This window comes from Enterobacter cloacae complex sp. I2, assembly GCF_014896205.1.
Taxonomy (GTDB): Bacteria; Pseudomonadota; Gammaproteobacteria; order Enterobacterales; family Enterobacteriaceae; genus Enterobacter; species Enterobacter quasihormaechei.
The window spans coordinates 115,344-173,014 of the sequence record NZ_JADBRA010000009.1 but is presented as its reverse complement, the minus strand read 5'-3'; the positions used below and the strand labels follow the sequence as shown (position 1 = coordinate 173,014).

Here is a 57,671-nt window from a genome sequence, read left to right as displayed (position 1 = left end):
TCGGGCACAATCTTCAGGCCCGCAACGGCACGCTGCATCGCCAGCATGGTGGCATGCAGAATGTTCAGATCGTCGATCTCTTCCGGCTCTGCGCGCCCGAGACTCCAGGCCAGCGCCTTCTCTTTAATTTCATCGAACAGCGCCAAGCGACGCTTTTCGCTCAGTTTTTTCGAGTCGTTCAGGCCCACGATCGGGCGGGCGGGATCGAGGATCACCGCCGCGGTCACGACCGCACCCACCAGCGGGCCACGACCAACTTCATCCACACCGGCAACGAGGTGGGTATGGGGATAGATAAATTCCATCATTGTGCTAACTCCAGCACCGCATCGGCTGCCTGCTCATCAGCATTACAGCGGATCAGTTGATGCAGCTCACGGAACGTATCGTGCATCTGGTGGCTGGTTTTACCGTTGGCCAGCAGCGGCAGTAATGCATCTGCCAGCGCCTGCGGCTGGCATTCATCCTGCAACAGCTCTTTCACCAGCTCGCGACCCGCAAGCAGGTTTGGCAGAGATACGTAATCTGTTTTCACCAGACGTTTTGCCAGCCAGAAGGTAAACGGCTTCATGCGATAACCGACCACCATTGGGCATTTTGCCAGCATACACTCCAGCGCAGCCGTGCCGGAAGCCAGCAGCGCGGCATCGCTTGCAAACATGGCCTCACGCCCTTTCCCGTCCAGCAGGCGGACGTGAAGATCCGGAGCAACGTCGGCTTTGATACGCTCAAACTGCTCGCGGCGTTTGGCATTCACCAGCGGCACCACCACTTCAAGATCGGGGTAAGTCTTGCGAAGAATTTGCGCCGTTTTCAGGAAATCAGCGCTGAGCATTTCCACTTCTGCGCCCCGGCTTCCCGGCAGCAGCGCCAGACAGTGAACATCGTGCGGGATGCCCAGCTCGTCACGCGCGGCGTTTTTATCCGGATCCAGCGGCATGGCATCCGCCATGGTATGGCCGATAAAACGGCACGGGACGTTAAATCTGTCGTAAAACGCTTTTTCGAAAGGCAGAAAAGCCAACACCAGATTGGTGGACCGTCCGATTTTGAAAACGCGTTTCTGTCGCCACGCCCAGACGGACGGACTGACATAATGGATAGTTTTGATACCCTGCTTTTTCAGGTTCCCTTCAAGGGTAATATTGAAATCAGGCGCATCAATACCGACAAACACATCGGGTTTGAGGTCGGTAAAACGGCGGGTAAGATCGGCGCGGATATGCAGCAGACGACGCAGGCGCCCCAGCACCTCGACGATGCCCATCACGGCCAGCTCTTCCATTTCGTACCAGGCTTCACAGCCCTCGGCCTGCATCAGCGGGCCAGCCACGCCAACAAAGCGGGCGTTGGGTACGCGGGCTTTCAGCGCGCGGATAAGACCTGCACCAAGAATATCGCCGGAGGTTTCTCCGGCGACCAGGGCGATGGTAAGCGGACGACTGTCGACCATTAACGAATCAGACCACGCGTGGAACGTTCAAAGAATTCCATGAACGCCTTCACTTCATCGTGCTTATTCGCCAGTTCGGCAATTTCCGGCTTCGCCTCTTCCAGCGTTTTACCGCTACGGTACAGCAATTTGTACGCGTTGCGGATCGCTGTAATCGCTTCGCGGCTGAAGCCACGACGCTTGAGGCCTTCGATGTTCACGCCAAACGGCGTGGCATGGTTGCCCTGCGCAATCACAAACGGTGGGACGTCCTGCGCCACACCGGAGCATCCGCCAACCATCACGTGTGCACCAATGATGCAGAACTGATGGACTGCGGTCATGCCACCGATAATTGCGAAGTCATCAACCGATACGTGTCCCGCCAGCGTTGCGTTGTTGGCGAGAATACAGCGGTCACCCACGGTACAGTCATGTGCAATATGCGCATTAACCATAAACAGGTTGTCGCTGCCCACCTTCGTCAATCCACCGCCTTGCGTTGTACCACGATGAATGGTGACGCTTTCGCGAATGCGGTTACGATCGCCGATTTCCACACGGGTCGGTTCGCCAGCATACTTAAGATCCTGGTTAACTTCGCCGATGGAGGCGAACTGATAGATCTCATTATTGCAGCCAATGGTCGTATGACCATTCACCACAACGTGAGATTTCAGTACTGTACCCTCACCAATTTCGACTTGGGGTCCAACGATACAAAACGGGCCAATATGGACGTTTGCGCCAATAATGGCACCCGTTTCCACAATGGCGGTAGGATGAATAAAGGCGGATTTATCAATCACGTATCAGGCCTCCCGGCTACGCGCACACATCATTGTCGCTTCGCAAACAACTTTGCCGTCAACCATAGCTACGCCTTTAAAGCGAGTCAGGCCGCGACGCGTTTTTTCAAAAGTGACTTCCATGATCATTTGATCACCAGGCACGACCGGACGCTTAAAGCGCGCTTCATCGATACCCGCGAAGTAATAGAGTTCACCCGGCTCCAGTTTACCTACGCTTTTAAACGCCAGAATACCAGTAGCCTGTGCCATCGCTTCCAGGATCAACACACCCGGGAAGATAGGCTTACCAGGGAAGTGCCCCTGGAAGAACGGCTCGTTAACGGAGACATTTTTCACTGCGCGCAGAAAACGACCTTCTTCAAAATCCAGCACACGGTCTACCAGCAAAAACGGGTAGCGGTGCGGCAGAAGTTCTAAAATCTCTTCAATATGCAGAGTATGAGTGTCAGTAGTCAAAATACTCTTCCTGTCAAATGTACTAAGTAGCAATAATAACACGGCCTGCCGGTTTATAAACAAAGCCGACAGGCCGGGAAATTTAGCGTTAAACGGATGAACGCTTAGTCTTGTTGATCGATTTTGCGCTCAATCGCTTTGAGTCGCTTGCTCATATCATCAATATTCATCACCAGAGCAGCTGTTTTACGCCAGACCTTGTTCGGTTGCAGCGGAATACCCGAGGAGTAAACGCCGGGCTCAGTGATGGGACGCATCACCATGCCCATCCCCGTCACCGTGACTTTGTCGCATATTTCCATATGGCCATTGATCACGCTGGCACCGCCAATCATGCAGTAGCGGCCAATTTTCAGGCTGCCTGCCATGATAACACCACCCGCAACTGCGGTATTGTCGCCAATCACAACGTTATGTGCAATCTGGCACTGGTTATCAATGATAACACCGTTACCAATAATGGTGTCGTCAAGCGCACCACGGTCAATGGTTGTGCACGCGCCGATCTCAACGCGATCGCCAATAATCACGCGACCCAGCTGAGGGATCTTAACCCAGTTACCCCGATCGTTGGCGTAACCAAATCCATCAGAACCAATCACCGTGCTGGACTGAACGAGACAATGCTCGCCAATCTCAACCTCATGGTAGACAGAAACATTGGCCCACAGACGAGTCCCTGCGCCAATTTTCGTATTTTTTCCAACAAAGCAGCCGGGGCCAATCACCACGTTATCGCCCAGCACAACGCCGGACTCGATAACGGCGTTTGCGCCGACTGCTACGTTGTTACCCAACTGCGCCGTCGGATCAATCGCAGCACTGGCTGCAATGTTCTGTGCCGGCTGCGGCGTGGTATCAAGAATTTGGGCCATACGTGCATACGTCAGGTAGGGATTTTTCACTACCAGCGCAGCGCAAGCGGCAAACGGAAGATCGTCCTGCGTCAGAACAACGGCAGACGCCTGGCACTGGGCCAGGTGTTCACGGTACTTAGGGCTTACCATGAAGGTAATAGTGCCTGCTTTAGCTGATTGCATGGACGCAACAGCGGTGATGACGATATCGCCATCACCGTGTAATTCTGCATCCAACTGCTGAGCTAAATCAGCCAGTCGAATTGAAGGCATTACTTATTTAACCTGTTTCAGAACATCAGCGGTGATGTCTTTAACATCGCTGCTGTTGAATGCAACGGCGTTCGCATCAACAACCAGATCGATGCTCTGATCGGCTGCTACTGCTTTAACCGCAGACTGAATGCGAGTCACCAGCTTGCCACGCTCTTCGTTAGAACGACGCTGACGATCCTGCTCGAAAGCCTGCGCTTTCTGAGAGAAGGTCTGGCGCTGAGACATGACGTCTTTTTCCAGTTTGCTGCGCTCGCTCGCTTTCATGGTAGAACCATCACGCTGTAAACGCTGCATCTTGGACTGAAGATCACCTTCCATACGTTGCAGTTCGCTCGCACGGCCTTTGAATTCGTTTTCCAGCGTTGCAGAAACACCGGTTTTCTGCGCGACCTGCTGGAACAAATTACCCATGTTGACGATTGCAATTTTGTCCGCTGCCTGAGCAGAAGTTGCCATCGCTAAACCGAGACCTGCAGCTAATAACCACTTTTTCACAATTAACTCCTTACCATCCCATTGGCACCCGTGGGGTGCCGTTCTTTGCGTGGCAAGGCGACCGTTTTACCGATCGCCGGTTGTCAGCGCTACACTGCCAACGCATTCCATTGCAGCGGATTATTACCAGGTTTTACCAATGTTAAACTGGAACTGCTCCGCTTTGTCTCCATCGTATTTCTTAAACGGCTGGGCGTAAGAGAAGACCAACGGCCCCAGCGGTGACATCCATTGTAATGCGATACCTGCGGACATGCGAATGTTGCCCGGATCGCTATAGTCCGGAACGCCCGCTGCACGCATCTGGGCGGTGTTCTCCCAGTTGGTATCCCACACCGTACCTGCATCCATAAAGAAGGAGGTACGGACAGAGTTCGCGTACTTATCGCTGATAAACGGCGTCGGCGTGATGAACTCGAGGCTCGCCACGGCCATAGCGTTACCGCCTACCGCATCGTCTGAGCTACAGACCTGTTTTGGATCGCGGCTTGCGCAGTTATCTTCGTCATTACCGCCGTAGTAAACCGCTTTCGGACCAATGTTATTGGACTGGAAGCCACGAACGGTGCTTGAACCACCGGCGTAGAAGTTCTCATAGAACGGCAGCTCTTTGCTTCCGATACCGTCACCATAGCCCCAGCGGGTACGACCCAGCACGACCCACTTGTGGTCGTCATCAATTGGGAAGTAGGACGCCGTATCCAGCGTGACCTTATAGAACTCGTTATCGGAGCCCGGGATCGTCACTTTACCGTTCAGGTTGACGCGTGAACCTTCCGTTGGGAAGAAGCCACGGTCAAGACGGTTGTAGGTCCAACCGTAGTTGAAGGTGAAGTCATCCGCGGCGAAACCGTTGTCATCGCTGGACGTACTCGCCGACTGGCCGATGGAATCCAGATAACGCCACATCGCCACCTGCGGTTGCATATTGGACAGGTCGTTATGCACGTACCCTAAACCTGCACGCAGGGTGTTGTATTCGTTAACCGGGAAGCCGAGCGTACCATCCAGACCGTAACTCTTATTGGTATACGAGGAGAGGTCCGCATCGTCCGCTTTAAAGTCGTTATAGAAGATACGACCGCCCAGGCTTACACCGTCAACGGTGAAGTATGGGTTAGTCACCGAGAACTCAGAATAGGTCTGGTAGTCGTTTTTCGTCCCGTTGATCCCGACAGAGTAGCCTGTACCCAGCCAGTTATCCTGCTGAACGCCAACCTGGAAGCTCACGCCACTTTCAGTACCGTAACCAATACCAAAGTTGAAGCTACCGGTATTACGTTCTTTAACTTTATAAACAACATCAACCTGATCCGGACGGCCCGGTACACGCTGCGTATCGGTATCAACCGTTTCGAAGTAGCCCAGACGGTTCAGACGCTCTTTACCCTGGTCTACCAGATCGCTTCCCAGCCATGCCCCTTCCATCTGGCGCATTTCACGGCGCAGAACGGAATCTTTAGAGGTGTCGTTACCTTCGAAGCGGATCTTACGCACGTAGAAACGGTTGCCCGCATCAACGTTAACGTGAAGCTTAACGGTTTTATCCGTGTCGTTAATTTCCGGCTGCGTTTGCACGCGCGGATACGCATAACCATAACGGCCGAGCAGCTTCTTAATGCTGTCTTCCATTTTGGTCACTTTAGAACCGCTGTACAGATCGCCCGGCTGAATTTTGGTCAGAGATTCAATTTCAGCTGAATGCCCTGCCAGGTTGCCGCTGACTTCTACACCCGAAAGCGTGTACTTATCGCCTTCTGTGATGTTAACGGTAATGTAGATACCTTTCTTGTCCGGAGTCAGACTCACCTGAGTTGAATCGATGTTGAAACGGGCGTAACCGCGATCCAGGTAGTAGCTACGCAGGGTTTCAAGGTCACCCGCCAGCTTCTGTTTCTGGTATTTACGATCGCCCACCACGTTCCACCACGGCACTTCGTCACGCAGCTGGAAGTTGGAGATCAGTTCGTCGGTGCTGAAGGCGTGGTTACCCACGATGTTGATCTGCTGGATCTTCGCAGAAACACCTTCCTGGAAGACCAGCTTCAGGTCAACACGGTTACGCGGCAGCGGAGTGACAACCGCTTTCACGCTCGCGCTGTACTTACCGACGCTGTAGTAGAAGTCTTCCAGACCTTTTTCAATGTCTGCAAGCGTTGTGCGGTCCAGAGATTCCCCCACACGAACACCCGATGCCTCAAGGTTCTGCTTGAGCATGTCATCTTTCACCGACTTGTTACCGGAGAAAGTGATGCTGGCAATCGTTGGACGTTCTTTTACCTGAACCACCAGCGTATCACCATCGCGCAGGACGCGGACGTCCTCAAAGTTGCCGGTGGCAAACAGAGCACGGATGGTGTTACTGATATCTTCATCATTAACCGTATCGCCGGGGCGCACAGGCATACTGAGGAGGGCCGCACCAACGGCGACACGCTGAAGGCCTTCGAAATGAATATCTTTCACTACGAACCCGTCAGCACCGTATACGGTCGCGCTGCTAAACAGCAGCGACGCTATGAGCAACTTTTTCATCGCCATCGTTATTATGCGTTCTTCCTAACTAACTCTCTTACAACCGAGAGAAATCATTGAAAAGTGCAAGCCCCATTAACAGCACCAGCAAAATCGAGCCAATGCGATAACTAAAGTCTTGAACTCGCTCGGATACCGGTCCGCCTTTTAGCTTTTCAATCGCTAAAAACAGCAGATGGCCCCCATCTAATACGGGAAGCGGGAACAGGTTGATTATCCCCAGGTTCACGCTAATCAGCGCAAGGAACATGAGATAGTAAATCACCCCGAACTCCGCTGACATCCCAGCCCCCTGAGCAATCGAAATTGGCCCACTGAGGTTGTTCAGTTTGACATCACCGGTTATCAATTTCCCCAACATGTTGACCGTTAGCTTCATCAGCTGCCATGTTTTATCCGTGGCCTCAACGATGGCGCTAAACGGCCCATACTGGCGTATTGTCTTGTACTCATCTGGCAGTGGGATCACTTTCGGCACAACGCCGGCAAACCCTTCCGCCTTACCGCCGCCCGATTTGGTATCCGGGGTGAGGGTCAGCGAGAGCGAACTCCCCTGCCTTTCCACTTCCAGCGCGAGCGGCGTGCCTGGATTATCGCGCACCAGAGTAACAAAGGTCATCCATTGTGTTAATGGTTGACCATCGACTTTAACGATCCTGTCACCCGCTTGTAAACCTGCTTTACTTGCCGCCGAATGAGACTGTACTTCGGCTAACACCGGCTCGATCTGCGCGCCGCGCGGGCGAATCCCCAGTGCGGCGACGGGATCTTCTTTATCAGGCTCGAAGCGCCAGTGGCGTAAATCCAGCACTTTTTCCTGCCGCTGGTCGGAACCAAAAGGCGATACGCTGACGGTTGTCTGCTCATCACCGATTTTGGCGACCAGTTGTAACCTCACGGCATCCCAATCAGGGGTTTCGATACCATCAATCGCTTTAAGTTCCATTCCCGGTGCAATTTGCGCCGTTGCCGCAATGGAACCCGTGGTGATTTCGCCCACAACCGGGCGCACGCCAGGCACGCCGATGATAAACACCAGCCAGTAGGCGAAGATAGCAAAGATGAAATTGGCTACCGGGCCGGCAGCGATGATGGCAGCACGTTGTCCAACGGTTTTGTTGTTAAACGCGCTATGTCGAAGTTCCGGGGCGACGGGCTCAACGCGTTCGTCGAGCATTTTGACGTAGCCGCCCAGGGGAATCAGAGCAATGACAAACTCGGTGCCATGCTTATCGGTGCGCTTCCAGAGCGATTTGCCAAAGCCAATCGAGAATCGCTCTACCCGTACACCACAGCGCCGGGCAACCCAGAAATGGCCAAATTCATGCACGGTAATCAGTACACCCAGTGCAACAATGAACGCCGCCAGATTCCAGAGAATGCTCAGCATAAAACCTTCCGTTATATCGTCCCAAACACCAGTAAAAGCAGGCAAGCAAACACTGGAACAGCCGCTGTCAGGCTGTCAATGCGATCCAGTATTCCGCCGTGTCCTGGAATCAGGTGACCACTGTCCTTAATCCCTGCTTCACGCTTAAACATACTCTCGGTTAAATCACCCAGTACCGATGCCAGCGCCGCGAAAATCGAACATATCAGCAGCGTTGAGGGGGCAACCTCAAGATTCGCCCAGACGCCATAGCCCCAGGAGATGATCGCCGCCGTAAACAGGCCGCCGATGAAGCCTTGCCAGGTTTTACCTGGAGAAACTTTTGGCGCCAGCTTATGTTTGCCAAACAGTTTACCAAACATATAGGCCCCGGAGTCAGCCCCCCAGACGAGAATCATGACATAAAGCAGCCATATCGCGCCGCTGTAGTGGTTTTCGTCATAGTGCCAGGCGCGCAGCGCAACCATTCCCCAGAAAAACGGAACGATGGTGAGCAGGCCAAAAATAAGGCGCAACACTTTAGAGTTACGCCAGATTGCCGCAGAGCCCGGATAGAAAAGCACTAAAACAAGCGCAGCAATCCACCACGCCAGCGATATCCATAAAGATCCGGCCACCAGCGGCTGGTGAACGTCGTGATGGTATTCAGGCAAGGTATACAGCATCAGGGCCAGTAAAAAACCACAGAGTACCGCCAGCCATACCCGCTGAGTGCGCGAGGTAAAGCCGCTAAGCTGCCCCCATTCCCACGCGGCGAGCATACACACCACCAGCGTAACAATAGCGAATCCCACCGGAGGCAGTAAAAACAGCGCTGCGATAACGACGGGTATTAATACAAAAGCGGAAATCAGGCGATACTTCAGCAAAAGCTACCCCCATCAGGCGTTATCGCCACCAGGCTCGGTGCCGCCGAAACGACGCTCTCGATTGGCAAAGGCATGCAGCGCACCTTCAAAGTCTTGTTCATCAAAATCTGGCCAAAGAACATCCGTAAAGTAAAGTTCGGCGTAGGCAATTTGCCACAGCAAAAAGTTACTGATGCGATGTTCCCCCCCTGTCCTTATAACCAAATCCACGGGTGCCAGTTCATTCATGCAGATTTGCTGACTCAGCGCCTCTTCATCAATCTGGTCGGGTCTTAGCAGCCCTTCCTGAACCTGCTCAGCCAAATGCCGAACCCCCTGGATAATATCCCAGCGTCCGCCGTAATTCGCCGCGATATTGAGCGTCAGGCCGGTATTATTTTCCGTCAGCGCTTCTGCTTTGCGAATCCGTTCCTGTAGACGTGAGTTAAAACGACTGGTTTCGCCAATAATACGCAGGCGGACGTTGTGGCGGTGCAGGCTTTTTACTTCGCTATCGAGCGCCCACACAAACAGTTCCATCAACGCAGTCACTTCCTGCGCAGGTCGATTCCAGTTTTCACTACTAAAAGCATAGAGCGTTAACGCATCAATGCCGTTATTGGCGGCAAAAGAAACGGCGCGGCGAACAGATTTCGCCCCAGCTTTATGCCCAAAGGCTCGTATCTTCCCTTGTCTTTTCGCCCAGCGGCCATTGCCATCCATGATGATTGCAACATGGCGACAGCCATGTGCTGGCAAGTTTTCGCTTATTGGTTGATTCGCAGACAACATAACGCGTTTTTAGTCCCTGAAAGGATTTAACGGTACACAGGAATACTGAAGCCTATACATAAAAAAGCCGTGTCAAACCACGGCTTACCTGACCACTTAAAGCCAAATACCTGCGATCAGGTGGCGCAGACTATATCACTGAAGCCCAACGCTAACAAATAGCACGACGACTAGTGCTTGCTTTATCACCAGCTTGCGAGACGTGTCACCTGTTTACGCGCAACAATACGTGCCTGTGCATCCACGGCCAGCACCTCTTCCACACTTTGTGGCTCACGCAGATCCATCATCTCCAGCACGGTTAAATTCAACGCGGCGATATCAGTAAAGCGGATCTGCTGATTCAGAAAGGCTTCAACGGTCACTTCATTGGCTGCATTAAGCGCTGTTGTCGCCGCCTGCCCCTGATCGAACGCCGTCATCGCCAGCTTCAGGCACGGATATCGGTCGTAATCCGGCTCGCTAAACGTCAGTGAACTCAGCCTGCAAAAGTCGAGCGGCTTTACGCCGGATTTCACGCGGTTTGGCCACGCCATCGAATGAGCAATAGGCGTACGCATATCCGGTTCGCCCAACTGCGCCAGCACGCTGCCGTCCTGATAGCGCACCATTGAGTGAATCACCGACTGCGGGTGGATCAGCACTTCCATCTGTTTCGCCGACGCGTTAAACAGCCAGCGAGCTTCAATGTATTCCAGACCTTTATTCATCATGGTGGCCGAATCGACGGAGATTTTACGCCCCATCGACCAGTTCGGATGGCGACACGCCTGATCCGGCGTCATTGCGCGCAGTTCAGACAGTGGCGTTTCACGGAACGGGCCACCAGACCCGGTAAGCAGAATCGACACAACCCCATTCTGCTCGAGGTCAGCGTACCCCAGGTTCTGCTGAAAAGGTTGAGGCAAACTCTGAAAAATCGCGTTGTGCTCGCTATCGACCGGCAATAGACGCGCCCCACGCTGTTTTACCGCCTCCATAAACAGGCGTCCGCAGGTAACCAGCGACTCTTTGTTCGCGAGCAGGACATCTTTTCCCGCATCAATAGCGGCAAGCGTCGGCAGAAGACCCGCCGCCCCGACGATTGCCGCCATCACCTGATCAACCTCATCCAGCGCCGCCATATCGCAGGCCGCCTGTTGCCCGCTGAGCACCTCGGTACGGCTGCCCTTCTCCAGTAACAGCGCTTTCACCTGCCGGGCGCTCTCTTCATCATCCATCACCGCAAAATGGGGGGTAAACTCCAGACACTGCTCGACCATTCGCTGCACGTTTTTTCCGGCCACGAGAGCGGTCACGGTATAGCTGTCAGGGTTATGACGAACAACGTCGAGAGTGCTGCAACCGATAGAGCCAGTCGAGCCGAGGAGAGTGAGATGCTTCATGAGATGCCCAAAAGTTAGACCAGATAAAAGCAAAACGCCGCCAGCAAGACTCAATGTCCTTCTGAACGGCGTTTATCAGTGTACAGCGAAAATCAGAACTGCATCAGTTCCGCTTCTTTTTCTGCCAGCGCCGCATCAATTTTCTTGATCGCCGCGTCGGTCATTTTCTGAATGTCGTCCTGTGAACGACGATCGTCGTCTTCGCTGATCTCTTTTTCTTTTAGCAGCGCTTTCACTTTATCGTTCGCATCGCGACGCACGTTACGTACGGAAACGCGACCCTGCTCAGCTTCACCACGCACGACTTTGATCAAGTCTTTACGACGCTCTTCCGTCAGCGGAGGCAGTGGAACGCGAATGTCCGCGCCCGCTGAGCTTGGGTTCAGACCCAAGTCAGATGCCATAATGGCTTTTTCTACGGCCGGGCTCATCGAGCGATCGAACACGTTGATTTTCAGGGTACGGGTATCTTCTACCGTCACGCTCGCCAGCTGACGCAGTGGCGTAGGCGTACCGTAGTATTCTACGATGATGCCATCCAGCAGGCTTGGGGAAGCACGGCCAGTACGGATTTTGCTGATTTGGTTTTTGAACGCTTCTACGCATTTGTCCATGCGTACTTCAGCATCTTTTCTGATGTCGTTAATCACGTTACGAATCCTTGAAAACTTGTCTCAGGCAGACTATCCGCCAGCACAGCGCTACAGGTGTGCTAAGTATAGTCGCGTTTAAATCATGACAGCGCCAAAGGCGCGTCCAGGTAAGATACCACTACAAAGTAAAGCGGAATCTTACCTGTATTTATCGTCGACGGAAATTATTCCGTGATCAAAGTGCCTTCTTTTTCGCCCATAACAACGCGACGCAGCGCGCCAGGCTTGTTCATGTTGAAGACACGAATCGGCAGTTTGTGGTCACGAGCCAGCGTAAAGGCGGCAAGATCCATCACTTTCAGCTCTTTATCCAGCACTTCGCTGTAGCTCAGCTGATCGTACATGGTCGCAGACGGATCTTTTGCCGGATCGGCAGTAAACACGCCATCCACTTTGGTCGCTTTCAGCACCACATCGGCCTCGATTTCGATACCGCGCAGGCAGGCAGCGGAATCGGTGGTAAAGAACGGGTTACCCGTACCGGCGGAGAGGATCACCACGCGGTTGTTGCGCAGCAGGCTGATGGCCTCTGCCCAACTGTAGTTATCGCATACGCCATTCAAAGGAATCGCGGACATCAGGCGAGCGTTCACATAAGCGCGATGAAGCGCATCACGCATCGCCAGGCCATTCATCACGGTTGCCAGCATACCCATGTGGTCGCCCACAACGCGGTTCATCCCCGCTTTCGCCAGACCAGCACCACGGAAAAGGTTGCCACCGCCAATGACCACGCCAACCTGAATACCCAGTTCGACCAGTTCTTTGATTTCCTGTGCCATGCGATCAAGGATGCTTGCGTCAATACCGAAGCCTTCCGATCCTTGCAGCGCTTCGCCACTCAGCTTAAGCAGAATGCGTTTGTACACGGGTTTTGCATTGGTAGCCATGTTTCTTTCCTGAGACTGTCAACGATTAAGATGGGGTTAATTCTGGCGACATGATATGTCGCATATCAGCACAGCGATACTGGAGCCTGTCTGATTTCGTGAGACGGGTGACAAAAAGAAGCCGCCCTCAGGCGGCTCCTTTTGCATCATTAAGACTGCTTGGACATTGCAGCAACTTCTGCTGCGAAGTCAGTCTCAACTTTCTCGATGCCTTCGCCCACTTCGAAGCGGATGAAGCCAGTCACGTCAGCGTTGTGCTCTTTCAGCAGCTGAGCAACAGACTTGCTTGGATCCATTACGAAAGGCTGGCCAGTCAGAGAAACTTCGCCGGTGAATTTCTTCATGCGGCCTTCAACCATTTTCTCTGCGATTTCTTTTGGCTTACCAGACTGCATCGCGATGTCCAGCTGAACCTGGTACTCTTTCTCTACCACTTCAGCAGACACGTCTTCTGGCTTAACGAATTCTGGCTTGCTTGCAGCGATGTGCATTGCCAGCTGTTTAACCAGCTCTTCGTCAGCGCCTTTAGCCGCAACCAGAACACCGATACGCGCGCCGTGCTGGTAAGAGCCCAGAACGTCACCTTCCAGGGAAGCAACGCGACGTATGTTGATGTTCTCACCGATCTTAGCAACCAGCGCAACACGCTCTTCTTCGAACTGTGCTTTCAGCACTTCAACGTCAGTGATTTTGCCTGCAACCGCTGCGTCCAGAACTTTGTTAGCAAATGCCTGGAAACCAGCATCTTTAGCAACGAAGTCAGTCTGGCAGTTAACTTCCAGAATGATGCCGTAGGTGCCGTCGATTTTGGTGATGATCACGCCGTCAGCAGCCACGTTGCCTGCTTTCTTAGCTGCTTTGATCGCACCGGATTTACGCATGTTTTCGATTGCCAGCTCGATGTCGCCGTTCGCTTCGGTCAGCGCTTTTTTGCAATCCATCATGCCTGCGCCAGTACGCTCACGCAGCTCTTTTACCAGGGATGCGGTAATTTCAGCCATTCTTAAATCCTCGGGAGATGTGAACTGCCCGGCCGGGAGCCAAACAGTATAAATTGAAAAAAGGGGCCGATAATGGGCCCCTATTCATACACGGTACTAATAAGGGGTAAAACCTTATTATTCAGCTTCTACGAAGCTTTCTTCCGCCTGAGAAGCCAGATCCTGGGAACGGCCTTCACGAACGGTAGCAGCTACAGCGCTCAGGTACAGGCTAACAGCACGGATTGCGTCGTCGTTACCCGGGATAACGAAGTCAACACCGTCCGGATCGGAGTTGGTATCAACGATAGCGAATACCGGGATACCCAGGTTGTTAGCTTCTTTGATTGCGATGTGCTCGTGGTCTGCATCGATTACGAACAGCGCGTCTGGCAGGCCGCCCATATCTTTGATACCGCCCAGGCTGTTTTCCAGCTTGTCCAGCTCACGAGTGCGCATCAGCGCTTCTTTCTTAGTCAGCTTATCGAAAGTACCGTCCTGAGACTGGGTTTCCAGATCTTTCAGGCGCTTGATGGACTGACGAACAGTTTTCCAGTTGGTCAGCATGCCGCCCAACCAGCGATGGTTCACGAAGAACTGGTCGCAGCTGTTAGCAGCATCTTTCACAGCTTCGCTTGCAGCGCGCTTAGTACCAACGAACAGAATCTTACCTTTACGGGAAGAGATCTTGTTCAGCTCAGCCAGGGCTTCGTTGAACATTGGTACAGTTTTCTCAAGGTTGATGATGTGAACTTTGTTACGCGCGCCGAAGATGAAAGGCTTCATTTTCGGGTTCCAGTAACGGGTCTGGTGACCGAAGTGAACACCAGCCTTGAGCATGTCGCGCATGGAAACAGTTGCCATGTTTAAAACCTCTATATTAAAAGTTGGGGTTATGCCTCCACGTATCCCATATTACCGACCCCGAAGGGCACCCCGGAATATGTGCCGATACGTGTGTGTTGTTACACAAAGTGAGATTTGTCGCTCCCGTCCAGCCTGTGTATCTGAGATGGATCGGAAGTCCGGCGCGCTTTATACCATAAAACACGGTCGGAAACCAATAATTGTTGGCTGAGTGTGCTGTTAATGATTCTCAATTTGGCACGGGGTGCGCCTGACTGATACCATTGACAACACTTACACTAGTATTGTCGAAAAAATCGACACCGATGGACAGATTACATGGCTATCTCTATTAAGACACCTGAAGAAATTGAAAAGATGCGCGTCGCCGGTCGTCTGGCCGCGGACGTGCTGGAAATGATCGAACCGTTTGTGAAACCGGGCGTCAGCACTGGCGAACTGGATCGCATCTGTAACGACTATATCGTCAACGAGCAGCACGCGGTCTCCGCCTGCCTGGGCTATCACGGTTTCCCGAAATCCGTCTGCATCTCTATCAATGAAGTGGTTTGCCACGGCATTCCGGATGACGAGAAATTGCTGAAAGATGGCGACATCGTCAACATCGACGTGACCGTCATTAAAGACGACTACCACGGTGACACCTCTAAGATGTTCATCGTTGGCAAGCCAACCATTCTGGGCGAGCGCCTGTGCAAAGTCACCCAGGACAGCCTCTACCTGGCGCTGAAGATGGTGAAGCCGGGCATCCGCCTGCGCACTATCGGCGCGGCAATTCAGAAGTTCGTGGAAGCGGAAGGTTTCTCCGTGGTGCGCGAATACTGCGGTCACGGCATTGGCCGCGTGTTCCACGAAGAGCCACAGGTGCTGCATTACGATGCTGACGACGGCGGCGTGGTCCTGCAAAAAGGCATGACCTTCACCATTGAGCCAATGGTCAACGCGGGCGATTACCGCATCCGCACCATGAAAGATGGCTGGACGGTAAAAACCAAGGACAGAAGCTTGTCGGCCCAGTACGAGCATACTATTGTGGTAACAGACAACGGCTGCGAAATTATGACCTTGCGCAAGGATGACACCATCCCGGCGATACTGACGAACATTGAGTGATAAGAAGCCGGCGAATGCCGGCTTTTTTAATGGCGATAGCTTTTTCTTATGGGTGGCGCACGATGAGTAATCTTTTACCCGAACAGTATGCTAACACGGCTCTTCCCACCCTCCCCGACCAGCCTGACAACCCGGGCGTCTGGCCGGCGCATGAGCTGACCTGCGCGCATATCAAAGCCCATATGGCGGTTTTCCATCGCTGGCTGGGTAGCGCGTTTGACGCAGGCGTGTCAGCCGAGCAGCTCATTGAAGCGCGTACCGAGTTTATCGACCAGCTCCTGCAACGTCTGTGGATCGACTACGGTTTCGGGCAGGTGAGCGACGTCGCGCTGGTTGCGGTCGGCGGTTATGGCCGGGGTGAACTGCATCCGCTCTCTGATATCGACCTGCTGATCTTAAGCCGTAAAAAACTGCCGGACGATCGGGCGCAAAAAATCGGTGAACTGCTGACCCTGCTCTGGGACGTAAAGCTGGAGGTGGGCCACAGCGTGCGCACGCTGGAAGAGTGTCTGCTGGAGGGGTTATCTGACCTGACCGTCGCCACCAACCTGATTGAAACCCGCCTGCTGATTGGCGACGTGGCGCTGTTCCTCGAGCTGCAAAAGCACATATTTAGCGACGGCTTCTGGCCCTCGGAAAAATTCTTCGCCGCAAAAGTCGAAGAACAAAACCAGCGCCACCAGCGCTATCATGGCACCAGCTATAATCTTGAGCCGGATATCAAAAGCAGCCCCGGTGGCCTGCGCGATATTCACACGCTGCAATGGGTCGCCCGACGCCATTTTGGGGCAACTTCGCTGGACGAAATGGTCGGTTTCGGTTTTCTGACCGAAGCCGAACGTAACGAACTCAATGAGTGTCTGCACCTGCTCTGGCGCATCCGTTTTGCCCTGCATCTGGAAGTCACCCGCTATGATAACCGCCTGCTGTTTGACCGCCAGCTCAGCGTGGCGCAGCGTCTGAACTACCAGGGCGAAGGCAACGAGCCGGTTGAGCAGATGATGAAGGATTTCTTCCGCGTCACCCGCCGCGTCTCTGAACTCAACCAGATGCTGTTGCAGCTGTTCGATGAGGCGATCCTCGCGCTGACGGCGGATGAAAAACCGCGTCCGATTGATGACGAGTTTCAGCTGCGCGGCACGCTGATCGATCTGCGCGACGAAACGCTGTTCATCCGCGAACCGGAAGCGATCCTGCGAATGTTTTACACCATGGTGCGCAGCAGCACCATTACCGGGATCTACTCCACCACCCTGCGCCACCTGCGCCATGCACGGCGTCATCTGAAGCAACCGCTGTGCTACATCCCGGAGGCGCGCTCGCTGTTCCTGAGCATGCTTCGTCATCCGGGTGCCGTCAGCCGCGGTCTGCTGCCGATGCACCGCCACAGCGTGCTGTGGGCCTATATGCCGCAGTGGTCGCATATTGTCGGGCAGATGCAGTTTGACCTGTTTCACGCCTATACGGTAGATGAGCACACGATCCGCGTCATGCTGAAGCTGGAAAGTTTCGCTAAAGAAGAAACGCGATCTCGCCATCCGCTGTGCGTTGATTTGTGGCCACGTCTGGCGCACCCGGAGCTGATCCTGATTGCCGCCCTGTTCCACGACATCGCCAAAGGACGCGGCGGCGACCACTCCGTACTCGGTGCCCAGGACGTACTGAAATTTGCCGAGCTGCACGGCCTGAACTCGCGCGAAACGCAGCTGGTGGCCTGGCTGGTTCGCCATCATCTGCTGATGTCGGTTACCGCTCAGCGTCGTGACATTCAGGATCCGGAAGTGATCAAGCAGTTCGCCGAAGAGGTACAAACGGAAAACCGCCTGCGCTATCTGGTCTGCCTGACGGTGGCCGATATCTGCGCCACCAACGAAACCCTGTGGAACAGCTGGAAGCAAAGCCTGCTGCGCGAGCTGTACTTCGCCACCGAAAAACAGCTGCGTCGCGGGATGCAGAACACCCCGGACATGCGCGAGCGCGTGCGTCACCACCAGTTGCAGGCGCTGGCCCTGCTGCGCATGGATAACATCAACGAAGAGGCGCTGCATCAGATTTGGGCGCGCTGTCGCGCCAACTATTTTGTGCGCCACAGCCCAAACCAGCTTGCATGGCACGCCCGACATCTGCTGAAGCATGACCTGACGAAACCGATGATCCTGCTCAGCCCGCAGGCCACGCGCGGCGGGACGGAGATCTTTATCTGGAGCCCGGACCGGCCCTATTTGTTTGCTGCGGTCTGTGCAGAGCTGGACAGGCGTAACCTGAGCGTTCACGACGCGCAGATTTTTACCACCCGCGACGGCATGGCCATGGACACCTTTATTGTGCTGGAGCCGGACGGCAGCCCGCTCTCAGCCGATCGTCATGAAGGAATACGCTTTGGTCTGGAACAGGCGATTACCCAGCGCAGCTGGCAGCCGCCGCAGCCGCGCCGTCAGCCGGCGAAACTGCGCCACTTTACCGTCGATACCGAGGTGAATTTCCTGCCGACCCATACCGATCGTAAATCGTTCCTGGAGCTGATCGCGCTCGACCAGCCAGGGCTGCTCGCCCGCGTCGGCCAGGTTTTTGCCGATCTGGGAATTTCGCTTCACGGCGCCCGAATTACAACCATTGGCGAGCGAGTAGAAGATTTATTTATAATCGCCACCGCCGACCGGCGTGCCCTTAATAATGACCTGCAACTTGAAGTGCAACAACGGTTGACAGCAGCCCTCAATCCAAACGATAAAGGGTGACGTGTTTTTTAGTGAAATGGAAAGAGTAAACAATGCAGCAGTTACAGAACGTTATTGAGTCCGCTTTTGAGCGTCGCGCCGACATCACTCCGGCAAATGTGGATACCGTGACCCGTGAAGCGGTTAACCAGGTTATTTCCCTGCTGGATTCCGGCGCACTGCGCGTGGCAGAAAAAATCGACGGTCAGTGGGTCACTCATCAATGGCTGAAGAAAGCTGTGCTGCTCTCTTTCCGTATCAACGATAACCAGGTTATCGACGGAGCAGAAAGCCGCTACTTTGACAAAGTGCCAATGAAATTTGCGGACTACGACGAAGCGCGCTTCCAGAAAGAGGGCTTCCGCGTGGTGCCACCGGCGGCGGTTCGTCAGGGTGCCTTCATCGCACGCAATACCGTGCTGATGCCATCCTACGTGAACATCGGCGCCTACGTTGACGAAGGCACCATGGTAGACACCTGGGCCACCGTCGGTTCCTGCGCGCAGATCGGTAAAAACGTTCACCTGTCCGGCGGCGTGGGCATCGGTGGCGTTCTGGAGCCACTTCAGGCCAACCCAACCATCATCGAAGACAACTGCTTCATCGGCGCGCGTTCCGAAGTGGTTGAAGGCGTGATCGTCGAAGAAGGTTCAGTGATCTCCATGGGCGTCTACATCGGTCAGAGCACCCGTATTTACGACCGCGAAACCGGTGAAATCCATTACGGCCGCGTACCAGCCGGTTCCGTTGTGGTCTCCGGCAACCTGCCGTCTAAAGACGGTAAATACAGCCTGTACTGCGCGGTTATCGTGAAAAAAGTGGACGCGAAAACCCGCGGTAAGGTGGGTATCAACGAACTGCTGCGCACCATCGATTAATCAGGTATAACAAAAAGCGGGGGCAACCCCGCTTTTTTTATATCTGAAGGTGGCGGAAATAGATTTTTTCGTTAATTATTCATAGGTTATGTTGAGATCAAGGGTACCGCTATGTACGATAATCTGAAAAGTCTGGGCATTACCAATCCTGATGAAATTGATCGTTATAGTCTCCGCCAGGAAGCGAATAACGATATTTTGAAAATCTATTTTCACAAGGACAAAGGAGAGTTTTTCGCCAAAAGCGTGAAGTTTAAATACCCACGCCAGCGTAAGACCGTTGTCGCTGACGGTATCGGTCAGGGATATAAAGAAGTACAGGAAATCAGCCCTAACCTGCGCTATGTGATCGACGAACTCGATCAGATCTGCCAGCGCGATCGCAGCGAAATCGATTTAAAACGTAAGATCCTTGACGATCTTCGTCACCTTGAAAGCGTCGTCACCAATAAGATCAGCGAGATTGAAGCAGATCTTGAGAAATTGACGCGTAACAAATGAGCCGTTTTATTGCCCGGTGGCGCTTCGCTTACCGGGCCTACGAACGCATGTAGGCCGGGTAAGGCGAAGCCGCCACCCGGCAAACAGCATCATCTCTGCTCATCCAGCTGCAACGCCACATACAGCAGCAGCCGGTCGTCAAAATTCCCTAAATCCAGCCCCGTCAGCTCCGAGATGCGGTTTAGCCGATACTCAAGCGTATTACGATGAATAAACAGCGCTTTTGACGTTGCCAGCGGCTGCACGTTATGCCGGAACCACGCCTGCAACGTGCGGCGCAGCAGACCGTTGTTGTCCATTGCTTTCAGACGCACCAGCGGACGCGCCAGCTCATTGGCCTGCCAGCCACCGCGCAGGCTGTCGAGCAGGACCGGCAGCATCAAGTCCTGATAGAAATAACTGCGGCTCTCCGGCATGCGCTGTTTACCTACCATCATGGTGGTGCGCGCGGTTCGCCATGAACGGGCGATACTCCCCGGACCGGTAAAATAATTCCCCAGCGCGACGCGAAAACGGAGCTGACCGTTCTCCTTCATGCGCTCGATGAGCAGCTCCACGCGACGACGATGATCTTCCGCGTCCCAGCGACCAAACTGGTTAAGCGCAGGCTTAAGCACCACCATTTCCGTCAAAGAGACAATCGCCACCAGGTTGTTACGCTCCGGCGTCGCCAGCATGTTTTGCAACTGCTGGAGCTCTACCATGGCGCTGTCTACGCCAAGCTGACCGCTATCTACCTCGATGACGGCAACCACGCGGGGCTGGTTCAGGTCAATGCCCAGACGCTGCGCCCACTCGCTCAGGGCTGGCGTATGCTCCTCCGCCTGGATCAGATTCATCACCAGCTCTTCACGCAGGCGGCTGTCCTGGGCAAGCAGGTGCATCAGGCGCGACTGCTCCAGCATCATCTCCGCCGTCATGCAGACCAGCTCGCCGTATTTACGCAGCGATTCAGGATCGCCGGTCAGTCCGATAACGCCAACAATTTCCCCTTCCAGACGCAGCGGCAGGTTGATCCCCTGACGGACCCCGTGCAGATGTTTCGCCACGGCGTCGTCAATGTCGACCACGCGCCCCTGAGAGAGCACCAGCAACGCGCCTTCGTGCAATTCACCAATACGCTCACGATCGCCGCTGCCGATAATGCGCCCGCGGGCATCCATTACGTTGATATTGGTATCGATGATGCGCATGGTTCGCGCCACGATATCCTGCGCCATTTTGGTATCCAGATGCCAGCCAGCCATATAACCCTCCCGTGAGCAGAGCTCAAGCATAGGGAAGTTCAGCTAAGGCTGCATTGTGCAGATGCCCAAAGGCAGAGAGAGATGTATGGAGTTGTGGGAAAGGTCACAGAAACGAGAAAGCCCCTGCGAACAGGGGCTTAAGAAGATTACTGCATCAGGAGATAAATAGAGGTATCACCACGCTGAATATTCAGCGCCAGCACGGAAGGCTTGCTGTCGAGGATTTTGCGCAGTTCAGCAATGTTTTTCACCGGCTGCTGGTTAGCGCCCATGATCACATCACCTTTTTTCAGGCCGATACGGGCAGCAGGTGAGTTCGCTTTCACGTTGTTCACCACCACGCCTTTATCTGCCCCTTTGTTGCTCATCTCGGCACCTTCAATACCGCTGAAGATGGTGCTGGAATCCACCTGATTCTGGCTGCTCTGCTGAAGTTCCAGGCTCACGTTGACCGGCTTACCTTCACGCAGCAGGCCGAGGGTCACTTTACTGCCGATTGGCATAGAACCAACTTCCGCACGCAGGGCGGCAAAGCTGCTGATCGGCTTACCGTTCAGAGAGGTGATCACGTCACCCGCTTTGATACCGGCCTTCGCCGCCGAGGAGTTCGGCATGACCTGGCTTACGAACGCGCCGCGCTGAGCATCCACCTTCATCGCCTTCGCCAGCTCTGAGTTCAGTTCGGTACCCATGATACCCAGCTCACCGCGTTTCACCTGCCCATACTGGACCATCTGCGCAGTGAGGTTTTTCACCATGTTACTCGGAATAGCGAAGCCGATACCGATGTTGCCACCGTCCGGTGCGAGGATAGCGGTGTTGATACCGATCAGCTCGCCGTTCAGGTTCACCAGCGCACCACCGGAGTTACCGCGGTTAATGGCCGCATCCGTCTGGATGAAGTTTTCATAGTTTTCTGCGTTCAGGCCACTGCGTCCCAGCGCAGAGACGATACCCGAGGTCACGGTTTCGCCCAGACCAAACGGGTTGCCGATGGCGACGGTGTAGTCACCGACGCGCAGCGCGTCGGAATCGGCAAGCTTAATCGCCGTCAGGTTCTTCGGATCCTGAATTTGAATCAGCGCAATGTCGGAGCGCGGGTCTTTACCGACCACTTTGGCATCGAATTTACGGCCATCGCTCATCTGCACTTTAATAACGTTCGCATTATCTACCACGTGGTTATTGGTCACCACGTAGCCTTTGGCTGCATCAATGATCACGCCCGAGCCAAGTGCCATGAATTTCTGCTGCTGGCCGCCGCCCATGCCGTCATCCCCTGCACCGCCGCCCTGACAGAACGGGGAGCTCTGGAATGGCGAACCGTCCTGGCAGAAGGGCGAATTGTCGCCGAAGAACTGCTGGAAATTACGCGGCATACGCGGCGTATTGACGGTTGTGCTGCCCTCAACGTTAATACTCACCACCGATGGCATCACTTTTTCGAGCATCGGGGCCAGGCTTGGCATCTGCTGCGCAGTCGCTGCCGAGGAAGCTGTCTCGGCTGCCGTCGCTGCCAGAGGGGACAGCGCTAAACCTAAACTCAGAGCCAGTGCACTCATTGCTAATGTGGTTTTTTTCATGTTTCTCAATCTCGATTTACCAGATAACGCAAAATTGCTGTGTAACTCAGATTCGTTTTATACCGCTTAGTTCCGGGATTAAGTTTATGGAAAAAGTAAAAATTTATTGGTCGTCTTTACAAAACTCATGGCTTATTCAACGGCCATCAGCTTGCGGTATTCATCCCAGGCATACAAATCGGTCATCCCGCTGATATAGTCCTGGATAAGCCGGCAGCGATAATAATATTCCATAACCAGCCATTGTGAAGAATGGCGATCTATTTTACTGACGGCTTCAATGTATGCCAGCCTGTGACGGGTTGAAAGCTTCTGATAGAGGCGAGATTCAATTGGCAGACGGCGAACTCGCTCATTTTCTACCAGTTCGCTGAACTCATCGACCGTCAGCTGGAGCAGTGGGCCATAGATCTCCAGCAACCCACTGATAACCCGGTATCCTTGCAGCTCGAGCTGTTCGACATCCGGGTGGCTGAAAACATGGCGAACCGCCACGTTTTTATATAATTCAAGAAGCTGACTAAAACTGCTCTCATCTTCCAGCAGGGCATGATTAAATTCCCCGCTAAATATCATCGGCAAATTATCAATAAAACGGGCGGCCGCATACGGCACCAGTTTATTCAGCGTATTGACCCGCAAATACATAAAGAACTGATCTTCGGTGCTGCGGCTCAGGGTATTTGAACGCGATTTCTCCCACGCATTTTCGACGACCTGCGCAAACAGAGACCCTTTTTCATGCTCCCCCCAGGCATCATGAAGATGCTGATACAGCTCTTCGACGCTGAATATTCTTTTTTCAACCGCATCTTCCAGGTCGGCCACGCAATAGGAAATATCGTCGGCGGCTTCCATAATCCACGTCAATGGAAAACGGCCATTTGGCGTCAGCGAAAGTTCTTTACGCAGCCGTTCAACGTACGCTTCTTCCGACAGGTAATAGCCCGGTTTTTTCATCAGGTAGGTATGGGTGGCGGGCGCTTCCCCCATCCACCACGCGGGACGCGTGTATTTCAGAATGCAGCCCACCTGCGCCCAGGTCAGATTCATGCGCATCAGGGAGTGCACCAGGCGAATACCCTGCGCGTTACCTTCAAAATGACACAGATCCTGACGCACCTTGCGGCGCAGGTCGTTCAGGCTCTCTTCGCCCTCGCGCAGGCATAAATCGCGGACCACGCAGCGGTCATCGCTAAGCGGCTGGCTTATGGCGTCAGAGGGAAAAAGCCGCTGTTTAAACCAGTCATTGATGGCGGCCTCGCCGAAATGACCAAAGGGCGGATTGCCGATATCGTGCATCAGGCAGGCCATCTCAACGATGCTTTCGAACGGCCCGGTCAGTTCATCCAGCCCGTAGGTTTCCAGCAGACGTTGCTCTTTGAGACGGCTGAGGATCTCTTTTGCAATGTAGCGCCCCACCTGCTGCACTTCCATGGAGTGCGTTAACCGCGTACGCACCGCAGCGTTACGCTCCAGCGGGAAGACCTGGGTTTTTTGCTGTAACCGGCGGATAGCAGGCGAGTTGATGATGCGTCCGCGATCGCTTTCGAAAATACGCAGGATCTCATGTTCGCTCTTATCGCCCTGCGGCGAACGGAAACGTCGATGCCAGTTAATTTTGGTGCGAAAATCGATTGGTGCCATGTGCTCCCCCGCGTGAGAATGCGTTTCCCCTTAACCGCATGATAGACTATGCATCTTAACAAGGCACATCGCGAGTAAATCTATGAAAATCGGCATTATTGGTGCAATGGAAGAAGAAGTTACGCTGCTGCGTGACAAAATTGAGAACCGTCAGACCCTCTCCCTCGGTGGCTGTGAGATCTACACCGGCCAGCTGAACGGCGTTGACGTGGCTCTGCTGAAATCAGGCATCGGTAAAGTTGCAGCGGCCCTGGGCGCGACCCTGCTGCTTGAGCGCTGCAAGCCTGACGTTATCATTAACACAGGCTCTGCGGGCGGTCTGGCGCCGACGCTGAAAGTGGGTGATATCGTGGTTTCCGACGAAGCGCGTTACCACGATGCAGACGTCACCGCATTTGGCTACGAATATGGCCAGCTTCCGGGCTGCCCGGCCGGGTTTAAGGCGGATGATAAGCTGATTACCGCCGCTGAAAGCTGCATCAACGAGCTGAACCTCAACGCAGTACGTGGCCTGATCGTCAGCGGCGATGCCTTTATCAACGGCTCTGTCGGTCTGGCGAAAATCCGTCATAACTTCCCGCAGGCTGTCGCCGTTGAAATGGAAGCCACGGCCATCGCGCACGTGTGCCATAACTTCAGCGTGCCGTTCGTGGTCGTTCGCGCGATCTCTGACGTGGCGGACCAGCAGTCCCACATCAGCTTCGACGAATTCCTGGCCGTTGCGGCAAAACAGTCCACCGTGATGGTGGAAACCCTGGTGCAGAAACTGGCGCGTGGGTAAGGTGTCCTTCAGGGCGCTGGTCGTCCTGCTTCTGCTCGCCCCGGCCTGGCTCACCGCCGCGCCGCGGGTGATTACCCTCTCCCCTGCCAACACGGAACTGGCGTTTGCCGCGGGGATCACGCCCGTTGCGGTGAGCAGCTTTTCCGATTACCCGCCGCAGGCCGCCCATATCGAACAGGTTGCCACCTGGCAGGGAATGAACCTGGAACGCATTGTGGCGCTCAAGCCCGATCTCGTCCTTGCCTGGCGCGGCGGTAATGCCGAACGACAGGTGAACCAGCTCTCATCGCTGGGAATAACCGTGAAATGGGTGGATGCGGTGAGCATCGAACAGGTGGCGCAAGCCCTGCGTGACCTCGCGCCCTTTAGCCCGACCCCACAACGCGCCGGGCAGGCAGCACAGCAGATGCTCAACGATTTTGCCGCGCTAAAAGCCCGGTACGGCACACAGCCGAAACAACGCGTTTTTCTGCAATTTGGCAGCCAGCCGCTGTTCACTACCGGGAAAGGTTCGATCCAGAATCAGGTGCTTGAGACCTGTGGAGGTGAAAATATCTTTGCCGAAAGCCGGGTGCCGTGGCCGCAGGTCAGCCGTGAGCAGGTTCTGGCGCGACAGCCGCAGGCCATTGTGGTGGTCGGAAATGCGAGCGACATTCCCAAAATTAAACAATTCTGGCATCACCAGCTTAAAATTCCGGTGATCGCCCTCAACAGCGACTGGTTTGAACGCGCCAGCCCGCGTATTATCCTCGCCGCAAAACAACTCTGCGCCGAACTGGCAGAGCGTCACTCAAACAGATAAATACCCTATTCGAGGATTTAACGATGCTCGTGTATTGGCTGGATATTCTTGGCACAGCCGTTTTTGCTATCTCCGGCGTTCTGCTTGCCGGAAAACTGCGCATGGATCCCTTTGGCGTACTGGTGCTCGGCGTCGTTACGGCGGTAGGCGGCGGAACGATCCGCGATATGGCGCTGGCAAACGGCCCGGTATTCTGGGTAAAAGATCCGACGGATCTGGTGGTGGCAATGGTCACCTGCCTGCTGACCATCGTGCTGGTGCGTCAGCCGCGCAGGCTCCCCAAATGGGTGCTGCCGGTGCTGGACGCCGTCGGCCTGGCCGTCTTTGTGGGCATAGGCGTCAACAAAGCCTTTATTGCCGGGACAGGGCCGCTGGTGGCGATCTGCATGGGCGTACTGACCGGCGTGGGCGGGGGGATTATTCGCGACATTCTGGCGCGAGAAGTCCCGATGATCCTGCGAACGGAAATCTACGCGACGGCCTGTATCATTGGGGGAATTGTTCACGCCACGGCGTATTACACCTTCGCTGTCCCGCTGGAAAATGCGGCGATGCTGGGGATGGTGGTCACGCTGGCGATCCGTTTAGCGGCGATACGCTGGCACCTAAAGCTGCCGACGTTTGCGCTGGATGAAAATTCAAGGTAGGGGTTGTTGATAAGCCCGGTGGCGCTGCGCTTACCGGGCCTAGAATCCGCATTCAGGCTTAAATGCTGAACGATGAACCACACCCGCAGGTGCTGGTTGCGTTCGGGTTCGTCACCACAAAGCGCGAACCTTCCAGACCTTCAGTGTAGTCCACTGAACCGCCTACAAGATATTGCAGGCTCATCGGGTCAACCACCAGCGCGACGCCCTGTTTCTCGATAGTCATATCACCATCGTTGACCTGGTCGTCAAAGGTAAAACCATACTGGAAGCCACTACAGCCGCCGCCGGTAATATAAACACGCAGTTTAAGGTCCGGATTGTCCTCGTCGGCAATCAGGGTTTTCACTTTTTTCGCTGCGGCTTCGGTAAATTCCAGCGGCAACGCTACGTCATCACTCATCTTATGCTCCCATGAATACTGCGACTGCTATTGGGTAAAAATCACCCAATTCTTTTTGTCATTATCTAATACCCTGGTAATTCATTCAAGTATTCTGCTTCAGGGCCTGTTCAGCCTCCTGTTTTGCCAGGGTACGGGCAAGAATGGTGGAGTATAGCGGTTTTCCACCCAGGAATTGGGCTAATAGTGTCGCGCCAAGGCAGGTAATGATCATTGGCAAAATGAGCTGGTAATTGTCGGTCATCTCCAGCACCAGCACGATCCCGGTCAGCGGCGCGCGCAGGGAGGCCGCCAGCAGCGCCCCCATTCCTGCCACCGCAAACGTCCCCGCATCCAGATGATAGGCCGGGAAGCCAACCGCTGCCGCCATGCCAAACGCCGTGCCCAGCAGCGTTCCCAGCGCCAGCATCGGGGCAAAAATGCCGCCCGGCGCGCCGGAGGAGAAGCACAGCACGGTCGTGATCACCCGCGAGATAAACATAAACAGCAGCAGCCCCACGCTGAAATTCCCCGCCGCGGCAATGGGAATCAGCCCGAAACCGCCGCCCGCCGCGTTCGGTTCGATAAAGCCGAGGATCCCGCACACGCCGCCAAGCAGGCCTCCCACCAGCACCCATTTCGTGGTATTTCCGCCATGGATGCGCTGAAACATATCCTGCGCACGTAAAATCAGGGTATTAAAAAGCGGGCCGACGATGCCAAAAATCATCCCAAGAACCAGATACAGCCACAGGGTATTGACCGGGGCATTGGTCAGCTTGCCAACCTCAATCACCGCCCCTTCGCCGTTAAAGAGGCGAAAGACAATGCTCGACATAATCACGCCGGTAAACACCGCTTTAATGGAGATCAGGTTGTAGCGGAACTGGGCGCGCATCTCTTCGATGATGAACAGGATACCCGCCAGCGGTGCGTTAAACGCGGCAGACAGCCCCGCCGCCGCCCCCGTCGCCAGCAGCGTATGGCGCGCTTCAGCGCTGCGCATGCGGAACAGGTCGCCGACCATACGCCCGACGTTGCCGCCCAGCTGTACCGTTGGCCCTTCGCGACCCAGCACCATGCCCGCCCCGAGCGTCCCCATCCCGCCGATGAATTTCACGGGAAGCACGCGCCACCAGCGAACCGGGCGCAGCTCTTCCAGCGCCCCTTCAATTTCGGGGATCCCCGAGCCGCCGGCTTCGGGCGCAAATTTACGCACCAGGAAATACCCCACCATGGCGAACAGCGCCGAAAGGCCAAATGCCAACACCCAGACCAGCCATTCCCGATCCGCAAAGCTGGCAACGGTACCGATGCGCCAGTTGAGCACCGCGTTGACGGCTTTTTCAAACGCGACGCCCACCAGCCCGGCCAGCGTACCCACGACGGCGGCTGCCAGCAGAATGGCTAACGGGGTTTTGTCACGGTTGAGCAGCCGCCGGATGCTGACCCGGTGCTTCGCGCGCGTAAATTGTTGTTGTTCAAAAGAAGGCGTGTTCTCGTTCATTACCTGTTCTGTTTCGTCATACAAAAGGCCGCAAGGATTCTACCAGAGACAATCCCCTCGTCCCCTGAAAAATACTTAACAATTGTTAAGCCCGTTGAGGGGCAAAAATTTTATAACCTCTTCTGGATCACTTAGAATAGTCCTCTTAACTTATTTCTACGAACCAGGAACGACGCCATGAGCAAGTCTGAAAACCTCTACAGTGCAGCCCGCGAGCTAATCCCGGGCGGCGTGAACTCTCCGGTGCGCGCCTTTACCGGCGTGGGCGGCACCCCGCTGTTTATCGAACGTGCGGACGGCGCGTATCTGTATGATGTGGATGGCAAAGCCTATGTCGATTACGTCGGCTCCTGGGGCCCGATGGTGCTGGGGCATAACCACCCGGCGATCCGCAACGCGGTGATTGAAGCCGCTCAGCGCGGCCTGAGCTTCGGCGCGCCAACCGAGATGGAAGTCAAAATGGCGGAGCTGGTCACCGAGCTGGTGCCAACGATGGACATGGTGCGTATGGTGAACTCCGGTACTGAAGCCACCATGAGCGCTATCCGCCTGGCGCGCGGTTTTACCGGCCGTGACAAAATCATCAAGTTCGAAGGCTGTTATCACGGCCACGCCGACTGCCTGCTGGTGAAAGCCGGTTCAGGCGCGCTGACCCTCGGCCAGCCGAACTCCCCGGGCGTACCGGCTGATTTCGCGAAGCACACGCTGACCTGCACCTATAACGATCTGAACACCGTTCGTGCGGCGTTCGAGCAGTATCCGCAGGAGATCGCCTGCATTATCGTTGAGCCGGTGGCGGGCAACATGAACTGCATTCCACCGCAGCCAGATTTCCTGCCGGGCCTGCGCGCGCTGTGCGATGAGTTTGGCGCACTGCTGATCATCGACGAAGTGATGACCGGCTTCCGCGTAGCGCTGGCGGGCGCGCAGTCATATTACGGCGTAGAGCCGGATTTGACCTGCCTCGGCAAAATCATCGGCGGCGGCATGCCTGTCGGCGCGTTTGGCGGCCGTAAGGACGTGATGGACGCGCTGGCGCCAACCGGTCCGGTTTACCAGGCGGGCACGCTCTCCGGTAACCCGATTGCGATGGCGGCGGGCTTCGCCTGTCTGACCGAAGTCGCGCAGCCGGGCATCCACGAAACCCTGACCGCCCGCACGACGCAACTGGCGAATGGCCTGCTGGAAGCCGCAGAAGAAGCGGGTATTCCGCTGGTGGTGAACCACGTTGGCGGGATGTTCGGGATTTTCTTCACCGAAGCGAAAACCGTGACCTGCTATCAGGACGTGGTGAAGTGCGACGTGGAACGCTTTAAACGCTTCTTCCACCTGATGCTGGAAGAAGGCGTGTACCTGGCCCCGTCAGCGTTTGAAGCGGGCTTTATGTCCGTGGCGCACAGCGAAGAAGATATCAATAACACCATCGACGCGGCGCGTAAGGCGTTTGCGAAGCTTTAAGGGCATTGCCGGGTGGCGCTAACGCTTACCCGGCCTACGATGTTCTCCCTCTCCCGGTGGGAGAGGGACGGGGTGAGGGCATCAGGCCGCACCTGACTACCGACTCTGCTTTCTCAACAGATAGATAAAATACGGCGCGCCGATAAAGGTCGACAGCAGGCCCGCCGGGATCTGATACGGGAACAGCACCATCCTTCCGCACCAGTCAGCAAAGACCAGAATCGCCCCGCCCGTCAGCGCAGACATGACGATATGCGGCATTGTCCGGCGAAAGCCCATCATACGGGCGATGTGAGGCGCCATTAATCCAACAAAACTGAGCGGGCCGATAGTCATGGTGGCCGTCGCCGTCAGGCACGCGGCCAGCAGCAGCAGGGCGATACGCGTTGGCGTCAGCGCCAGCCCGACCGCGCGCGCGGTGTCACCGCCCAGCGGCAGAATGGTCATCCAGCGACGGCACAGCGGCACTATCGCCAGCAGCACGACCATCACGATCCCCGTATGCACCACTTGGCTGCCGGTGGCGTTGTACGTTGAACCGGAAATCCAGGTCAGGATCTGCGCCATGCGCGGATCGCCGCTCGCCTGCAACATCATCAGCAGCATGGTAAACGCGGTGCTAAGCGCCATCCCGGCCAGCAGCATACGATGAGGCGAGAATCCGCCCCGCCCGGAGGCGATCAGGATAATCATCAGCGTCGCCGCCGCACCGATACTGCCGGCAGGCATCAGCCAGCCGAACGCATTTCCCGGCACGAAGAACAGCATCAACACCACGCCAAACGCGGCACCGGAGCTGATCCCCAGGACTTCCGGGCTTGCCATCGGGTTCCCGGTCAGACGCTGGATAATACAGCCCGCCACCGCCAGCATCACGCCCGCAATCAGCGCGGAGAAGATCCGCGGCCAGCGCCACTGCATAAGTTCATTCAGTAAATCACCGGTAGCCCAGTGCCAGCCGGTAGCGTCGCGCCCCAGCGAGAGCGCGGCGAACGAAGCGATCGCCAGCACCGCCAGCCCGGCAAGGCTGAACCACATTATCGACTGACGTTCCGCCGAGACCTTATCCCCGGCATCCATCGCCGGCGCGCTAATGCTGCGCAGGCGCGGCAGCAGCCAGAGCAGCAGCGGCGCGCCGATAAGGGCCGTCACCGACCCCGTGGAGACCTCCATCCAGACGCGCGCCAGCCAGAGAATGAGCTGATCGGAAAGCCAGAGGATCAACGCGCCAATCAGCGGCGCCAGCATCAGGCGCGCCAGAAGACGGCGCGCGCCGAGCATTTTTGCCAGCAGCGGCGCAAACAGGCCGATAAACCCGATGATGCCGACGGCGTTAACCAGCAGCGCGCTCAGCACAATCGCCAGCGTCAGGGCCGCCAGGCGGGCCAGCGACAGCGCCAGCCCCAGGTTGCGCGCCACGCCGTCATCCAGCCCCATCAGCGTGAGCGGGCGCAGCAGCAGCAGCGTAAGCACCACGCCGCCAAACAGCTGCGGCCACAGGCGCTGGACGATACTCCAGTCGGTCTGGGTGAGCGTACCGGTGCTCCACATAAACATGCTTTGCAGCTGGTCGTGGTGAAACAGCACCAGCAACTGGTTGATCGCGCCGCAGTAGAGGCTGACGACCAGCCCAGCGAGGATCAGCGTGACCGGCGAGAGACGTTTTCCCCAGGCCACGCCAAAGACCAGCGCGCCCACGACGCAGGCGCCTGCCAGCGCGGCAAACTGCGAGGTTAACGCCCCCGGCAGGGTCCAGAGGGTAGTGATGGTGATCCCCAGCTGTGCGCCCGTCGCCACGCCCAGCGTGGTGGGCTCCGCCAGCGGGTTACGCAGCACCTGCTGGAACAGCACGCCCACCAGTCCCAGCCCCGCGCCGACCAGCAGGGAGATGCTAAGACGCGGCAGCAGGCTGTAGTGGAAGAGCATCTGCTGAATATTATCGATATCCGGAGCGGCAAACGCGGCCGCCCACTGCTCGCGCGGCAGTGCCGTGGAGAGGTTGAACCCGGTTAGCGCCAGCGCCGCCAGAAAAATAAGCCCCAGCAGCAGCGCCGGGAAACGGGCAATACGCGTACTCATGCTCTGCCCCCCATCACGTTGTCCAGCACGCGGGCAAAGTGCATTGCCGACAGCGTCGCGCCGTAAAACCATACCGCAGGGGCGCGCAGAAAGCGCTGCTCGCGCACGAACGGCATCGCCTGCCAGAGCGGGGTTGCCATCAGGGTTTGCATTTCACGCTCGTTGCCGTGGTCAAAGCACAGCACGTCGACGTCGCGAAACGCCGCCAGGCGGTCGATGCCCACGGCGGTGCTTCCCCAGAACGTCATCTCGCCTTCCCAGGCGTTGCGAATGCCGAAGCTGTCGAGCACTTCCTGGAACAGGCAGTTTTTGCCAAAGACCAGCATATGGCGGGCGTCCAGCAGCGTCACCATCAGCAAAGGCCGATCGCCTCGGCGGGCAAAGCGCGGCTTAAGGGACTCAATCAGCGCATCAAACTCATCGAGATGCTGTTTTGCTTCCGCTTCCCGGTTGAGGAACTGGGCCATCTCGTGGATAGACTTTTTTGCCATGGTCAGCGGCTTTTTACCGTCGCTAAAGGAAAAACCTCGTCCCGGCGCAATCTTCGCCATGATCTCTTCCGACGGGCCATACCCCGCAGACCAGAACAAATAAGACGGTTTCATCTGCGTGAGAAGCTCAAGGTTTGGCTCCGTGCGCAGACCGATATCGATGACCGAGTCCGGCAGTTTTGGCTCATTCACCCACAGGGTGTAGTTGGGAATGTCGGCCACGCCGTAGGGTGTGATACCTAGGGCCATCATCAGCTCGACGGGTAACCACTCCAGCGCCACGATGCGGTGCGGATCGATAGCGGCGGCGCGGGCCGGGGCCATCTTCAACAGCAGCGGCGAGAGCGCCATGGCCGTCAGCAGGCGACGGCGGCTAATGTATGTTGAATCCAGCATCAGTAAACAAAGCTCACGGGAGCGGCCCCGGCAGGGTGAGGCAGGATCCCCATAGGTATACCGTAGATATGCTCCAGCGTTTCGCTGCGCATCAGCTCGTCAGGCGTGCCCTGAGCGATCATTTCACCGCCGCGCAGCGCCACCAGATAGTCGCAATAGCGCGCCGCCATATTGATGTCATGCAGAACGGCAATCACCGTCAGGCCACGCTGCTGGCTTAAGCGATGCACCAGCGCCAGCACGTCAACCTGATGGGCAATATCCAGCGCCGAGGTAGGTTCGTCGAGCAGCAGGCAGCGGCTGTCCTGCGCCACCAGCATTGCAATCCACGCGCGCTGACGCTCGCCGCCGGACAGGCTATCCACCAGACGGTGCGCCAGCGGTTTGAGCCCAACCAGCGCAATCGCCTCTTCCACTTTCTCTCTGTCAGCGACGCCAAAACGCCCGAGCGCACCGTGCCACGGATAACGTCCAATCGCCACCAGCTCGCGCACCGTCATTCCTTCCGCCTGCGGCAGCTGCTGCGGCAGATAGGCCACCTTGCGGGCAAAGGCCTTACTGCTCCAGCTTGCCAGCGGATGGTCATCCAGCAGAATGTCGCCCTCGGACGGCGGCTGATGGCGGCCCAACATCTTGAGCAGGGTCGATTTACCCGAACCATTGTGGCCGATTAAGCCGGTAACTTTACCTGCGGGAAAGGTCAAAGAGAGCGGATGCAACAAGGTACGCCCGGGTACGCGGAAGGAGAGATTGTTGAGCGTGAAGGTGGAGTCGGATTGCGTTTTATTATCCTGCATGTCAGCCAACTTAAATAAAAAGGGCACGGCGAACCGTGCCCATAAAGAGGTTAGAAGCGGAAGGTCGCGGTGGCGACAACCTGGCGTTCAGCACCCCAGAAGCAACCGTAGGTGTTGAAGCAGCTGGCTACGTACTCACGATCGAACAGGTTGTTCACGTGAAGCGCGATGTTTGAGCCGGCCATGCCTACACGCGCCAGATCGTATCTGACCAGTGCATCAACCAGTGTATAGCTTCCAACAGTGAAGCTATTCGCCGGGTCACCTTTGCTGGAGCCGGTATAACGCACGCCAGTACCCAGCGTCAGGCCAGACAGTGGGCCATCAAACATCGTGTAATCACCCCACACGGATGCCATATGTTTTGGCACCTGCGCCGGCGTGTTGCCTTTGTAGTTGGTGTCGGTGGTGTACTCAGCATCGGTATAGGTATAAGAACCTACAACGTTAACGCTTGCAGAGAGCGCCGCTTTCGCTTCCAGCTCTACGCCACGGGCACGGATCTCACCACCCTCAACGGAGAAGGGTGAGCCCGCCGGGTCAGCCATCAGGTTGTTGGTTTTGGTCAACTGATACACTGCACCGGTGATCACGATCGGACGATCGTTCGGCACGTATTTCACGCCCGCTTCGTACTGTTTGCCTTTAGACGGCGAGAACGGTTTACCCTGAGCATCGGTCAGGGAAGCCGGTTCGAAGGATTCGCTGTAGCTGAAGTAAGGAGTTACGCCGTTGTCGAACAGGTAGTTAACGCCGCCACGCCAGGTGAACTGAGTATCATCACGCTTGGCGGTGGTATTTAATACGCGGTTGTAGGACTCCTGATCGGCCCAGTCGTAACGGCCGCCCAGTGTCACCAGCACTTTATCCCATTCGATCTGATCCTGAGCGTAAACGCCGGTCTGCTTCTGCTTGTTCAACACCTGGTAAGCGCCAGACGGTCCAGGGTGTGAACCGAAATCGAAATCGCCACGATCGAGATCGTAAATATCGGATGGCGCAACGGAGCCGGCGTAGCCGAACCAGGAGTTAATGTCATTACGCATGCGCATGAAATCAACGCCTGTCAGCAGAGTATGGTCGAGAGCCCCCGTCGCGAACTTGCTCTGAAGCTGCGTATCAACGGTGAAGTTTTGCAGCTTCTCGTCATCGATCACATACTGGCGAGTCAGCGTATGCCCCCATTGCGACTGAGGAACGCTCGCACAAGGGCTGGATGCCGGATTACTCGAATAGAGCGGATCGGAACACATGCCGTAGCCGTAAACGCTGTTTTGCGAGGTTTTGTTCTCGGCAAAGCGCAGATTCTGACGCACGGTGAAAGTATCGTTGAATTCATGGTCGAAGCTGTATCCCACCATTTTCTGGTTACGGGAATAGGTGTTGTTCTTCGCGCCTTCGTTGAAGTCAGTCGGCAGGCGATCGCCGTTTGGCAGCGGATCGACCGTTCCCTCTTTTGGCAGCCAGCCGTAGTAGCCCGTTTCAGGCTCGTTCTGGAAGTAGGAGAGGAAGGTGAAAGTCGTTTTATCATCCGGGCGCCAGGAGAAAGATGGCGCGATGGCATAACGCTGCTCGCCTTTATTTTCTTGCTGCGCATTATTAGAACGCGCAACGCCCGTCAGGCGGTAGGAGTAAACGCCGTCATCGTCGATGGCATCGCTGAAGTCAAAGCCGGTCTGGAACAGATTGTCAGTACCCGCTTTAAACTGGATTTCTTTCAGCGGCTCGGTTGTTGGACGCTTACTCACCATGTTCAGCAGGCCACCAGGGCTGCTTTTTCCGTACAGAACGGAAACCGGACCGCGCATGATTTCAGCGCGCTCCAGCATATAAGGATCAATCACCGCGTCGTTATAGAAGTTGCCCTGCATCTTCATACCGTCGAGGTAGTTGTTCTGGCTCTGGCCATCGGCCGCGAAACCGCGAATAACCAGGTAGTCGTAAGTATTCGAAGCACCACGGGTGCCTACCGCAACGCCCGGAGTATAGCTCAGAGCTTCTTTAACGGAACGTGGCTGATGCAGCGCCATCTCTTCGGCAGTTACCACAGAAATAGACTGTGGAACCTTTTGAATTGGGGTGTCTGTTTTGGTACCGGTCGCAGATTGGCGAGCGGCGATAGTCGCAGCAGGACCCCAGGCACTTTCCTGTGCAGCCGGTGCGGCAGTCACGGTGATGGTTTCTTCTTTGTTGGGGGTTTCAGCGGCCTGTGCGTAAGCAGACATGCCGGCAACCGCTGTGGCTACGACGGCTGCGATTTTACGCAGCGACGTGTTAATTGGCTGAGCAGTATTGGAAAGCGCCATGATGGATCTCTGATGAAAAAGGTGAATGATAACGTAAACGAGAATTATTATTATGACCGCAGAATAATATGCGAAACGCTGGCGGCATAGCAAGCGATATGCGGCCTTACAAGAATTGAGGGTTTAAGAAATAACCAGATGAAAAGAGAGGGTTAAAAAGTGTAGGGAAATGATCGTAAAAACCCGCGCGGGCGGGCGGCGATCAGCGATAAAAAAGTTCAAAAGTAGCAACCGCATCAACCTTGCCGGCTTTGACCTCTCCCGTTTTGACGTAGCGCGCCTTCAGCGGAATTTCCACGGGCACGTTATCCTGCGTGCTGGTTATCGCCGTATAGCTATGGTCGAATTGCAGCACCGTATTATTGCCGTCCAGAATCTGGATCCCGACTCCCGCGGCGGCATGATCCCCGGCGGCAATGCCTAACGTATTCCCGTTTGTAACGCCCGTCGAACCTGCGCTCGTAAACTGATAATCCACCTTTGTGCCTGCCGCACACTCGCTTATCTCAATTTTAAAGCTGTTATCGGTCAGCACGTCGGTGTACTGGCCGGTGAAATCCTGCGTATTGACGGTCTTCAGCGGGACGTAAATATTCCGGTCAACCAGGTTACAGGTATTGGTCGTAACGCGCACGCTGGTGGGCGAGAAGCGCATTTCGCCGATAACCGCGCCGCCCAGCGTATCCTGCGCGGTTAATCGTCCGGTATCGAGGTTCCCCTCTTCAACATTCCCGATCACCAGCAGCTGCGCGGCGGCGCGGAAGGCCAGTACCTGATGCGAATAGCCATGCATAGTTCCCAGATACTCCCACGGGCGCACGAGATCGCCTGACGTATAGCTGGGGTGCTTTTCCGTGGATGAGGCAGCGCGGATCCCGATTCCCGGCACGTTGGTTCTGTACACGCCGGGCATGAAGTCTTCGCGCGCGTCGGCGCTGGTGATGGACAAATAGCCGCGGCGGATCTGGGCGTCGGCGCCACCGCAATCCACGGTAATTTCATTACTTTCAACGCTACCGTCATAAATCACGGTGCCCACCGGCGCGTCGGGCGCAACGGCGATGATCGCAGGCAGCTGGAACGTGACGACCCCGCCATTGCCCTCGCCGCCGCTAAAGCTACAGCTGGCGCTCGCCGGGTGAATAAAGACAACCGCGCCCAGCGCCAGCGCGCAGGCGATAAGCGAGGGGACAGAAAAACGTAGACGCATTGTTTCACCCATTTTATTGGCAGTTTACCGTTGTTTTAAAAATGCCTGTTGCGCCGTCGGCGGGCACGTCGAGCGTGGCGCGGCACTGCGCGTCCCCCTCTTCTCCCCACTGCACGTTAAACGCTGTGCTGCCGCGCAGCCCGGTTAAATACACTTCCCCTTCGTCTCCCACGATGGCGGTCGCGTTTTGCAGAGCGAGCACGGCCCCGAACGGCACGGCCTTGCCCCGATGAAGCAACGTGACCAGCGCCCGCCGCCCGACGCGCGCGTCGAACGTTGCGGCCAGCGCCGCCCCTTTCGTCGGGACAAGATCCTGCGTCGCTGCCTCAATATCGATATCGTCCCGATCCTGGGTATTTACCGTGATGACGTTATGCCGGTAGGCCGTCAGCGACGGGACAACGGCGTTGCCAAAGCGATCGGTTGAAATCCCCCGGCCGTTCTGAACCTTAACGTTGTCGCCGCCCTCGATATGCACAACGGCGAACGCGTCGCGGACTGGCTGCCCTAAGGTCACGCCATGTTCATGCGCCACGACGGAGCCCTGCGCGCTGTAGTTCCACTGCCGGTTATCGCCGCCATAGCTGTACCCCAGCCCCAGATCGCCGGAGGCTCCCCGATAGCGGCCGGACAGGCTGCCGCCGTAGCCGGTATCGTGATTAGCGTACGTCTGCTGAAGGCTGTAGCTGAGCTTATTATCCTCAAGCGCGGTGCCGCCAAGCCCCACCTGATGCGAAACAAAACCTCCGCTGGTGGTGTTGACGCTGTAGCTCGCCCAGGCGTTGGGTAGCCAGTGGGAGAAGGGAATATTCAGCGTCAGGGCCATCTGCCGGTCAGCATCCGCATCGGGCGTCCGGGTAAGGCTGTAGCTTAATGACCAGGAGATGTCGCGCCAGCTGGAGCTCAGCCCGGCGCTGACGCTGCGCTCGCGGCCATCCATGTCCCAGTAATCCTGCTGATAGGTGTTCAGGTAAGCCGACCCCCAGTCCGAAAGGCGCTGAGAAAAGTTAAGCTGCATACGGCTTCGCCGGTTGTTGGTCAGGCGATAGGTATAAATCCCGTCGTCTATCTCATCGTCGCGCTGGTCAATCGCCTCCTGAAAGGTGTAAAAACCGGCGGTGGAGTAGCGGTAGCTGGCAAGCGTGACGGTGGTATTCGTATCCGGAATATCTTTCGCATATTGCGCGCGCCAGGATAATCCGCTCGCGTCATCACGACCGTCATCAAAAGCGGTGCGGGCACCCGTGACATCCACCGATGCCGAACCGAAGCGCCCCAAATCTGCCCCCGCCCCGACCAGCGCCGCGTGATACAGCGACGCGCCCAGCACGCCGGTATAGGCCGTTATGCCATACGGAAAGCCATAGATCGCCGTTCCCTGGGCAAACGCAGGCGCATCCTCGCCCTCGCTGCCGCGATAGCGCCCCATCGCCAGAGAATATTTCAGGTTTCCTTCGCGCTGGAGCACCGGCACCGACGCGCTGGCCTGGATAAAGCTGTGCTCGCTGCCATCCGCCTCTTCAACGGTCACTTCCAGATCGGTGCCCGATGCCACCTGGCTCAAATCACGGATCGCGAACGGCCCCGGCGAGACGTTGCTCTGGTAAATCGTGTAGCCGTTTTGCTTCACGGTGACCTTCGCGTCGCTGTTCGCAATGCCGCGTATGACCGGAGCAAAACCCTGCTGGCCGGTGGGAAGCATGGACGTGTCGGTCTCGAGTTTCATCCCGGTCATTTGAATGCTGTCGAAAAGTTCACCGTTGGTATAGGTCTGGCCAATCTCCATCTGGCTTTGCAGCGGCTTAACGTCGCGCTGTAGCGTGGTGGCGATAGCATCCCAGCCGGCGGTATCGCTCCAGGTACTGTTGTTGCGCAGGCGCCATGCGCCCACGTTAATACCGGAGTCCAGGCCCAGCCAGGTTGACGAGGTTTTGCCCCCGCTATAGCGCTGCTGCGAACCGCTAAGCTGGTAGCTGGTCCAGGCCGCCGGAGCACCGTCATCCCACAGCTTAGGGCTGATGGCCCCCGCCGTCGCCCGATCGCGGTACATCTGGGGGATAACCAGCGTCAGCGTCTGATTATCCTGATTAAATTCGTAGCGGGCATTTTTTATAAAACGGGAGATATCGTCGATGTGCGCCGCGTCGTCCAGCCCGGCCATATCGGCAATAACATCCACCTTAACCCCCAGCGCGCGCAGCTCGGCTTTAGTCAGCTCAGGCAGCAGGCGCTGTTTGTCCGCCGAGAGAACATACGTTACGGGGCGCTTATCCAGAACATCCCCGTCCCAGAGGATCGTGGTCTGGTAACTGCCGGGCATCAGGCCGTTATCATTGATGAAATTTTTCAGCGTCGCGGTATTTTCAAGCGGCGTATCCAGCTCCAGAATCCGCAGGTTGAAGTCGTCATCAGCCGCGGCAGGCTGGATCGCGGCCAGCAATGCCAGCGCGATCCCCTTCAGAACCTGTTTGAGCCGTGACGATGAAGACATACGATACCAGCATGATCGGTTTACAGTGCCTGACTGCGTTGAGGGGTTTGCGCGCCGAAATCATTGATTGCCGTCCACGTCACGGCACCTTTTGCCGATCCGGGCAGGGCGAAACGCTGCTCGCTGAATGGCGCAACCATCATGGAAATCGCTCCCGGCGTGGCTTTGTTATCCACCACCGGCACGCTTTTGCCGCCAACGGCCAGCTCGCCAAATGAGACGTAAAAAGGCGTTGAATTTTTTGCAATCAGAGTGTCACCCTGACGGCGAAACGTGATTTTTTCGAAGGCGTGCAGCGCGTCCGTTTCTTTCAGCTGCGCAGGGCGCCAGAACAGCTTCAGACGCGTTTTCATCGCAAACTGAAGGGTATTCTTATCTTTTAATTCCGGCGATAAGGCCGAAACGGATTTAACGTTAGCCAGAAATAGCGACTCCCGATCCGCAGGCAGGTTTTTTTTATCGCCGGTAAAAATAATATGTAAAAGCGTCTGGCGATTTTCCTGTAATTTATACACGGGAGGCGTGATAACAAAGGGGGCTTTCGCATTATCGGGATAGCTTACCCAGCTTTGTACCAGATAACGCGTATGAGGATCTTTATTTTTGAGGGCAATTTGCACTTCAGACTTATTCGATGGATAAACGATTCGCGTTCCACCGAGAACCACGCTGGCCTGCGCTGTACAGCAGGAAATAACCAGGCAGCCGCATAACACTTTAATTAAATGTTTCATCCTGCGTTCCAGAAGGCAGCCTTTTCAGGCTGCCCGATTTTTTTAGCGATAAACAACCTCGAACGTGGCAGAGGAGGCATAATGACCCGCCGTTGGCGCGTCTTCTCCAACCTGAATAACCTTCGCGGTGTAGTTAAAGACGGAAGCAGCCTGCCCCGTCGCATCGTTCGCAACGTCAGTGCCCGCGTCAGGGGTAGATCCGTCAAAAATCACGTCCCCTTTCGTGCCATTCTCATTGCTGACAATGATACCGACGTTGGTGGCGTTACCTTCACCGGTCAGATCGTTCTGAAGACGTTTGTAGGCGGCGTCCGTGGTGGAGCCGCTGAACTTCAGGTTCAGTTTTGCGACCAGCGGGTCACATTTCTTCACCTCAATTTTGAACGCTTTTGACGTTCCCACCGAGCCGTCGCCGCTATAATCCGAAGGATAGGTATCGGCAAACGTTACGGTCGATGCATTCGTACCGGTGCCATCAACGTTAATTTCGCAGGTATCCGCAACAATTTTCCCGGCAAAGTTCACCGTGCCGGAATCATTCGATGCCAAAACCGGAAGCGACAGCGCTGTCAAAATGCTTCCGCCCAGTAAAGAAGTAATAATATATTTACGCATAACAATATCCTTATATTTGCTGATGAAGGTATCCATTCCCGGCAAAGCGAATTTGCATCAGAATGTCAGGTAAAGCGAGACATCATTCATTTTCCACCCCATCCAAATAAGAATGTCCTGATGAATGATGAATTTCATGGCGGGATTACATCAGATTAGTCTTTATCATGTCCAGCGTGCAAAAGGATAAAATCGGTCACGATTATTATAACCCCCTGATTTATAAAACCAGACTATAAGATTAATAATTCTACATTCAGTATTTAATAATTATAATAAAGCAACGAAGGGAAATAAAAAAAGCCGCTTTACGAGAAAGCGGCTTTTAAATTCAGGGAATTAATTAATTTCCGCCGAACATGTCCTTGATCCAGCCGGCGACGCCGTCGCTGTCTTTCTTCTCGTCCTGCTGCTGCGGCTGTTGCTGCTGCGGCTGCTGAGGCTGAGAAGATTGATCAAACGGATTGCCCGTTGGCTGCTCAGGCTGGCTTTGCTGGCACAGCGCATCCGGATTGGTCGTCCAGACCGGCAGCGAACGCACGCCGCCGCCGCAGATGAAGTTACCTGAGCTGTCCACGCCCATATCGACGATATCTTCCGGCGCAACGAGGTTCAGCGGCACCGGAGACTGATTTGCCAGATAGCGCTGGTAAATCGACATTGCACCGCTTGCACCATACAGTTTGGTCGGCTGGTTGTTGTCGCGACCCACCCAGGTGATCACCACTTCACGGCCGTCAATACCGGCAAACCAGGTATCAACGTTGTTGTTGGTGGTCCCGGTTTTACCTGCCAGATGCAGACCCGGATACTTCGCCCCCAGCTGACGCCCGGTACCACGCTGAACAACCTGCTGCATCGTCCATAACGTCATATAGGCTGCCTGCGCGGGAACCGCGCGCTCAGCCTGCGGGAAGCTTTGATACAGCACGGAGCCATCTTCCGCTATCACCGAACGCAGGGCGGAAAGCGGAGCACGATTACCGCCGCTGGCGATGGTCTGGAATGCCTGGGCCACTTCGATTGGCGTCAGGTTAAGCGCCCCCAGGATCATGGCCGGAACAGGGTGCAGCTGATCTTTCGGCACGCCCAGCTTCTGCCAGGTATCGGTGATGGCCGGCAGGCCCAGCGCCATCCCGAGGTTAACCGTCGGCACGTTCATTGAGCGGGTTAACGCATCCACCAGCATCACCTGACCGCTGAACTGTTTATCATCGTTCTGCGGAGACCATACCTGGCCGTTAGGCTGGCGCAGGGAGATGGGCGCATCGGCAATCCAGGTGTTCAGGCGATAGAGGTTCGGCTGGCTCAGTGCGGTCAGATAGGTCGCCGGTTTTGCCAGAGAACCAATCGAACGACGCGCCTGCATCGCACGGTTATAGCCCGCATACTGCGGCTCGGCGCCGCCCACCATGGCGCGAACTTCACCGGTGTTGCGGTCAACCACCACCATCGCGGTTTCCAGATCGCTCAGCTTACGCTGCTTCTTCAGAACCGGAATACCTTCCACCGCCGCTTTCTCAGCCGCATCCTGCGCCACGGAGTCAAAGGTGGTAAAGATCTTCACTCCGGAGAGATCTTTTACTTTATCTCCAAGCTTAGATTGCAGCTCCTGACGCACCATCTGCATAAAGGCAGGCTGCGGGGAGATCACGCCACCGCGCGGCTGAACGCCCAGCGGACGCGCGCTCAGCATGTCGTACAGCTCCTGGTCAATCACCTGCTGCTGTTGCAGCAGACGCAGCACCAGATTACGACGCTCCAGCGCCAGTTTCGGGTTGCGCCATGGGTTATAGATTGACGCCCCTTTAACCATGCCCACCAGCAGCGCCTGCTGATCAAGGCTCAGCTCTTCCACCGGACGGCCAAAGTAGTACAGGCTCGCCAGCGGGAAGCCGCGGATTTCGTTATCGCCGCTCTGGCCGAGGTACACCTCGTTCATGTACAGCTCAAGGATACGATCCTTGCTGTAGCGCGCATCCATCAGCACGGCCATGTACGCTTCGTTGGCTTTACGCCAGTAAGAGCGCTCGCTGGAGAGGAACAGGTTTTTCACCAGCTGCTGGGTAAGCGTACTCGCCCCCTGCACCGTACGCCCGGCGGTCAGGTTCGCCAGCACCGCACGGCCAATGGAGTAGAGGCTAATACCGTCGTGCTCGTAGAAGTGACGGTCTTCGGTTGCCAGCAGGGTATCCACCAGCAGATCCGGGAAGCCGTTACGCGCCACGAACAGGCGCTGTTCGCCGTTTGCGGACGACAGCATGGTGATCAGGCGCGGATCGAGACGGAAGAAACCGAACTGGCGATCGTTATCCATGTTCTCAATGGTTTCCAGGCGATCGCCGTCAAAGGTCAGACGCGCGCGCACCTGGCCCTCTTTGCTGTCCGGGAAGTCGAACGGACGGCGGATCATCTCAATGCTTTTCGCCTGGACGGTAAATTCGCCCGGACGGGTCATTTTCGTGACCTGACGGTACTGCGTAGCTTGCAGCAGTTTAACCATCTCGTTTTTGCTGATGGACATGTCCGGCTCAAGGTTCACCATGCGACCATACACTGCCGCCGGCAATTGCCAGACTTTCCCGTCGATACGACTGCGGATCTTCTGATCCAGATACACGCCGTAAATCGCGATCAGAACAACAAAAACAATGAACAGCTTCAGCAGCAGCCAGAACCAGCCGCGCTTCCCACGAGGCTTACGCCCTTTGCCTTTCCCTTTACGCGGCATCGGTTCTTCATCCTCATAATCGTCTTCATAGTCATCGTCATACTCCTCATCTCTGAGGCGACGACGGCTTACCTTTTCTTTCGCCGGACGCGCTGGCTTTCCCTTACGTCCTATTGGCTCGCGGTCATTCCCCGCCATGCTTTTTCTCCGCAACATTCAGGCGCAAAGGCCAGATTTTCTTATCTTGCACAGGTCAGTGAAAGAAGAAATCTCTCAAAGTTTGTTTCTCCCTCTCCCTGTGGGAGAGGGCCGGGGTGAGGGCATCAGGCCGCACTCCCCTTTTCGACTCATCACGAATATTTCTTCGTGCGCCGCGTCGGCGCGGTATTCGCCGGATCGTCCGGCCAGACATGTTTGGGGTACCGCCCTTTCATCTCTTTCTGCACGTCACGATAGCTGCCCGCCCAGAACGCGCCCAGATCGCGGGTGATCTGCAAGGGACGATGCGCGGGCGAAAGCAGCTCAAGCACTAGCGGCACACGCCCTTCAGCGATCGACGGCGTGGTGGCCTCACCAAACATCTCCTGCATCCGAACCGCCAGCGCCGGAGGATTATCCTCATGATAACGAATAGCAATCCGGCTCCCGGTTGGCACAGTGTAATGCCCAGGCAGTTCACTATCCAGACGTTGACGTAACGACCAGTCCAGTAAATTCTGTAACGCTGCCTTAACATCAAGCGCCTTAAGGGCGCGCAGCGAGTGCACGCCGCTCATCTGCGGCAGTAGCCACTGTTCAAGCGTCGCGAGCAGGGTATCGTCATCCACCGCCGGCCAGCCGTATTCCGGCAGCCATTTCGCGGCGCAGTGCAGACGAATACGGTACTGCTCCGCCTCCGGTGTCCAGTTCAGAACGCTCAGCCCTTTTTCCCGGATGCCGTTCAGCATCGCCTGGTGTAACTCTTCTTCCGACGGCTTCGCCAGCGGTGTCGTCCCGAGCGTCAGTTTACCAATCTGACTACGACGGAACGCCTTCAGCGTGCCCTGGGCATCATCCCATTCGACGATGTCCGATTGCTGAAGCAGCTGCGGGCAGGCACGCGTCAGGGCGTCAATATCCACGGCAAGCGCCTGCAAGATGCGCGCATCCGGGGAATGGCTGCCCTGTAGCAGCAGAGGGGCAATGAGCCATTCATGACGCGTCAGGGCATCATCGCTATCGAGCATCGCGCCCATCCCGTTTGCCAGCTGATAGCGGCCGTCAAGTCCGCGGCGGCGCGCAATCCTGTCCGGAAAAGTCTGTGCCAGCAGAGAAGTCATTTTATCGCTGTCAGGCGATCCTCCCCGGCTCTTCAGACGATGACATAGCTGCTGTGCTCGCTGCTGCCAGTTTCCCTGATTGCGTGAAAAGGCCTGCCCCAGATCGCTGCTGCCGCCGCGCGGCGGCTCCTCAAGAATAGCCGCCAGTTTCGCAGCCGTGGCAATTTCATCTTCGCCCTGCGCGGCCACCAGCATCGCTGCCAGACGCGGATCGTTGCCCAGCGCCGCCATTTTCTGGCCGCGCGCCGTCAGTCGCTCGCCTTCCAGCGCACCAAGCTGGGTCAGCAGGCTGCGCGCGGCGGTGAGGTTCACGACAGGCGGCGGATTAAGCCAGGTGAGCTGGTCAGGATCCGGGCAGCCCCACTGCATCAGATCCATCACCAGCCCGGAGAGATCGCTTTGTAAAATTTCAGGCGTGCTTTGTAGTGCCGCACGCTCCGCCTGCTCGGCACTGGTTAAATGCAGACAAATACCCGGCTCAAGACGCCCGGCTCGCCCTGCGCGCTGCACCATCGAGGCCTGGCTAATGCGCTGCGTCAGCAGCCTGGTCAGCCCGGTGCGCGGATCAAAGCTGGCGACCCTCTCCTGCGTACTGTCCACCACAAGGCGAATGCCTTCGATGGTCAAACTGGTTTCGGCAATATTGGTCGCCAGCACCACTTTGCGCTTCCCCGCCGGGGCGGGAAGGATTGCTTTGCGCTGGTCGCTTAACGACAGGGCGCCATACAGCGGACAAAGCGCGACATCGCTGCTCACCCGTGACGCCAGCTGTTCCTGTACGCGCTGGATTTCACCTACGCCGGGTAAAAACAGCAGCAGCGAGCCGGGCTCCTGGCGGAGCAGTTCGGCGGTGGCGATGGCAACGGCTTCGTCAACGCGCTGATGGGCAGGCAGCGGCTGATAGCGGCGCTCAACCGGAAAGGCTCGTCCTTCGGAGGCAATCATCGGCGCGTCGGGGAGCGTCTGCCGGAGCCGCTCGTTATCCAGCGTCGCCGACATAATCAGCAGGCGAAGGTCGTCGCGCAGCCCCTGCTGAACGTCGAGCAGCAGCGCAAGGGCCAGATCGGCCTGTAGGCTGCGCTCGTGAAATTCATCAAGGATCACCAGCCCGACGCCGGTCAGCTCCGGATCGCTTTGCAGCATACGGGTGAGAATACCCTCGGTGACCACCTCCAGCCGCGTGGACGCGCCAACGCAGGTTTCGGCGCGCATCCGGTACCCTACCGTCTCGCCCGGTTTTTCATTCAGCAGTTCCGCCAGGCGCTGCGCCACGTTGCGCGCGGCCAGCCTGCGCGGCTCCAGCAGGATAATTTTCCCGCTGATGTTCCCCTCACGCAGGATTTGCAGGGGTAGCCAGGTAGATTTACCCGCTCCCGTGGGCGCGCTGAGCAAAACCTGTGGCGCATGTTCTAAGGCGGCAAGAAGCTCAGGAAGGACGACGGCAACGGGCAAAGAAGACACTTACGGCTCCAGAGGGTTAACATTAATCGGCGTACATTGTAGCATCGGCGCATATCATTACCGAGTCTTGCGCATGTCTGAGTCAAAACGGCTATTCTTCGCCATTGAATTACCCGCCTCGCTTCAACGGCAAATTGTTCGCTGGCGCGCCAGCCACTTCCCGGCAGAAGCGGGCCGCCCTGTCGCCGCCGCCAATATGCACCTGACGTTAGCGTTTCTCGGCGATGTAAGCGCTGAAAAGCAGCGCGCCTTAAGCGCACTGGCCGGACGCATTTCCCAGCCGGGGTTTACGCTGCATCTTGACGATGCCGGGCAATGGCTGCGCTCTCGGGTGGTCTGGCTGGGGACGCGTCAGCCCCCTCGCGGGCTGCTCCAGCTCGCCAGCATGCTGCGAGCGCAGGCCGCGCGCAGCGGCTGTTACCAGAGCCCGCAGCCGTTTCATCCCCACATAACCCTGCTGCGCGATGCGGGTCAGGCCGTAGCCATCCCGCCACCGGGCTTTCACTGGTCCTTTGAGGTGAAGGAATTTGCGCTTTACGAATCTGCCTTTGTACAAGGACGCACCCGCTATACTCCGCTCCAGCGCTGGACGCTGGGCGACACGCTAAGGAATCCTGATGAAGTTTAGCCCTTCACTCCAGCCCGCCACGCTGATCCAGCGTTACAAACGCTTTCTCGCTGACGTAATCACGCCTGAGGGCGAAACGCTCACGCTGCACTGCCCTAACACCGGCGCCATGACCGGTTGCGCCACGCCGGGTGATACAGTCTGGTATTCCACTTCAGAAAATACTAAACGCAAATATCCCCATACCTGGGAAATGACCGAGACGCAAAACGGGGCATTTATTTGCGTTAATACCCTGCGCGCCAATCAGCTGGTTAAGGAATCCCTGACCCATGGAACCCTTCCTGAACTTGTGGGTTACGGCACGCAAAAAAGCGAAGTGAAATATGGCGATGAAGGCAGCAGAATTGATTTTATGCTCCAGGCGGAAGACCGGCCGGAGTGCTATATTGAAGTGAAATCAGTGACGTTAGCAGAACAGGAATACGGCTTCTTTCCGGATGCGGTAACGCTACGTGGCCAGAAGCATCTGCGAGAGCTAATGAGTGTGGCGGCGGCGGGCAAGCGCGCCGTGTTGCTGTTTGCGGTTCTGCATTCAGCCATTGAACGGTTTTCCCCGGCCCGTCATATTGATCCTAAATACGCGCAATTGTTGAATGAGGCACAAAAGCAGGGGGTAGAGATTTTGGCTTATAAAGCGGAACTTTCTGCCGATAATATGACTCTGAGATCCTCTCTTCCCATTGTCTTATAAGGGATTAGACGATTGACTAATAAGTGTTCTGGCCGCGTGCGCAAATACGCTTTTCCTCACAGGGTTGTCAAGTGTTACGTTTAGATAATTGCCATACGGAAAAGCATCTGCTATTTATAGCGACCTGATTTTTCCCCCAACATGGGGATCGATAGTGCGTGTTAAGGAGAAGCAACATGCAAGAAGGGCAAAACCGTAAAACATCGTCCCTGAGTATTCTCGCCATCGCTGGGGTGGAGCCGTATCAAGAGAAGCCGGGCGAAGAGTATATGAACGAAGCCCAGCTGTCGCACTTCAAGCGTATTCTTGAAGCATGGCGTAATCAACTCAGGGATGAAGTCGATCGCACCGTTACACATATGCAGGATGAAGCTGCTAACTTCCCGGATCCGGTCGACCGTGCCGCTCAGGAAGAAGAGTTCAGCCTCGAACTGCGTAACCGTGACCGCGAGCGCAAACTGATCAAAAAGATCGAAAAAACGCTGAAGAAGGTCGAGGACGAAGATTTTGGCTACTGCGAATCCTGCGGTGTTGAAATCGGTATTCGTCGCCTGGAAGCGCGTCCAACAGCCGATCTGTGCATCGATTGTAAAACGCTGGCAGAAATCCGCGAAAAACAGATGGCCGGTTAACGCCCGCCCTCTCACTACTGCAAAGGCGGGAGTCTCTCCCGCCTTGTTACCGTTGATATGTCTGAATCTCACTATATCGGGCGCTTTGCGCCATCTCCCTCCGGTGAATTACACTTCGGCTCATTAATTGCCGCGCTCGGCAGCTACCTACAGGCTCGCGCCCGTCAGGGTAAATGGCTGGTCCGCATTGAAGATATCGATCCCCCGCGTGAAGTTCCCGGTGCAGCAGAAACCATTCTGCGTCAGCTGGAACATTACGGTCTTCACTGGGACGGCGAAGTGCTCTGGCAGTCTCAACGCCATGATGCCTACCGTGAACGTCTGGCATGGCTTGCTGAACAGGGTCTTTCCTATAACTGCACCTGCACGCGCGCGCGTATTCAGAGCGTGGGTGGCGTTTACGACGGCCACTGCCGTACGCTGCACAACGGCCCTGAAAATGCCGCCGTACGGCTGATACAGCGCTCTCCGGTGACGCACTTTACCGACGTGCTCTCAGGCACCCTTCAGGCGGACGAACGCCTGGCGCGTGAGGATTTTATTATTCACCGTCGTGATGGTCTGTTTGCCTATAATCTGGCGGTCGTTGTCGATGACCATTTTCAGGGCGTCACGGAAATCGTGCGTGGAGCGGATCTCGTCGAGCCTACCGTGCGGCAGATATCGCTTTACCAGCAGTTTGGCTGGACGGCGCCGGATTACATCCATCTGCCGCTGGCGGTCAATGAACAGGGGAATAAGCTGTCAAAACAGAACCATGCCCCGGCGCTGCCTGACGGCGATCCGCGCCCGGTTTTGATCGACGCGCTGCGATTTCTCAACCAGAATGTAACGCAGGAATGGCAGGATCTGAGTCTGGATGAATTGTTGAAAAGAGCGGTTGCTGGCTGGACGCTAATGGCCGTGCCAAAAATCCAGCATTCTCAAATGCGTTGCGCTGAGCTATGATTAGCCGCTTTTTTGATAACAAAACACACTACGAGGTGTACTATTTTTACCCGAGTCGCTAATTTTTGCCGTAAAGTGCTGAGCCGCGAAGAGAGCATGGCGAACGACGCTATTGCACAGCCACACATGTCGGTCGTTCCGCGTGAGCAGCACAACATTTCCCGCAAAGATATCAGTGAAAATGCCCTCAAGGTGCTCTATCGTCTGAATAAAGCAGGCTACGAGGCCTATCTCGTCGGCGGCGGGGTTCGCGATTTACTGCTGGGCAAAAAACCAAAAGATTTCGACGTGACGACCAGCGCCACGCCTGAGCAGGTGCGTAAATTATTCCGCAACTGCCGTCTGGTTGGCCGCCGTTTCCGTCTGGCGCACGTGATGTTTGGCCCGGAAATTATTGAAGTGGCGACCTTCCGCGGTCACCACGAAGCGGGCGTCAACGATCGCACCACTTCCCAGCGCGGTCAAAACGGCATGCTGCTGCGCGACAACATCTTCGGCTCTATTGAAGAAGATGCTCAGCGTCGCGATTTCACCATCAACAGCCTTTACTACAGCGTGGCGGATTTCACCGTGCGTGACTACGTCGGCGGCATGCAGGACCTGAAAGACGGCCTGATTCGTCTGATCGGCACGCCAGAAACGCGCTATCGCGAAGATCCGGTCAGGATGCTGCGCGCCGTGCGTTTCGCCGCCAAGCTGAACATGCGTATCAGCCCGGAAACCGCAGAACCTATTCCACGCCTGGCAACGCTGATTAACGACGTGCCCCCTGCCCGTCTGTTCGAAGAGTCATTAAAGCTGCTCCAGGCAGGCTACGGGTTTGAAACCTACAATCTGCTGCGCGAATACAACCTGTTCCAGCCGCTGTTCCCGACCATTACCCGCTACTTCACCGAAAACGGTGACAGCGCAATGGAGCGGATGATTGCGCAGGTGCTGAAGAACACTGACATCCGCATTCATAACGATATGCGCGTTAACCCGGCATTCCTGTTCGCGGCCATGTTCTGGTATCCGCTGCTGGAAACGGCACAGCGCATCACTCAGGAGAGCGGTCTCGCCTATTATGATGCGTTCGCGCTGGCGGCAAACGACGTGCTGGACGAAGGCTGTCGTACGCTGGCGATCCCGAAACGTATTACCACGCTGGTGCGTGATATCTGGCAGCTTCAGCTGCGCATGTCCCGCCGTCAGGGTAAACGCGCCTGGAAGCTGATGGAGCATCCGAAGTTCCGCGCCGCGTTCGACCTGCTCTCTCTGCGTGCTGAAGTGGAAAGAAACCCGGAGCTACAGCGCCTGGCGCAGTGGTGGGGCGAGTTTCAGGTTTCTGCGCCACCGGAGCAAAAAGATATGCTTACGGATCTGGATGATGAGCCGGCGCCGCGCCGTCGTCACCGTCGTCCGCGCAAGCGCGCACCGCGTCGTGAAGGCACGGTATGACCCTCGCGTATATCGCCATCGGCAGCAATCTGGCCTCTCCGCTGGAGCAGGTTAACGCTGCCGTGCAGGCGCTGGGGGAGATCCCGCAAAGCCGCATCGTTGCGGTCTCTTCGTTTTACCGTACGCCACCGCTCGGCCCGCAGGATCAGCCTGACTATCTGAATGCCGCCGTGGCGCTGGAAACGGCCCTTGATCCTGAAACGCTGCTGGATAACACCCAGCGCATTGAGCTACAGCAGGGTCGCGTCCGCAAAGCCGAACGCTGGGGGCCGCGCACGCTCGACCTGGATATGATGCTTTTCGGCCACGAGGTGATTAACACCGAACGCCTCACCGTTCCGCATTACGACATGAAAAACCGTGGGTTTATGCTCTGGCCGCTGTATGAAATCGCCCCCGATCTCACCTTCCCTGACGGCACCTCGCTGAAGACCGTTCTGCAAAACCTGAACGTGGAAAAACCGGCCCGCTGGTAATCCCGCGTCACCGTCTATTAGCCATTTGTTAATTGTGGTTAATCGATTGCCTAAAATCATTGTTCCCTCGAATGTTACTGTTAGAATGCGCAAAGATTCGCTTTTGGGCCATCAGGAAACAGTATGAAACCAACCACCATCTCCTTATTGCAGAAATGCAAACAGGAAAAAAAACGCTTCGCCACCATCACCGCGTATGACTACAGCTTCGCAAAACTGTTTGCCGAAGAGGGGATCAACGTCATGCTGGTCGGAGATTCGTTAGGGATGACGGTACAAGGGCATGATTCCACTCTGCCGGTCACGGTCGACGATATTGCATACCATACCCGCGCCGTGCGCCGGGGTGCCCCCACCTGCCTGCTGCTTTCCGATCTGCCGTTTATGGCGTACGCCACCCCGGAACAGGCCTTTGAAAATGCGGCAGCCGTGATGCGCGCCGGCGCCAATATGGTCAAAATTGAAGGCGGCGCCTGGCTGGTGGACACGGTGAAAATGCTCACCGAACGCGCCGTGCCGGTTTGCGGGCACTTAGGGCTGACGCCGCAGTCAGTAAACATTTTTGGTGGCTACAAGGTTCAGGGGCGCGGCGATGCGGCGCAGACGCTGTTCGATGATGCCCTGGCGCTGGAAGCCGCCGGCGCGCAGTTGCTGGTGCTGGAGTGCGTGCCGGTTGAGCTGGCTAAACGCATCACCGAGGCGCTGTCGATTCCGGTTATCGGCATCGGCGCGGGCAACGTCACCGACGGCCAGATTCTGGTGATGCATGATGCCTTCGGGATCACCGGCGGACATATTCCAAAATTCGCCAAAAATTTCCTGACAGAAGCAGGCGACATGCGCGCTGCGGTGCGGCAGTATATTGCCGAGGTTGAGTCCGGCGTGTATCCGGGCGAAGAACACAGTTTCCATTAAGGAGTCATGGTGTGCTAATCATAGAAACCCTGCCGCTGCTGCGCCAGCATATCCGCCGGGCGCGTCAGGAAGGTAAACGTATCGCACTGGTCCCAACCATGGGCAACCTGCACGACGGCCATATGAAGCTGGTCGATGAAGCGAGAGCCCGTGCAGATATCGTGGTAGTCAGTATCTTCGTTAACCCGATGCAGTTCGATCGTGAAGACGATCTGGCGCGCTACCCGCGCACCTTGCAGGAAGATTGCGAGAAGCTCAAAAAACGTCATGCGGATATCGTCTTCGCGCCGGCTCCGGCAGACGTTTATCCACAGGGAACCGGTGAAGCGACCTACGTGGACGTACCGGGCATTTCCACCATGCTGGAAGGCGCCAGCCGCCCGGGCCATTTCCGCGGCGTCTCCACCATCGTCAGCAAGCTGTTTAACCTGGTGCAGCCGGACATCGCCTGCTTCGGTGAGAAAGATTTCCAGCAGCTGGCGCTGATCCGCAAATTGGTTGCCGACATGGGCTACGACATAGAGATTGTCGGCGTGCCGATTGTGCGTGCAAAAGACGGCCTGGCGCTCAGTTCCCGTAACGGCTACCTGACCGCCGAACAGCGTAAAATTGCGCCGGGCTTAAGCAAGGTCATGAATACCATGGCAGAGCAGCTGCTGGCGAAAGCGTTAACCGCGGAAGAGATTGTTGCTCTGGCTGAACAAGCGCTGAACGACAAAGGTCTTCGCGCTGACGACGTGCAAATTCGGGATGCCGATACGCTTCTGGCGCTGTCAGAGACCAGCAAACGTGCGGTAATTCTGGTGGCGGCATGGCTCGGCCAGGCTCGCCTTATCGACAACAAAGTGGTTGAGCTGGCGTAGTTTTTTCTACCCGGAAGATGAAAGGTAAACGTAATGATTCGCAAAATGCTGCAAGGTAAGCTTCACCGTGTGAAAGTCACTCAGGCCGACCTGCACTATGAAGGCTCCTGCGCGATCGACCAGGATTTTCTCGACGCGGCGGGTATTCTCGAAAACGAAGCGATTGATATCTGGAACGTGAATAACGGCAAGCGCTTCTCCACGTACGCGATCGCCGCCGAGCGCGGCTCCAAAATCATCTCCGTGAACGGCGCGGCGGCACACTGCGCGGACGTGGGTGATATTGTGATCATCGCCAGCTTCGTCATGATGTCTGATGAAGAAGCGCGCCGCTGGCAGCCAAAGGTCGCTTACTTTGAAGGCGATAACGACATGAAGCGCACCGCTAAGGCGATTCCGGTTCAGGTTGCCTGACGCTTACCCCTGCGGCTGATTACTGATCAGCCGCGACATCGTCTCCAGCGAATCCGTTCTTAAGATATACAGGCGTTTCAGTAAGAACGGATTATCCCCCGGCTTCACCTTCCCCTTCATCGTCGTCACGGCCAGATGGAAACCGGCATCATTCGCCGCCTTTATCGCTTTTTTGTCATAGCCGCCAAACGGATACGACAGATACAGCACGCGCGGATTGAACTGCGCCAGCGCACGCCGCGAGCGTTCAAAATCAAACAGGATCACATGATAGCTGCGGCTCAGTAAGATGGGGTGTTTATACCCATCCACGCGATGCAGAAAATGGGTGTGAGACTGGATGTCGAACACGTCCTGGATGCTCTTAATTTCCTGAACGCTCATGAACTGTAGCGATTTTGGGTCCCACTTTTGCGGATGGCCCTTGATACGGGATGAAATAATAAACGCCGTCGCGTTGAAGCCATACTTTTTCAGCACCGGATACGCGTAGCGGCTCACCGATTTGAGGCCGTCGTCAAAGGTGATCACCACCGCTTTCGCGGGGAGGTTCATTTTGTTACGCACGTACCCTTCCAGCTGGTACATCGTCAGCGTGGTATAGCCTTGATCGCGTAGCCAGGCCATCTGGTTATTAAACGCGCGTACGCTGGTCGTCGTGGAGGTGTGGCGAAAACGGGTGTTCTCTTCATCACGCAGGATATGATGATAGGTCAGAACCGGCAGCCCGTTATCTTCCTGCGCGTCCAGGCTGCTGATCCACGCCAGACGATTGCCGATACGGATCTGGAACCAGGTCTGGTTCAGGCGGTCTTTCAGCTTATTCAGGATCGGATAGCGAAGATTGGCGCTTAAGGTGCCAAACGGCGCGCTTCCACTGCTGGGAGCATTGTAGACAGGCGTGTCTTTCCAGGTGATGAGGTTTTGATTACTGAGCGGCTTATTGAGGTCGCCCAGGCTATCCTCAACGCGTTGTTTACCCTGCACTTTCTCAAGGTGGTCTTTATCAATAAAGCCCGTGCCAAATCCAAAACGAAATTCGTAGTAATCAGCTGCCGCCGGAAAAACGGCGAGGATCTGCCCGGCGCGGACGTTACCCACGTTCACCACGGCGTTACCCACCTGCGCCCATATGGCCGCATCTTCAGTGGTTTGCATATATTGAGCAGGTAAGCCTTGCTGACTGGTCAGGCTGGCAGACGCACCACCGGAAACCAGCAGCAGAAGGATAAAGATAACGCGCATGAGCATGGGATATAAATCGACACGGAAAATCAGCCGCCATTGTAGCAAAAGCGTCATCAATACCAATGTTTAATGCTTATACAGATCGTGAAGCAGAACGAAAGGCGGGTTTTTCTGCTGCTGGTGCCATAAGCTACTCACGCCCGGCGAGCCCTGCGCCACAATGGCGTGGCGAAACTCAGCGCTGCTCAACGTTGCGCGTAGCGGGTACATGACTTCGAGTAATGGCAGGCTGATACCGGAGATCACTTCACAGTTATCGTGCTTGTGGCTCATTAATGCCGCTGAACGATAAGGCGCCGCGCCCGATCTGTCGGTGAGAAAAATCACCCCATCACCGGTGTCGGTTTCATGCAGCGCGTCGCACATCATTCGGCTGAGCATGTTGGTGCTTAGCCCTCGCCAGTAGTTTACCGCGCGGCATTGCGCCAGGGGACCAAATCGGGCCTCCAGCTTCAGCAGCATTTCCTGCGCCACTTCATCGTGGCAGGTGATCACCCATCCCAGCATAACGTCTCTCCTTAGCAGGCGAGTAGTTTACCGGAGTGAAGGTTAGTTTACGGTGATAACTGTCAAAGAAAGTGCCCGGCAGACGGTACGTCGCCGGGCAGAAGGCAGAGGTTTAGCTGCGCAGGCCGCGACCACGCTGGATCAGATACCAGCACAGCAGGTAGAACGCCACGATAAACACCGCCAGCACGACAACGGTGGTGAACAGCGGCACGTCGGTAATGCCGAGGAAACCGAAGCGGAAACCGCTGATCATATAGACAATCGGGTTCAGGTGCGAGAGCGCCTGCCAGAACGGCGGCAGCAGCGTCAGGGAGTAGAACACCCCGCCGAGGTAGGTCAGCGGCGTCAGCACAAAGGTCGGGATCAGGCTGATGTCGTCAAACGTTTTCGCGAACACCGCATTCAGCAAGCCGGCCAGCGAGAACAGGATTGCCGTCAGCAACAGCGTCAGCGCCACGAACAGCCAGGAGTGAACCTGGAACGGCACGAAGAACAGCGAAATGGCCGTTACCAGGATCCCCACGCACAGCCCGCGCGCCACGCCGCCGCCCACGTAACCGGCGATGATGACGTGCGTTGGCACCGGCGCCACCAGCAGCTCTTCAATGTTGCGCTGGAACTTGGCGCTGAAGAACGACGACGCCACGTTCGCATAAGCGTTGGTGATCACCGCCATCATGATCAGGCCCGGCACGATGAACTGCATATAGGTGAAACCGTGCATCTCACCGATGCGGGAACCAATCAGGTTACCGAAAATGATGAAGTAGAGCGTCATGGTGATAACCGGCGGCACCAGGGTTTGCACCCAGATACGCATAAAGCGGTTGATCTCTTTCGCCCAGATGCTTTTCAGCGCGACCCAGTAAAGATGCGTCATGCCTTGTCTCCTTGTTTATCGTGCACCAGAGAGACAAACAGCTCTTCCAGTCGGTTCGCTTTGTTACGCATACTTAATACCTGAATGCCCTGCGCGCTCAGCTGTGAAAACACGCTGTTGATCCCCTGCTCGCGCAGCACTTCCACTTCCAGCGTCGAGGTATCGACCAGACGGTAGTTATACCCCTCCAGCTTCGGCAGTGCGCTTTTCGCCGCCAGATCGAGGATAAAGGTCTCTGATTTCAGTTTGGAGAGCAGATTCTTCATTGAGGTGTTTTCCACCAGCTCGCCGTGCTGGATAATGCCGATATTGCGGCACAGCATTTCCGCCTCTTCCAGATAGTGCGTGGTCAGAATGATGGTGGTGCCTTTATCGTTCAGATCCTTCAGGAAGCCCCACATGGATCGACGCAGTTCAATATCCACCCCGGCGGTCGGCTCATCGAGAATAAGCAGCTTTGGCTCATGCATCAGCGCGCGGGCAATCATCAGGCGGCGCTTCATCCCCCCGGACAACATCCGCGCGCGTTCGTTACGCTTTTCCCACAGATCGAGCTGTTTCAGGTACTTTTCGCTACGCTCCACCGCCTCTTTACGCTCGACGCCGTAGTAGCCCGCCTGGTTAACCACAATCTGCTGCACCGTTTCAAACGGGTTGAAGTTAAACTCCTGCGGCACCAGCCCCAGCTGACGCTTGGCGTTGACCACGTCTTTTTGCAGATCGTAGCCAAACACGCTGACGCGACCGGAAGTTTTGTTGACCAGCGAGCTGATGATCCCGATGGTGGTGGATTTCCCCGCCCCGTTCGGCCCCAGAAGCGCGTAGAAATCTCCCGCTTCGACTTTAAGATCTATCCCGCGCAGCGCCTGAACGCCTCCCGGGTAGGTTTTTTTGAGCTGTTCCAGCTCCAGTGCAATCGCCATGAATTCAACTTACCTTAAGTTCTGACACACGTTGTGTGGTTTCATTAAAAGTCGGGTTACCCTATAGTAGCGCAACGCAATCACTTGGTTACAGGTCGCTAACCTCCATGAACGACATAGATACACTCATCAGCAACAATGCACTATGGTCAAAAATGCTGGTGGAGGAAGACCCCGGATTTTTTGGAAAACTTGCACAAGCGCAGAACCCGCGCTTTCTCTGGATTGGATGTTCCGACAGCCGCGTCCCCGCCGAACGTCTGACCGGTCTTGAGCCTGGCGAACTGTTTGTTCACCGCAACGTTGCTAATCTGGTTATTCATACCGATCTCAACTGCCTTTCGGTTGTTCAGTATGCCGTTGATGTTCTGGAGGTCGAGCACATAATTATCTGCGGCCACTACGGCTGCGGCGGCGTGCAGGCGGCGGTCGAAAATACAGAGCTGGGGCTAATCGATAACTGGCTGCTGCACATTCGTGATATCTGGTTCAAACATAGCTCACTGCTGGGCGAAATGCCGCAGGAACGCCGTCTCGACACCCTGTGCGAGCTGAACGTGATGGAGCAGGTGTACAACCTGGGCCACTCTACCATTATG

The 57,671-nt window shown here is 56.0% G+C and carries 52 protein-coding genes (2 of these 52 cut by a window edge); 18 read left to right on the top strand and 34 right to left on the bottom strand.

The window, feature by feature from the left end:
* The 15 genes from rnhB to rpsB form a co-directional block, all read right to left on the bottom strand.
* Positions 1-308 carry the 5' portion of a ribonuclease HII gene (gene rnhB, locus IM300_RS10140; protein ID WP_006810035.1) on the bottom strand. Its footprint begins 289 nt before the window's first position, so 308 of the gene's 597 nt are visible here — the first part of the coding sequence; it begins with the start codon at positions 306-308; its stop codon lies beyond the left edge, outside the window.
* Positions 305-1,453: a lipid-A-disaccharide synthase gene (gene lpxB / locus IM300_RS10135; protein ID WP_063867503.1), complete on the bottom strand. Its 1,149-nt coding sequence runs from the start codon at positions 1,451-1,453 to the stop codon at positions 305-307. The genes rnhB and lpxB overlap by 4 nt, the downstream gene beginning before the upstream one ends.
* Positions 1,453-2,241, bottom strand: coding sequence for an acyl-ACP--UDP-N-acetylglucosamine O-acyltransferase (gene lpxA / locus IM300_RS10130; protein ID WP_102750363.1), 789 nt, complete (start codon positions 2,239-2,241; stop codon positions 1,453-1,455). The genes lpxB and lpxA overlap by 1 nt, the downstream gene beginning before the upstream one ends.
* 3 nt (positions 2,242-2,244) lie before the next feature.
* Entirely contained in the window at positions 2,245-2,700 is a 456-nt protein-coding gene (gene fabZ / locus IM300_RS10125; RefSeq protein WP_003856165.1) for a 3-hydroxyacyl-ACP dehydratase FabZ, read from the bottom strand.
* A 104-nt stretch (positions 2,701-2,804) separates the two neighbouring features.
* Complete coding sequence (lpxD, locus tag IM300_RS10120) at positions 2,805-3,830, bottom strand: UDP-3-O-(3-hydroxymyristoyl)glucosamine N-acyltransferase (RefSeq protein ID WP_107534733.1); 1,026 nt, start codon at positions 3,828-3,830, stop codon at positions 2,805-2,807.
* 3 nt (positions 3,831-3,833) lie between these two features.
* A complete protein-coding gene (skp, locus tag IM300_RS10115) occupies positions 3,834-4,328 on the bottom strand; it encodes a molecular chaperone Skp (protein ID WP_006810039.1) in 495 nt (164 codons plus the stop codon).
* Positions 4,329-4,451: 123 nt separating this feature from the next.
* Positions 4,452-6,869 (bottom strand): outer membrane protein assembly factor BamA, encoded by a 2,418-nt coding sequence (bamA, locus tag IM300_RS10110; protein WP_063450593.1) that lies wholly within the window; start codon positions 6,867-6,869, stop codon positions 4,452-4,454.
* Positions 6,870-6,900: 31 nt separating this feature from the next.
* Positions 6,901-8,253 carry a sigma E protease regulator RseP gene (gene rseP, locus IM300_RS10105; protein ID WP_063450594.1) on the bottom strand — a complete coding sequence of 451 codons (1,353 nt, stop codon included), beginning with the start codon at positions 8,251-8,253 and terminating at the stop codon, positions 6,901-6,903.
* An 11-nt stretch (positions 8,254-8,264) separates the two neighbouring features.
* A complete protein-coding gene (gene cdsA / locus IM300_RS10100; protein WP_023299368.1) occupies positions 8,265-9,122 on the bottom strand; it encodes a phosphatidate cytidylyltransferase in 858 nt (285 codons plus the stop codon).
* A gap of 12 nt (positions 9,123-9,134) precedes the next feature.
* A complete protein-coding gene (ispU, locus tag IM300_RS10095; protein WP_003856176.1) occupies positions 9,135-9,893 on the bottom strand; it encodes a (2E,6E)-farnesyl-diphosphate-specific ditrans,polycis-undecaprenyl-diphosphate synthase in 759 nt (252 codons plus the stop codon).
* A gap of 185 nt (positions 9,894-10,078) precedes the next feature.
* Positions 10,079-11,278 (bottom strand): 1-deoxy-D-xylulose-5-phosphate reductoisomerase, encoded by a 1,200-nt coding sequence (gene ispC, locus IM300_RS10090; protein WP_193036358.1) that lies wholly within the window; start codon positions 11,276-11,278, stop codon positions 10,079-10,081.
* A 92-nt stretch (positions 11,279-11,370) separates the two neighbouring features.
* The gene (frr, locus tag IM300_RS10085) at positions 11,371-11,928 is read right to left on the bottom strand and encodes a ribosome recycling factor (RefSeq protein WP_003856180.1); all 558 of its coding nucleotides are present in this window, start codon (positions 11,926-11,928) and stop codon (positions 11,371-11,373) included.
* Positions 11,929-12,095: 167 nt separating this feature from the next.
* Positions 12,096-12,821, bottom strand: coding sequence for a UMP kinase (gene pyrH / locus IM300_RS10080; protein WP_008501910.1), 726 nt, complete (start codon positions 12,819-12,821; stop codon positions 12,096-12,098).
* Between the two features lie 149 nt (positions 12,822-12,970).
* Positions 12,971-13,822 (bottom strand): translation elongation factor Ts, encoded by an 852-nt coding sequence (gene tsf, locus IM300_RS10075; RefSeq protein ID WP_006810044.1) that lies wholly within the window; start codon positions 13,820-13,822, stop codon positions 12,971-12,973.
* A 117-nt stretch (positions 13,823-13,939) separates the two neighbouring features.
* Positions 13,940-14,665, bottom strand: coding sequence for a 30S ribosomal protein S2 (gene rpsB / locus IM300_RS10070; protein ID WP_003856207.1), 726 nt, complete (start codon positions 14,663-14,665; stop codon positions 13,940-13,942).
* Between the two features lie 321 nt (positions 14,666-14,986).
* On the opposite strand from rpsB, the gene map reads away from it, so the two are divergent.
* The 4 genes from map (at position 14,987) to IM300_RS10050 (ending at position 19,877) form a co-directional block, all read left to right on the top strand.
* Complete coding sequence (map, locus tag IM300_RS10065; RefSeq protein WP_022647104.1) at positions 14,987-15,781, top strand: type I methionyl aminopeptidase; 795 nt, start codon at positions 14,987-14,989, stop codon at positions 15,779-15,781.
* Between the two features lie 62 nt (positions 15,782-15,843).
* Complete coding sequence (gene glnD, locus IM300_RS10060) at positions 15,844-18,519, top strand: bifunctional uridylyltransferase/uridylyl-removing protein GlnD (RefSeq protein ID WP_193036356.1); 2,676 nt, start codon at positions 15,844-15,846, stop codon at positions 18,517-18,519.
* 32 nt (positions 18,520-18,551) lie between these two features.
* Positions 18,552-19,376, top strand: a complete 825-nt coding sequence (gene dapD / locus IM300_RS10055) for a 2,3,4,5-tetrahydropyridine-2,6-dicarboxylate N-succinyltransferase (RefSeq protein WP_003856214.1) — start codon at positions 18,552-18,554, stop codon at positions 19,374-19,376.
* Between the two features lie 111 nt (positions 19,377-19,487).
* The gene (locus IM300_RS10050) at positions 19,488-19,877 is read left to right on the top strand and encodes a DUF3461 family protein (protein ID WP_063867497.1); all 390 of its coding nucleotides are present in this window, start codon (positions 19,488-19,490) and stop codon (positions 19,875-19,877) included.
* An 89-nt stretch (positions 19,878-19,966) separates the two neighbouring features.
* On the opposite strand, the gene IM300_RS10045 is transcribed toward IM300_RS10050, so the two are convergent.
* The 3 genes from IM300_RS10045 to dgt all read right to left on the bottom strand — a co-directional run bounded on the left by IM300_RS10045 (position 19,967) and on the right by dgt (position 24,354).
* Positions 19,967-21,124, bottom strand: coding sequence for a CdaR family transcriptional regulator (locus IM300_RS10045; RefSeq protein ID WP_003856217.1), 1,158 nt, complete (start codon positions 21,122-21,124; stop codon positions 19,967-19,969).
* Between the two features lie 146 nt (positions 21,125-21,270).
* Positions 21,271-22,707, bottom strand: a complete 1,437-nt coding sequence (gene degP / locus IM300_RS10040; protein WP_063867496.1) for a serine endoprotease DegP — start codon at positions 22,705-22,707, stop codon at positions 21,271-21,273.
* A gap of 132 nt (positions 22,708-22,839) precedes the next feature.
* Positions 22,840-24,354: a dGTPase gene (dgt, locus tag IM300_RS10035; RefSeq protein WP_193036354.1), complete on the bottom strand. Its 1,515-nt coding sequence runs from the start codon at positions 24,352-24,354 to the stop codon at positions 22,840-22,842.
* A gap of 82 nt (positions 24,355-24,436) precedes the next feature.
* Here dgt and mtnN point away from each other — a divergent pair, with 82 nt between their 5' ends.
* Genes mtnN through IM300_RS10020 form a run of 3 tightly spaced genes read left to right on the top strand, consistent with a single transcriptional unit; the run spans position 24,437 to position 26,584 of the window.
* A complete protein-coding gene (gene mtnN / locus IM300_RS10030; RefSeq protein WP_063867494.1) occupies positions 24,437-25,135 on the top strand; it encodes a 5'-methylthioadenosine/S-adenosylhomocysteine nucleosidase in 699 nt (232 codons plus the stop codon).
* Positions 25,128-25,937, top strand: a complete 810-nt coding sequence (btuF, locus tag IM300_RS10025; protein ID WP_193036352.1) for a vitamin B12 ABC transporter substrate-binding protein BtuF — start codon at positions 25,128-25,130, stop codon at positions 25,935-25,937. Before mtnN ends, btuF begins: the two co-directional genes overlap by 8 nt.
* Positions 25,938-25,960: 23 nt before the next feature.
* Positions 25,961-26,584 carry a TRIC cation channel family protein gene (locus IM300_RS10020; RefSeq protein WP_063450603.1) on the top strand — a complete coding sequence of 208 codons (624 nt, stop codon included), beginning with the start codon at positions 25,961-25,963 and terminating at the stop codon, positions 26,582-26,584.
* Positions 26,585-26,642: 58 nt separating this feature from the next.
* Here the strand turns inward: IM300_RS10020 and erpA are convergent, their stop codons facing one another.
* Both erpA and clcA read right to left on the bottom strand, forming a co-directional pair.
* Positions 26,643-26,987 (bottom strand): iron-sulfur cluster insertion protein ErpA, encoded by a 345-nt coding sequence (erpA, locus tag IM300_RS10015; RefSeq protein ID WP_003856230.1) that lies wholly within the window; start codon positions 26,985-26,987, stop codon positions 26,643-26,645.
* Between the two features lie 85 nt (positions 26,988-27,072).
* Positions 27,073-28,473 carry a H(+)/Cl(-) exchange transporter ClcA gene (gene clcA / locus IM300_RS10010; protein WP_063450604.1) on the bottom strand — a complete coding sequence of 467 codons (1,401 nt, stop codon included), beginning with the start codon at positions 28,471-28,473 and terminating at the stop codon, positions 27,073-27,075.
* A gap of 177 nt (positions 28,474-28,650) precedes the next feature.
* On the opposite strand from clcA, the gene hemL reads away from it, so the two are divergent.
* Positions 28,651-29,931, top strand: coding sequence for a glutamate-1-semialdehyde 2,1-aminomutase (gene hemL / locus IM300_RS10005; RefSeq protein WP_063450605.1), 1,281 nt, complete (start codon positions 28,651-28,653; stop codon positions 29,929-29,931).
* Positions 29,932-30,027: 96 nt separating this feature from the next.
* Here the strand turns inward: hemL and fhuB are convergent, their stop codons facing one another.
* The 10 genes from fhuB to hrpB form a co-directional block, all read right to left on the bottom strand.
* Positions 30,028-32,010 (bottom strand): Fe(3+)-hydroxamate ABC transporter permease FhuB, encoded by a 1,983-nt coding sequence (fhuB, locus tag IM300_RS10000; protein ID WP_193036350.1) that lies wholly within the window; start codon positions 32,008-32,010, stop codon positions 30,028-30,030.
* Positions 32,007-32,897, bottom strand: a complete 891-nt coding sequence (fhuD, locus tag IM300_RS09995) for a Fe(3+)-hydroxamate ABC transporter substrate-binding protein FhuD (protein WP_112791953.1) — start codon at positions 32,895-32,897, stop codon at positions 32,007-32,009. The genes fhuB and fhuD overlap by 4 nt, the downstream gene beginning before the upstream one ends.
* On the bottom strand, positions 32,897-33,694 hold the full coding sequence (gene fhuC, locus IM300_RS09990) for a Fe3+-hydroxamate ABC transporter ATP-binding protein FhuC (protein WP_064910115.1): 798 nt from the start codon (positions 33,692-33,694) through the stop codon (positions 32,897-32,899). Before fhuC ends, fhuD begins: the two co-directional genes overlap by 1 nt.
* Positions 33,695-33,744: 50 nt before the next feature.
* On the bottom strand, positions 33,745-36,000 hold the full coding sequence (gene fhuA, locus IM300_RS09985) for a ferrichrome porin FhuA (protein ID WP_193036348.1): 2,256 nt from the start codon (positions 35,998-36,000) through the stop codon (positions 33,745-33,747).
* Positions 36,001-36,202: 202 nt separating this feature from the next.
* Positions 36,203-37,210: a fimbrial protein gene (locus tag IM300_RS09980; protein WP_193036346.1), complete on the bottom strand. Its 1,008-nt coding sequence runs from the start codon at positions 37,208-37,210 to the stop codon at positions 36,203-36,205.
* Positions 37,211-37,223: 13 nt separating this feature from the next.
* Positions 37,224-39,701 (bottom strand): fimbria/pilus outer membrane usher protein, encoded by a 2,478-nt coding sequence (locus tag IM300_RS09975; RefSeq protein WP_193036344.1) that lies wholly within the window; start codon positions 39,699-39,701, stop codon positions 37,224-37,226.
* A gap of 20 nt (positions 39,702-39,721) precedes the next feature.
* Complete coding sequence (locus IM300_RS09970; protein WP_193036342.1) at positions 39,722-40,435, bottom strand: molecular chaperone; 714 nt, start codon at positions 40,433-40,435, stop codon at positions 39,722-39,724.
* Positions 40,436-40,477: 42 nt separating this feature from the next.
* Positions 40,478-41,050, bottom strand: coding sequence for a fimbrial protein (locus IM300_RS09965; protein WP_063867524.1), 573 nt, complete (start codon positions 41,048-41,050; stop codon positions 40,478-40,480).
* A 343-nt stretch (positions 41,051-41,393) separates the two neighbouring features.
* On the bottom strand, positions 41,394-43,919 hold the full coding sequence (gene mrcB / locus IM300_RS09960) for a bifunctional glycosyl transferase/transpeptidase (RefSeq protein WP_063450612.1): 2,526 nt from the start codon (positions 43,917-43,919) through the stop codon (positions 41,394-41,396).
* 152 nt (positions 43,920-44,071) lie between these two features.
* Complete coding sequence (gene hrpB, locus IM300_RS09955) at positions 44,072-46,501, bottom strand: ATP-dependent helicase HrpB (RefSeq protein ID WP_193036340.1); 2,430 nt, start codon at positions 46,499-46,501, stop codon at positions 44,072-44,074.
* 73 nt (positions 46,502-46,574) lie between these two features.
* Here hrpB and thpR point away from each other — a divergent pair, with 73 nt between their 5' ends.
* The 9 genes from thpR (at position 46,575) to panD (ending at position 53,511) form a co-directional block, all read left to right on the top strand.
* Positions 46,575-47,129 (top strand): RNA 2',3'-cyclic phosphodiesterase, encoded by a 555-nt coding sequence (gene thpR, locus IM300_RS09950; RefSeq protein WP_063450614.1) that lies wholly within the window; start codon positions 46,575-46,577, stop codon positions 47,127-47,129.
* On the top strand, positions 47,119-47,823 hold the full coding sequence (sfsA, locus tag IM300_RS09945; RefSeq protein ID WP_193036338.1) for a DNA/RNA nuclease SfsA: 705 nt from the start codon (positions 47,119-47,121) through the stop codon (positions 47,821-47,823). Before thpR ends, sfsA begins: the two co-directional genes overlap by 11 nt.
* 176 nt (positions 47,824-47,999) lie before the next feature.
* A complete protein-coding gene (dksA, locus tag IM300_RS09940) occupies positions 48,000-48,455 on the top strand; it encodes an RNA polymerase-binding protein DksA (protein WP_001155232.1) in 456 nt (151 codons plus the stop codon).
* 57 nt (positions 48,456-48,512) lie between these two features.
* Complete coding sequence (gluQRS, locus tag IM300_RS09935) at positions 48,513-49,403, top strand: tRNA glutamyl-Q(34) synthetase GluQRS (RefSeq protein ID WP_193036336.1); 891 nt, start codon at positions 48,513-48,515, stop codon at positions 49,401-49,403.
* 42 nt (positions 49,404-49,445) lie between these two features.
* Entirely contained in the window at positions 49,446-50,843 is a 1,398-nt protein-coding gene (pcnB, locus tag IM300_RS09930) for a polynucleotide adenylyltransferase PcnB (protein ID WP_370552237.1), read from the top strand.
* Positions 50,840-51,319, top strand: a complete 480-nt coding sequence (folK, locus tag IM300_RS09925; protein WP_112791962.1) for a 2-amino-4-hydroxy-6-hydroxymethyldihydropteridine diphosphokinase — start codon at positions 50,840-50,842, stop codon at positions 51,317-51,319. Before pcnB ends, folK begins: the two co-directional genes overlap by 4 nt.
* A gap of 123 nt (positions 51,320-51,442) precedes the next feature.
* Positions 51,443-52,234, top strand: coding sequence for a 3-methyl-2-oxobutanoate hydroxymethyltransferase (panB, locus tag IM300_RS09920; RefSeq protein ID WP_112791963.1), 792 nt, complete (start codon positions 51,443-51,445; stop codon positions 52,232-52,234).
* 11 nt (positions 52,235-52,245) lie between these two features.
* A complete protein-coding gene (gene panC / locus IM300_RS09915; RefSeq protein WP_193036334.1) occupies positions 52,246-53,097 on the top strand; it encodes a pantoate--beta-alanine ligase in 852 nt (283 codons plus the stop codon).
* 33 nt (positions 53,098-53,130) lie between these two features.
* The gene (gene panD / locus IM300_RS09910; RefSeq protein ID WP_006810068.1) at positions 53,131-53,511 is read left to right on the top strand and encodes an aspartate 1-decarboxylase; all 381 of its coding nucleotides are present in this window, start codon (positions 53,131-53,133) and stop codon (positions 53,509-53,511) included.
* A 3-nt stretch (positions 53,512-53,514) separates the two neighbouring features.
* Here the strand turns inward: panD and IM300_RS09905 are convergent, their stop codons facing one another.
* The 4 genes from IM300_RS09905 to IM300_RS09890 form a co-directional block, all read right to left on the bottom strand.
* Positions 53,515-54,762, bottom strand: coding sequence for a polysaccharide deacetylase family protein (locus IM300_RS09905; protein WP_107534710.1), 1,248 nt, complete (start codon positions 54,760-54,762; stop codon positions 53,515-53,517).
* 63 nt (positions 54,763-54,825) lie between these two features.
* Positions 54,826-55,266, bottom strand: a complete 441-nt coding sequence (locus IM300_RS09900) for a PTS sugar transporter subunit IIA (protein ID WP_193036332.1) — start codon at positions 55,264-55,266, stop codon at positions 54,826-54,828.
* Positions 55,267-55,378: 112 nt separating this feature from the next.
* On the bottom strand, positions 55,379-56,149 hold the full coding sequence (locus IM300_RS09895) for an ABC transporter permease (protein WP_006810078.1): 771 nt from the start codon (positions 56,147-56,149) through the stop codon (positions 55,379-55,381).
* Positions 56,146-57,072, bottom strand: coding sequence for an ABC transporter ATP-binding protein (locus tag IM300_RS09890; RefSeq protein WP_193036330.1), 927 nt, complete (start codon positions 57,070-57,072; stop codon positions 56,146-56,148). Before IM300_RS09890 ends, IM300_RS09895 begins: the two co-directional genes overlap by 4 nt.
* A gap of 107 nt (positions 57,073-57,179) precedes the next feature.
* Between IM300_RS09890 and can the strand changes: the two genes are divergently transcribed.
* Positions 57,180-57,671 carry the 5' portion of a carbonate dehydratase gene (can, locus tag IM300_RS09885; RefSeq protein ID WP_003856301.1) on the top strand. 171 nt of this gene lie beyond the right edge of the window, so the window shows 492 of its 663 coding nt (coding positions 1-492); the start codon lies at positions 57,180-57,182; its stop codon lies off the right edge, out of view.

What these genes read in the sequence shown, in the direction of transcription:
- dapD (WP_003856214.1), top strand. Translation starts at nt 18,552, where the DNA reads ATGCAGCAGTTACAGAACGTTATTGAGTCCGCTTTTGAGCGTCGCGCC.
- ispU (WP_003856176.1), bottom strand. Translation starts at nt 9,893, where the DNA reads ATGTTGTCTGCGAATCAACCAATAAGCGAAAACTTGCCAGCACATGGC.
- map (WP_022647104.1), top strand. Translation starts at nt 14,987, where the DNA reads ATGGCTATCTCTATTAAGACACCTGAAGAAATTGAAAAGATGCGCGTC.
- IM300_RS09900 (WP_193036332.1), bottom strand. Translation starts at nt 55,266, where the DNA reads ATGCTGGGATGGGTGATCACCTGCCACGATGAAGTGGCGCAGGAAATG.
- gluQRS (WP_193036336.1), top strand. Translation starts at nt 48,513, where the DNA reads ATGTCTGAATCTCACTATATCGGGCGCTTTGCGCCATCTCCCTCCGGT.
- panD (WP_006810068.1), top strand. Translation starts at nt 53,131, where the DNA reads ATGATTCGCAAAATGCTGCAAGGTAAGCTTCACCGTGTGAAAGTCACT.
- rpsB (WP_003856207.1), bottom strand. Translation starts at nt 14,665, where the DNA reads ATGGCAACTGTTTCCATGCGCGACATGCTCAAGGCTGGTGTTCACTTC.
- IM300_RS09895 (WP_006810078.1), bottom strand. Translation starts at nt 56,149, where the DNA reads ATGACGCATCTTTACTGGGTCGCGCTGAAAAGCATCTGGGCGAAAGAG.
- mtnN (WP_063867494.1), top strand. Translation starts at nt 24,437, where the DNA reads ATGAAAATCGGCATTATTGGTGCAATGGAAGAAGAAGTTACGCTGCTG.
- fhuD (WP_112791953.1), bottom strand. Translation starts at nt 32,897, where the DNA reads ATGCTGGATTCAACATACATTAGCCGCCGTCGCCTGCTGACGGCCATG.
- fhuA (WP_193036348.1), bottom strand. Translation starts at nt 36,000, where the DNA reads ATGGCGCTTTCCAATACTGCTCAGCCAATTAACACGTCGCTGCGTAAA.
- IM300_RS10020 (WP_063450603.1), top strand. Translation starts at nt 25,961, where the DNA reads ATGCTCGTGTATTGGCTGGATATTCTTGGCACAGCCGTTTTTGCTATC.
- glnD (WP_193036356.1), top strand. Translation starts at nt 15,844, where the DNA reads ATGAGTAATCTTTTACCCGAACAGTATGCTAACACGGCTCTTCCCACC.
- rseP (WP_063450594.1), bottom strand. Translation starts at nt 8,253, where the DNA reads ATGCTGAGCATTCTCTGGAATCTGGCGGCGTTCATTGTTGCACTGGGT.
- fhuC (WP_064910115.1), bottom strand. Translation starts at nt 33,694, where the DNA reads ATGCAGGATAATAAAACGCAATCCGACTCCACCTTCACGCTCAACAAT.
- IM300_RS10045 (WP_003856217.1), bottom strand. Translation starts at nt 21,124, where the DNA reads ATGGCTGGCTGGCATCTGGATACCAAAATGGCGCAGGATATCGTGGCG.
- sfsA (WP_193036338.1), top strand. Translation starts at nt 47,119, where the DNA reads ATGAAGTTTAGCCCTTCACTCCAGCCCGCCACGCTGATCCAGCGTTAC.
- IM300_RS10050 (WP_063867497.1), top strand. Translation starts at nt 19,488, where the DNA reads ATGTACGATAATCTGAAAAGTCTGGGCATTACCAATCCTGATGAAATT.
- ispC (WP_193036358.1), bottom strand. Translation starts at nt 11,278, where the DNA reads ATGAAGCATCTCACTCTCCTCGGCTCGACTGGCTCTATCGGTTGCAGC.
- IM300_RS09890 (WP_193036330.1), bottom strand. Translation starts at nt 57,072, where the DNA reads ATGGCGATTGCACTGGAGCTGGAACAGCTCAAAAAAACCTACCCGGGA.
- mrcB (WP_063450612.1), bottom strand. Translation starts at nt 43,919, where the DNA reads ATGGCGGGGAATGACCGCGAGCCAATAGGACGTAAGGGAAAGCCAGCG.
- lpxD (WP_107534733.1), bottom strand. Translation starts at nt 3,830, where the DNA reads ATGCCTTCAATTCGACTGGCTGATTTAGCTCAGCAGTTGGATGCAGAA.
- tsf (WP_006810044.1), bottom strand. Translation starts at nt 13,822, where the DNA reads ATGGCTGAAATTACCGCATCCCTGGTAAAAGAGCTGCGTGAGCGTACT.
- panB (WP_112791963.1), top strand. Translation starts at nt 51,443, where the DNA reads ATGAAACCAACCACCATCTCCTTATTGCAGAAATGCAAACAGGAAAAA.
- dgt (WP_193036354.1), bottom strand. Translation starts at nt 24,354, where the DNA reads ATGGCACCAATCGATTTTCGCACCAAAATTAACTGGCATCGACGTTTC.
- IM300_RS09905 (WP_107534710.1), bottom strand. Translation starts at nt 54,762, where the DNA reads ATGCTCATGCGCGTTATCTTTATCCTTCTGCTGCTGGTTTCCGGTGGT.
- IM300_RS09975 (WP_193036344.1), bottom strand. Translation starts at nt 39,701, where the DNA reads ATGTCTTCATCGTCACGGCTCAAACAGGTTCTGAAGGGGATCGCGCTG.
- degP (WP_063867496.1), bottom strand. Translation starts at nt 22,707, where the DNA reads ATGAAAAAAACCACATTAGCAATGAGTGCACTGGCTCTGAGTTTAGGT.
- hemL (WP_063450605.1), top strand. Translation starts at nt 28,651, where the DNA reads ATGAGCAAGTCTGAAAACCTCTACAGTGCAGCCCGCGAGCTAATCCCG.
- fhuB (WP_193036350.1), bottom strand. Translation starts at nt 32,010, where the DNA reads ATGAGTACGCGTATTGCCCGTTTCCCGGCGCTGCTGCTGGGGCTTATT.
- IM300_RS09970 (WP_193036342.1), bottom strand. Translation starts at nt 40,435, where the DNA reads ATGAAACATTTAATTAAAGTGTTATGCGGCTGCCTGGTTATTTCCTGC.
- IM300_RS09980 (WP_193036346.1), bottom strand. Translation starts at nt 37,210, where the DNA reads ATGCGTCTACGTTTTTCTGTCCCCTCGCTTATCGCCTGCGCGCTGGCG.
- folK (WP_112791962.1), top strand. Translation starts at nt 50,840, where the DNA reads ATGACCCTCGCGTATATCGCCATCGGCAGCAATCTGGCCTCTCCGCTG.
- IM300_RS09965 (WP_063867524.1), bottom strand. Translation starts at nt 41,050, where the DNA reads ATGCGTAAATATATTATTACTTCTTTACTGGGCGGAAGCATTTTGACA.
- erpA (WP_003856230.1), bottom strand. Translation starts at nt 26,987, where the DNA reads ATGAGTGATGACGTAGCGTTGCCGCTGGAATTTACCGAAGCCGCAGCG.
- clcA (WP_063450604.1), bottom strand. Translation starts at nt 28,473, where the DNA reads ATGAACGAGAACACGCCTTCTTTTGAACAACAACAATTTACGCGCGCG.
- bamA (WP_063450593.1), bottom strand. Translation starts at nt 6,869, where the DNA reads ATGGCGATGAAAAAGTTGCTCATAGCGTCGCTGCTGTTTAGCAGCGCG.
- dksA (WP_001155232.1), top strand. Translation starts at nt 48,000, where the DNA reads ATGCAAGAAGGGCAAAACCGTAAAACATCGTCCCTGAGTATTCTCGCC.
- lpxB (WP_063867503.1), bottom strand. Translation starts at nt 1,453, where the DNA reads ATGGTCGACAGTCGTCCGCTTACCATCGCCCTGGTCGCCGGAGAAACC.
- pyrH (WP_008501910.1), bottom strand. Translation starts at nt 12,821, where the DNA reads ATGGCTACCAATGCAAAACCCGTGTACAAACGCATTCTGCTTAAGCTG.
- thpR (WP_063450614.1), top strand. Translation starts at nt 46,575, where the DNA reads ATGTCTGAGTCAAAACGGCTATTCTTCGCCATTGAATTACCCGCCTCG.